The sequence below is a fragment of the Curtobacterium sp. NPDC098951 genome (assembly GCF_044759965.1).
Lineage (GTDB): Bacteria > Actinomycetota > Actinomycetes > Actinomycetales > Microbacteriaceae > Curtobacterium.
On sequence record NZ_JBIWAG010000001.1, the window covers coordinates 708,082 to 765,752 of the forward strand.

Below are 57,671 nucleotides of genomic sequence, written 5' to 3' on the forward strand. Positions count from 1 at the left end.
CGTGCCGCGGCGACGTCCTCGTCGGTGGCCAGCCCGGGGAGCGCGGCGAGCTGCACCCGGGGCGCGGCGTTGTCGGCCGCCAGGAGCGCCGCGAGTTCGTCCCGCGAGCGTTCGGCCGCCAGGGCGTCCCGCAGCGCCGACACCACCCACGTGGGGTGCGACCACCGGGTGGCGAGCAGTGCGTCCCCGCCGCGGCCCGCCGTGATGAGCGCGTCCCACTCGTCGTCGGTGCGTGCCGCGACCTTGCGCAGCACGGCGTTGACGAAGCCGGTGGCGCGACGGGCACCGACCTCGCGGGCGAGCTCGACCGTGGCGTCCACGGCGGCGTGCGTCGGGGTGCGCATCGCGAGCAGCTGGTGGGCACCGAGCCGGAGCACGTCGAGCACGTCGGACTCGACGTTGTCGATGCGGCGGCCGGAGGCGAGGGCGATGATCGCGTCGTAGCGGCCGAGCATCCGGATCGACCCGTACGTCAGCTCGGTGGCGAACCCGGCGTCCCGCGCGGAGAGCCCGGCGCGGCGGATCCGGGTCGGCAGCAGGAGGTTGGCGTAGGCGTCGTCGACCTGCACCGCCCGCAGGACGTCGAAGGCGACACGACGGGCGCTCGTCCGACGCGGCCCGTGGTGCCGGCGCTGGCCGGTGCTCGCGGCGCTCATGCGAGGACCTTCCCGTCGAGGGAGCCGAGGCCCCGGGCCCACGCCGCGGCGTCCATGGCCTGCTTGCCGGCGGGCTGCACCTCGGTGAGCACGAGCGGCTCGTCGGCGGTCCCGACGAGCAGCCGACCGCCCTGGACGCCGAGCACACCGGGGGCGAGCGACGGGGCGGGGTCTGCCGCGCCTCCGGGCAGGCGGGTGCTGCGGAGGAGCTTGACGCGGGTCTCGCCGAGGTGGGCGTACGCGCCGGGCTCGGGCGTGACGCCGCGCAGGCGTGCGTGCACGACCGCGGCGGAGGCGGCGAAGTCGATGCGGCCGTCCTCGATGGTCAGCTTCGGGGCGAGGGTGGGATCGCCGGTCTGCTCCACGGCGACCGCGGTGCCCGCGGCGAGGCCGTCGACGACACGGGCGACGGTCTCGGCACCGGTCTCGGCCATCGCGGCGAGGACCTCGCCGGAGGTCGCCTCGGAGTCGATGTCGAACGGGTCGCTGGCGTAGACCGGACCGGCGTCGAGCGCCTCGACGAGCTGGAACACCGTCGCGGCGGTGCGGGTGTCGCCGGCCATCACCGCACGCTGGACGGGAGCGGCGCCGCGGTACCGCGGCAGGTCCGAGAAGTGCAGGTTCACCCAGCCGAGCCGCGGAGCGTCGAGCGCCGGACGTCGGAGCAGGGCGCCGTAGGCCACGATCACACCGAGGTCGACGTCGAGGGCGGCGATCCGCGCCGTGACCTCGTCGTCGACGCGGACGGCCTCGATGACGGGGAGGCCGAGGTCCTCGGCTGCCTGGGCGACGGGCGTGGGCGTGAGGACGCGCTTCCGGCCCTGCGGGGTCGCCGGACGGGTGAGCACGGCGGCGATCTCGTGCTCGGACGCCGCGAGGCGGCGGAGGGTGGGGACGGCCGCAGCGGGGCTGCCGGCGACGACGAGACGCATGGGTTCGATCCTCCCATGCCCGCGGCTGCCGGACGCGCCGGGCGGCGGGCCGGTAGGTTCGGCGGCACGGCTCACCAGGAGGTCCCATGTCCGACGTCACCACGTCCACCAACCGCTACGCGGGCTCGTCGATCCAGGCGATCGCGCTCGTCGTCGGGATCGTCTTCCTGCTCGTCGGGATCGCCGGGTTCGTCCCCGGGCTGACGACGGGCGACCTCGGTGGCGCCGGACACGGCTCGATGGCGATGCTGCTCGGGCTGTTCCAGGTGTCGGTGCTGCACAACGTCGTGCACCTGCTGTTCGGGGTCGTCGGCCTGCTGGCGGCCCGGTACGCGACCGGATCGCGCATGTACCTCGTGATCGGCGGGGTCGTCTACTTCGTGCTCTGGTTCTACGGGCTGTTCACCGCCGGCCACGACTTCGGGGCGAACTTCGTGCCGCTGAACTGGGCGGACAACTGGCTGCACCTGGTGCTCGCGATCGGGATGGTGGCGCTCGGCGTGGTCTTCCCGCGCGAGCGCCCCCGGCCCGTCAGCGCGGCCTGACCGAGCCGTCGGCCCCGACCCGTCAGCGCGGCCCGACCGCGCCGTCGTCGACCCCGGCCGCGTCGCGCGCCGCGACGAAGGCCGCGACGCACCGGTCGACCTGTTCCTCGGTGTGCGCTGCCGAGAGCTGCACCCGGATCCGCGCCCGGCCCTTCGGCACCACGGGGTAGCTGAACGCGGTCACGTAGATCCCCTGTGCCTGCATCTGGTCGGCGACCCGCGCGGTCAAGGCAGCGTCGTGGAACATCACCGGGACGATCGGGTGCTCCCCCGGCAGCAGCTCGAACCCGGCGTCGGTCATGCGCGACCGGAACCGCGCCGCGTTCGCCCGCAGCCGTTCGCGGGCGTCGTCCGACCGTTCGATGAGGTCGAGGGCCGCGACCGTCCCCGCGGCGATCACCGGGGCGAGCGAGTTCGAGAACAGGTAGGGGCGCGAGCGCTGACGCAGCAGGTCGACGATCTCCCGCCGACTCGCGACGTACCCGCCGGACGCGCCTCCGAGGGCCTTGCCGAACGTGCCCGTGTACACGTCGACCCGGTCGGCGACGCCGCAGAGTTCGGGTGTGCCGCGGCCGTGCTCGCCGACGAACCCGACGGCGTGCGAGTCGTCGACGATGACGAGCGCGTCGTACCGGTCGGCGAGGTCGCAGATCGCGGCGAGCGGGGCGATCGAGCCGTCCATGGAGAACACCCCGTCGGTGACGATCGCGCGGAACCGGGCGTCCCCGGCGGCGACGAGCTGCGCCTCGAGGTCCTGCACGTCGCGGTTCCGGTAGCGGAACCGCTGCGCCTTCGACAGCCGGACGCCGTCGATGATCGACGCGTGGTTCAGCTCGTCCGAGATGATCGCGTCCTCCGCGCCGAGGAGCACCTCGAAGAGGCCGCCGTTCGCGTCGAAGCACGACGAGTACAGGATCGTCGCCTCGGTCCCGAGGAACGCCGAGACGCGGCGCTCCAGGTCGAGGTGGAGGTCCTGCGTGCCGCAGATGAACCGGACGCTCGCCATGCCGTAGCCCCACTGGTCGAGGGCGTCCTTCGCCGCGTCGACGAGGTCGGTGGAGTCGGCGAGCCCGAGGTAGTTGTTCGCGCAGAAGTTCAGCAGCGGCGCACCGTCCGCCTCGATCGCCGCACGCTGCGGTCCGGCGATGCCCCGCTCGCGCTTCGTGAGCCCGGCGGCCTCGATGTCCGCCAGCTCGGCCGCCAGGTGGTCCTTGATCGCGCCGTACATCAGATCTCCGTCCAGTCGATGACGACCTTGCCGCCGTCCGCGCTCGCCGCCGCGGCGAACGCTGCCTCCCAGTCACGCGCCGCGAAGCGCCCCGAGACGATCGAGGCGATGCGGTCGCGCAGCACCGCGCTCGTCTGCAGCATCGAGCTCATGGTCTGCCACGTCTCGAACATCTCGCGGCCGTAGATGCCCTTCACCGTGAGCATGTGGGTCACGACCTTGCCCCAGTCGACCGCGATCTCGCCGGTCGGCAGGCCGAGCATCGCGACCCGTCCGCCGTGGTTCATGTTGTCGACCATCGCGGGCAGCGCACGCGGCGCCCCGGACATCTCGAAGCCGACGTCGAAGCCCTCGCGCATGCCGAGCCGCTCCTGCGCGACGCGGATCGGGTCGCCGTCGGTGCCGACGTCGACGCCGAGGTCGGCACCCATCGCCGATGCCATCGCCAACCGGTTCGCGCTGACGTCGGTGCCGACCACGAACCGCGCACCGGCGTGCCGCGCGACGGCGATCGCCATGAGGCCGATCGGGCCGCAACCGGTGACCAGCACGTCCTCGCCGACGACCGGGAACGCGAGTGCCGTGTGCACCGCGTTGCCGAGCGGGTCGAACAGGGCGCCGACCTCGGGGTCGACGTCGGCGTGGTGGACCCACACGTTCGCGCCGGGCAGCGTCAGGTACTCCGCGAAGGCGCCGTCGCGCTGCACGCCGAGGCCCTTCGTGCGGATGCACATCTGACGGCGTCCGGCCCGGCAGTTCCGGCAGGTGCCGCACACGATGTGCCCCTCGCCGGAGACCCGGTCCCCCACCGCGACGTCGCGCACGGCGGCGCCGACCTCGACCACCTCGCCGAAGAACTCGTGGCCGGGGACGAGCGGGGCCGTGACCGCCGAGGCCGCCCAGTCGTCCCATCGCCGGATGTGCAGGTCGGTCCCGCAGATCCCGGTCCGGAGCACCCGGATGAGGACCTCGTCCTCGGTGGGGACCGGCACCGGCCGCTCGGTCATGATCAGTCCCGGAGCAGCGTCCGGCTTGTAGAGCGCCCGCATCGGCGTCACCTCGTCACTTCGTCGTGCGTGTGATGTGTTCGGCGGTGGTTCGTGGCCACCGTCGTCCAGCCTGGCACAGGTCGAGCGGGCAGGGTGGCCGACTCGGAACGACGACACCGCTGTCGTACGACGTCGACGATGTCGCTCCTTGCAGACGCCGGCAGTCGCGACACGGAACGAGCGACGACACCGCTGTCGTACGACGTCGACGATGTCGTTCGACGTCGGACCGCCACCCCACGACGACCCCTCGTCAGACCTCGCTGAAGGGTTCGGCGTCGTCGAGCCGCACCCGCAACGCCGGCGCTGCCCGCCGTCGGTTCCCCCCGGGCAGCACCCGCCGGGTGGACGCGCGCCGGATCACCTCGGCCTTGAGGGTCGCCGCGACCTCGGCACCGTGCGCGTACGGGAAGCGCACGATCGCACGCACGGCACCCGGAGCTGCATCGTCCTCGACGGGTACCGGACCGAGCACGGGGCCGACCGTGAGGCCGTCGAGCGCCTCGACCGCGGCCGTGACCGCCTCGTCCGTGCCGGTCAGCGTCGCGACCCGGACGGCGGGCGGGAAGTGCAGCTCCCGGCGGTCGGCGAGCTCGTCGTGCGCCGGCTGGTCGAGCCGCCACAGCGCCATCGCCGTCGCGAGCTTCCCTCCGATGCCGACGAGGTAGGCATCGGCGCCCGGGGCTCCCTTGGCGGCGGCGTTCGTCCAGAAGCGCAGCACGTCCTCCTGCACGCGGAGCCCTTCGCGCGCGAGCATGCGCTCCCCGTCGAGCAGGAGCACGCACGCGTACCCGCCCGGGACGCTCGGCTCGGCACCGCGCGTGGCGACCACGACCGAGGGGCGCGCCGGGACCTCGTCGAGCGGACGGGACCCGTCGGCGACCACGATGCGGGTGCCGGGGAACGCCCGGCCGAGCTCGTCCGCGGTGCGCTGCGCCCCCTGGCCGACCGGCTTCACGGTGCCGTTGCCGCACGTCGGGCACCGGAACCCGACGGCCAGCGCACCGCAGAACCGGCACTGCGGCGTCGCTCCGCGGTGCGGGCTGCCGAGCGGTCCGCCGCAGATCCGGCAGTGCGCCCGCTCCCCGCACTCGGCGCAGACCAGCCCCGTCCCGAAGCCGGGACTGGCGACCTGCACGAGGACGGCGCCGTGCTGGCTCGCCTCGCGGGCGGCACGCCAGGCAGAACTCGGGATGCGGGCCTCGGCCGCGAAGCCCTCGGCCCCGGTCTGCTGCACGGTCGGGATGACCTTGGGTGTCCGGACGCGGTGCGGAGCGACCTCCTGCAGCCAGTGCAGCTCGACGAGGCGCTGGACGTCGGTGCTCCGCGCGTGCGAGACGAACAGGAGCGCCGCACCGGACTGCGCGGCCCGGACCAGGGCGACGTCGCGGGTGTGCACGTAGGGCGCGCGGGGCTCGGTGAAGGAGGCGTCGCCGTCGTCCCACATCGCGATGAGCCCGAGCTCGGTCGCGGGCGCGTACACCGCCGTACGGTTGCCGATCGCGACGACCGCGTGCGTGCGGGCCTGCAGCAGCGCCTTCGCGCGCTGCCCGTTCGTCTGCTTGGCGTCGAACCGGACGACCCGCTCCGGCGGCAGCACCGCGAGGAGCGCGCGCTCGAGGTCGATGACGTCGCGGAAGTCCGGTACGGCGATCACCGCCGACTGCTCGGTGGCGAGCGTGTGCGCCGCCGCCTGGGCGAGCGTCGCGGCCCAGCCGGGGACCCAGACGAGCGCGTCCTGGTCACCGAGCGCGACGGGGTGGGGGACGGCGGAGACCGCAGCCCGACCGTGGTCGGCGACCAGCGCCTCCAGGACGCCCTCGGCGTAGTCCGTGACCGGCGGCGGCGTCACCGCCGGCGGCGACCAGGTGGTGTCGCGGGCCAGCCAGGCCTTCTCGGCGCGGACCTGACGGGTCGGGACGGCGAGCCGGAGCACGTCGGACGCGACCCCGGCGGCACGGTCGGCCACAGCCCGCGCGAGCGACCAGATCTCCGGCGCGAGGACGGGCACCGGGGAGACGACCGTCTCGATGGCACTGAGCTCGCCCGGGTACTCCCCCTCGGTGACGATCTCGACGACGTACCCGTCGGACATCCGCGCCCCGGTGCGCAGCGGCACCTTGACGCGCACCCCCGGCACGCAGTCGTCCTCGAACTCGGCCGGCACCCGGTAGTCGAACAGTCGGTCCAACTGCGGGAGCGGCGAGTCGAGGACGACGCGCGCGACGGTGGTCACGCGGAGCCTCAGACGTTGGCGGCGACGAGTCCTGCGGCGACGCGGAGTTCCTCGACGCGGTCGAGCTGCTCCCAGGTGAACCCGGGGAGCTCGCGTCCGAAGTGACCGTACGTCGCGGTCTGCGCGTAGATCGGGCGGAGCAGGTCGAGGTCACGGATGATCGCGGCCGGACGGAGGTCGAAGACCCGCAGGATCGCGGCCTCGATCGTGGCGTCGTCGACGTGACCGGTGCCGAACGACTCGACGTAGAGCCCGACGGGCTTCGCGCGGCCGATCGCGTACGCGACCTGCACCTCGAGGCGGTCGGCGAGGCCCGCGGCGACCGCGTTCTTCGCGACCCAGCGCAGGGCGTAGGCGGCCGAGCGGTCGACCTTCGACGGGTCCTTGCCGCTGAACGCGCCGCCGCCGTGCCGGGAGGCGCCGCCGTAGGTGTCGACGATGACCTTGCGGCCGGTGAGACCGGCGTCGCCCTGGGGGCCACCGATCTCGAAGCGGCCGGTCGGGTTCACGATCACGTCGACGTGCGACGAGTCGAGGTCGACCTGGTCGAGCACCGGACGGATCACGTGCTCGGTGATCGCAGCGGTGAGTTCGTCGAGCGTCACGGACGGCGCGTGCTGGGTGGACAGCACCACGGTCTCGACGGTCTTCGGCACCACGCCGTCGTACCCGACGGTGACCTGGGTCTTGCCGTCCGGGCGCAGGAACGTCAGCTCGCCGGACTTGCGGACGGCTGCGAGCCGCTCGGCCAGCCGGTGCGCGAGCCAGATCGCGACGGGCATGTACTCGGGCGTCTCGTTCGTCGCGAAGCCGAACATGATGCCCTGGTCACCGGCACCCTGGCGGTCGAGCGGGTCGACACCGGCGCCGGAGCGCGTGTCGAGCGACTCGTCCACGCCCTGGGCGATGTCCGGCGACTGCGCGCCGATCGACACCTCGACACCGCAGGTGCGACCGTCGAAGGACACCTCGGACGAGTTGTACCCGATGCCCGTGATGACGTCACGGACGAGCTTCGGGATCTCGACGTAGCCGGAGGTCGTGACCTCGCCGGCGACGTGCACGAGCCCGGTCGTGACCATGGTCTCCACCGCGACGCGAGCGTGCGGGTCGACGGTCAACAGCGCGTCGAGGATCGTGTCCGAGATCTGGTCGCAGATCTTGTCGGGGTGCCCCTCCGTCACCGACTCGGACGTGAAGAGGCGCAGGCTGCTGCTCGTCACCGCGATCAGTCGGTGGGCTGCTGCTGCTTGGTGACGGTGAGCTTGTCCTCGTTGATCTCGTGCAGCGCGACGGACAGCGGCTTGTCGTCGATCGTCGAGTCGACCAGCGGGCCGACGTTGTCGAACAGCGACCCCTCGTGGAGGTCGGCGTAGTAGTCGTTGATCTGCCGCGCACGCTTCGAGGCGAAGATGACGAGCGCGTACTTCGACTCCACCTTGGCGAGCAGGTCGTCGATGGGCGGGTCGATGATGCCCTGGGGGTTGGCCATGGTGTCTCCAGTCGACGGGTCGGGGGGTCGCCCGGCTAGGGCGCAGTGAACAAGTCTACGACCTCGCGCGCCGCGGTGCCGACATCGGAGTTCACGATGCGCACGTCGAACTCGTCCTGGGCGGCGAGTTCGACCTTGGCGGTGTCGAGTCGGCGGGCCTGTTCCTCGGCGGATTCGGTGCCGCGGCCGATCAGTCGGCGGACGAGTTCCTCCCACGACGGGGGCAGCAGGAAGACGAGGACCGCCTCGGGCATGGCGTCCCGGACCTGGCGCGCGCCCTGCAGGTCGATCTCGAGCATCACCTTGTCGCCGGCGTCGAGCGCGCGGTCGATCGGCGGCCGGGGCGTGCCGTACCGGTACGAGTTGTGGACGGTGGCCCACTCGAGGAGTTCGCGGTCGCGGATCATCCGGTCGAACTCGGCGTCGTCGACGAAGTAGTAGTGCACGCCGTCGACCTCGCCCGGACGAGGCTTGCGGGTCGTCGCCGAGACGCTGAGGTTGACGTCCGGGTACTGCTCGCGGATGTACGCGCTGACCGTGCCCTTGCCGACCGCGGTGGGGCCGGCGAGGACGACGAGCTTCGAGGTGCCGCGCTTCCGACCACGGGCGGCGAGCCAGTCGGCGAGCTCGGAGCGCTGCCGGGTGCCGAGCCCGCCGAGGCGCTTCGAGGGGGCGATCCGCAGTTCGCCCATGATCGACTCCGCCCGGGCGGGGCCGATGCCGGCGAGGCTCGTCAGCAGGTCGCGGACCCGGAGCGACTTCTCAGCCGGGGCGTCGCCGTCCGACCAGGCGGTGCGGGCCACCTCGAGCGCGGAGCGCTCCCCCGAGGCGACCGCGGCCTTGACGGCGGCGCGGGCACGACGTGCGGCCACGGCAGCGGCAGCCGCGGCGACCCGGTCGACCTCCGGCGGGTTCCGGTGTGCGGGCAGGTCGTCGCGGTCCGTCGTCATGCGGCGGCCCCCAGCGCGGCACGGATCCGGTCCGCACGGTCGGCCACGAGAGCGGCGACGCCGTCGGGACCGTCGGTGAGCAGGCCGCGCGACTCGCTGACGAGGACCTGCTCGGCGCGGGCGCCGTACAGCGCGCGGAGGTCCTCGATGCGGGCGCCCTGGGCACCGAAGCCCGGTGCGAGGATCGGCGAGGTGCCGATCGTGTCCGCGTCGATGCCGAAGTCGTCGAGGTCGAGGGTCGCGCCGAGCACGAGCCCGACGTCGCCGAGGGGCTGGTCGCCGCCTCTCCGGTTGTCGTCTGCCACGTCCAAGACGATACCGGCAGCGACGCTCCGCCCCGAACGCGGACCCTCGGCGAGCACCGCGGTCTGCAGCACGCGCGCCTCGGGGTTGCTCGTGGCGGCGAGCACGAAGACGCCCGCACCGTTCCGACGTGCGACGTCCACCGTGCCGGCCAGGGAGCCGTAGCCGAGGTACGGCGAGACCGTCATCGCGTCGGCGGCGAAGGGTCCGTCGCGGTCCAGCCACGCGAGTGCGTAGTCGTCCCCCGTCGATCCGATGTCGCCGCGCTTGACGTCCGCGACGACCAGGAGGCCCGCATCGCGTGCCCGACGGATCGTCGCGTCGAGCGCACGGTAGCCCGCCACCCCCGCGGCCTCGAAGAACGCGATCTGCGGCTTCACGATCGCGGCGCGGCCGGCGGCCGCGTCGACCAGGATCGCCCCGAACCGGGTCAGGCCCTGCTCGTCGCGGCCGAGCCCCCACGCCGCCAGGGTGGCGGCGTGGGGATCGATGCCGACGCAGAGCGCGGAACGCGACCCGATGGCGGACGCGAGCCGGACGCCGAAGGAGGCCGCGCCTCCCGGATCGGTCGTGGCGCTCACCAGGTGGCGCGCTCGAGGGCGTAGTCCTGCAGGCTCCGCACGCTGTGCGGCGACCCGATCGTCTCGATCGCCGCGACCGCGGCCCCGAGCTGCGCGATCGTCGTGAACAGCGGCTTGTCCGCCGCGACCGTCGCCGCACGGATCTCGTACCCGTCCGCACGACCGGCGGCACCCGACGGCGTGTTGATGACGATGTCGACCTCGTTGCGGGCCAGCAGGTCGACGACGCTCTCGCCACCCTCGCTGAACTTGCCCACCAGCGTGACCTCGATGCCGTTGCGGCGCAGGATCTCCGCCGTGCCCTCGGTCGCGGTGATCGTGAAACCGAGCTGCTGCAGCCGGTGCACCGGGAGCACGATGGCGCGCTTGTCGGTGTCGGCGACGCTCACGAACACGGTGCCGCTCGTCGGGAGTCCGCCGTACGCGGCCTCCTGCGACTTGAGGAACGCGCGCGGGAAGTCGCGGTCGATGCCCATGACCTCGCCGGTGGAGCGCATCTCGGGGCTCAGCACCGAGTCGACGACCTGGCCGTCGTGGGTGCGGAACCGGCGGAAGGGCAGCACGGCCTCCTTCACGGCGATCGGCGACTGGATCGGCACGAACGCGCCGTCACGGGCGGGCAGGAGCCCCTCGGAGACGAGCGTGTCGATCGTCGTGCCGGTCATGATCCGCGAAGCCGCCTTGGCCAGCGGGATGCCGAGCGCCTTCGAGACGAAGGGCACCGTGCGGCTGGCGCGCGGGTTCGCCTCGAGCACGTAGAGGACCCCGGCACCGATGGCGAACTGCACGTTGAGCAGGCCCTGGACGCCGATGCCGCGCGCGATCTTCTCGGTCGCGTCGACGACGCCCTGGATCTCGGCACGGCCGAGGCCCACCGGCGGCAGGGTGCAGGCGGAGTCGCCGGAGTGGATGCCGGCCTCTTCGAGGTGCTCCATGATCCCGCCGATGTAGAGCCGCTCGCCGTCGAAGAGCGCGTCGACGTCGATCTCCACCGCGTCGTCGAGGAAGCGGTCGACCAGCAGCGGGAGCTCCGGGCCGATGATCGCCTGGTCGGCCATCCGGTCGAAGTAGTCCGCGAGCGACGGGGAGTCGTACAGGATCTCCATGCCGCGGCCGCCGAGCACGAAGGACGGGCGGACGAGGACGGGGTAGCCGATCTCCTCGGCCACCGCGGTCGCGCTGGCGAGGTCGTGGGCGGTGCCGTTCCGCGGCGCGAGGAGGCCCGCGGCGTCGAGGATCGCGGAGAACTGGCCGCGCTCCTCGGCGGAGTCGATCGCGCTCGGGCTGGTGCCGAGGATCGGGATCCCCGCCGCCTCGAGCGGCTTCGCCAGGCCCAGGGCCGTCTGACCGCCGAGCTGCACGACCACGCCGACCAGCTCGCCGGACGCGGCCTCGGCCTCGATGACCTCGAGGACGTCCTCGGTGGTGAGCGGCTCGAAGTACAGGCGGTCCGAGGTGTCGTAGTCGGTCGAGACCGTCTCGGGGTTGCAGTTGATCATGATCGTCTCGAACCCGGCGGCGCTCAGCGCGAAGGACGCGTGCACGCAGGAGTAGTCGAACTCGACGCCCTGCCCGATGCGGTTCGGACCGGAACCGAGGATGACGACCTTCTTGCGGTCGCTCGGAGCGACCTCGGTCTCGGCGTCGTACGACGAGTAGTGGTACGGCGTGAGGGCGGGGAACTCACCGGCGCAGGTGTCGACGGTCTTGAAGACCGGGCGGATGCCCAACGCCTGGCGGGCGTCGCGCGCGTCCTGCTCGGTGACGGTCTGGTCGCCGGTGCTCCGGAGCGAGGCGATCTGGGCGTCGCTGAAGCCGTGCTCCTTCGCCCAGCGCAGGGTGTCCGCGTCGAGGGTCTCGGCGGCCCGGACCTCGTCGGCGACCTCGTTGATGAGCACGATCTGGTCGATGAACCACGGGTCGATCTTCGTGGCCTCGAACACCTCGGCAGCGGTCGCACCGGCGACGAGCGCCTGCTGCACGGTGACGATGCGACCGTCGGTCGGGATCGCCGACTTCGCGAGCAGGGCGTCCTTGTCGAGCTCCGCCGCCGGGGTGTCCCAGTGGAAGGACGATCCGCGCTTCTCGAGCGAGCGGAGCGACTTCTGCAGGGCGGTGGCGTAGTTGCGGCCGATCGCCATCGCCTCGCCGACGCTCTTCATCGTCGTGGTCAGGGTGGCGTCCGCCGCGGGGAACTTCTCGAACGCGAACCGCGGGGTCTTCACGACCACGTAGTCGAGCGTCGGCTCGAAGCTCGCCGGCGTGACGCGGGTGATGTCGTTCTCGATCTCGTCGAGGCGGTACCCGATGGCGAGCTTCGCGGCGATCTTCGCGATCGGGAAGCCGGTGGCCTTCGACGCGAGCGCCGACGAACGGGAGACGCGGGGGTTCATCTCGATGACGATGACGCGGCCGTTCGACGGGTCGACGGCGAACTGGATGTTGCAGCCACCGGTGTCGACACCGACACGACGGATGATGTCGATGCCGATGTTCCGCATGTTCTGGTACTCGCGGTCGGTCAGCGTCAGCGCGGGCGCGACGGTGATCGAGTCGCCGGTGTGGACACCCACCGGGTCGACGTTCTCGATCGAGCAGATCACGACGGTGTTGTCGTAGTTGTCCCGCATCAGCTCGAGCTCGTACTCCTTCCACCCGAGGATCGACTCCTCGAGCAGGACCTCGGTCGTGGGGCTCGACTGCAGGCCGTCACCGACGAAGCGGACGAGCTCCTCCTCGTTGTAGGCGAAGCCCGAGCCGAGACCACCCATCGTGAAGGACGGGCGGACGACGAGCGGGTAGCCGAGGTCGGCCGCGTACTCCTTCGCCTCCTCCAGCGTGTGCGCGATGTGGCTGCGGGCGACGTCGGCGCCGGACTCGAGGACGAGTTCCTTGAAGAGCTGGCGGTCCTCGCCGCGCTGGATGGCGTCGACCTTCGCGCCGATGAGCTCCACGCCGTGCTTCTCGAGGATCCCTGCCTTGTCGAGGGAGATCGCCGCGTTCAGCGCCGTCTGCCCACCGAGGGTCGGCAGGACCGCGTCGGGCTTCTCGATGCGGATGATCTCCTCGAGCGAGGCGTCGGTGATCGGCTCGATGTACGTCGCGTCGGCGAAGTCCGGGTCGGTCATGATCGTCGCCGGGTTCGGGTTGACGAGGACGACGCGGACGCCCTCGGCACGGAGGACGCGGCACGCCTGGGTGCCGGAGTAGTCGAACTCGGCGGCCTGGCCGATGACGATCGGGCCGGAGCCGATGACGAGGACGGAGTTGATGTCTTGGCGCTTCGGCATCAGTTGCTGCTTTCGTTCGTCGCACCCGACGCGTGCGTCGGGTCTGCTGCGGGGGTCGTGGCGTCGGCGGTCGCCGCGTCGAGCGGCGTCCCGTCACGACGCGCGCGCACCAGGTCCGCGAACCGGTCGAAGAGGTACATCGAGTCGTGCGGGCCGGCCGCCGCCTCGGGGTGGTACTGCACGCTGAACGCGGGCACGTCGAGCGCGCGGAGGCCCTCGACGACCTGGTCGTTCAGGGAGTAGTGGGAGACCTCGACCCGGCCGAACCCGGCCGGCGACTCGATGACCTCGCCGAGGGGCGCGTCGACCGCGAAGCCGTGGTTCTGGCTCGTGATCTCGACCTTGCCGGTCGTCGTGTCGAGCACCGGCTGGTTGATGCCGCGGTGGCCGAAGGGGAGCTTGTACGTGCCGAACCCGAGGGCGCGACCGAGCAGCTGGTTGCCGAAGCAGATGCCGAAGAACGGTCGTCCGGTCTTCAGGCTCTCCTGCAGCAGCGCCACCTGGGCGTCGCTCGCGGCGGGGTCGCCCGGGCCGTTCGAGTAGAAGAGCGCGTCCGGGGCGAGCGCCTCGAGCGCGGCGGCGTCGATGTCCTGCGGCACGACGTGCACCTCGAAGCCCCGCTGGGCGAGGTAGCGGGTGGTCGATGCCTTGACGCCGAGGTCGAGCACGGCCAGCCGGCCGATCTGCTCGCCGACCGCGGGGACCACGTAGGTCTCGGGCGTCGAGACGATCGACGAGAAGCTCGCGCCCTCCATCGCTGCCTGCGACCGGACCGCGTCCAGCTGCTCGTCGGCGGTCAACGCCGCGTCGGCACCGCTGAACACGCCGCCCTTCATGGCGCCGGCGTCGCGGATCCGGCGGGTGAGCGCCCGGGTGTCGATGCCGGAGATCCCGACGATGCCGTCGCGCACCAGGTGCTCGTCGAGCGTCGCGTTCGCGCGGTGGTTCGACACGATGCGGCTGGGGTCGCGCACGACGTAGCCGGCGACCCAGATGCGACGGGACTCGGGGTCCTCGTCGTTCACCCCGGTGTTGCCGATGTGCGGTGCGGTCTGCACCACGATCTGACCGGCGTAGGAGGGGTCGGTGAGCGTCTCCTGGTACCCGGTCATGCCGGTCGCGAAGACCACCTCGCCGAGCGTGCGCCCGCGGGCGCCGTAGGCCCAGCCGTCGTACCGGGTGCCGTCCTCGAGGACCAGTACGGCCCGTTCGCGTGTCATCAGTTCGTCCCTTCGCCCGCGGTGTGCGGGTGTTCGTGCTTCGTCGACAGTCCCTGCAGGGCGGCCAGTACTGCGCCGTCGCCCTCCGGGAACCGGAAGTAGGTGTCGAGGTCCGTCGCACCTGCGGCGCCGGTCGCCGTCCATCGCAGACGGACCAGTCCCCCGGGCTCGACCACGCGGTCGATGGCCCACGTGGCGCGGTCGGCGCCGCGGACGGCGTCGGCCGCGATCCACCGGTCGGTGGTGCCGGCGTGGTGCAGCACCACTCCGGTCTCGTGGACGGTCACGCCGCCACGGCCCCGGAACCCCAGGCCGCCGGCCGTGATCCGCTCGAGCGGTTCGTCGGCGCGGGTCGTCGCGACGGTGAAGCCGTCCCACGACCCGGCCGCCGGTCCGATGTCGGCCGGCACGGGGACGGGAGGCACGGATCCCGCCTGCGCGCGCGCCCGCGTCCGCCAGGTGCGCGCCATCGCGACGAACAGCAGTGCCACGAGGGCGAGGATCACCGCGCCCTCGAGCCAGCGCAGGGCGTCGCCGCTCACCGGGACGTCCCGATCCGCGCGGACCGGGCGTGCGCGGCCACGGTCTCGGCGTCGACGAGCTGCCCGTCCGTGACGGTGGGGTACCCCTGGTGGAAGGTCGCCACGACCCGCCCGGGGAGCCGCATGCCGAGGTACGGCGAGTTCTGCGACTGCCCGGCGAGGTCGCCGAGGGCGAAGTCCCGGCTGACCGACGGGTCGTAGAGGGTGATCTCGGCGGGTGCCCCCTCGGCGATCCGCTGCCCCTGGCCCTCGACCTGGCCGATCCGGGCGGGCGCCTCGGACAGGACCCGGGCGACGTCGGCCCAGTCGAGCCGACCGTCGTCGACCACGGCGGCCTGCACGACGCTCAGCGCGGACTCGAGGCCGACCATGCCGTTCGCCGCCGCCGGCCACTCGCAGCACTTCGCCTCGGCCGTGTGCGGTGCGTGGTCGGTCGCGACGATGTCGATCGTGCCGTCGGCCAGCGCGTCGCGGAGCGCGTCCACGTCCTCGCGGGAGCGGAGGGGCGGGTTGACCTTGTACCGGGCGTCGTACCCGGGGGCGCCGTCGCGGCCGGCGATGAGGTCCTCGGTCAGCACCAGGTGGTGCGGCGTGACCTCGGCGGTGACGTCGATGCCGCGCGACTTCGCCCAGCGGATGACCTCGACGCTGCCGGCGGTCGAGACGTGGCACACGTGCAGCCGCGCGCCGACGTGGTCGGCGAGCAGGACGTCGCGGGCGATGATCGCCTCTTCCGCGACGGCCGGCCACCCGGCGAGCCCGAGCTCCGACGACAGCCGGCCCTCGTTCATCTGGGCGCCGATCGTCAGCCGGGGTTCCTGCGCGTGCTGGGCGAGCACGCCGCCGAAGCCCTTGATGTACTCGAGCGCCCGGCGCATGAGGAGCGGATCGGACACGCACGAGCCGTCGTCCGAGAAGACCCGGACCCGCGCCCGGCTCGTCGCCATTGCGCCGATCTCGGACAGGTGGGTGCCCTGCAGCCCCTGCGAGACCGCGCCGATCGGGCGGACCGTGACGTAGCCGGCGTCGTCGCCCAGCGCCTGCACCTGCTCGACCACGCCGGCGGTGTCGGCCACCGGCGACGAGTTCGCCATCGCGTTGACGGCCGTGAACCCGCCCGCCGCGGCGGCACGCGAGCCGGTCAGGACCGTCTCGGACTCCTCGAAGCCGGGCTCGCGCAGGTGGGTGTGCAGGTCCACGAGGCCCGGCAGGGCGATGAGCCCGTCGGCGTCCGTGACCGTGGCGCCGGCGGCGTCGAGACCGGAGCCGACCGCGGTGATGCGCGTCCCCTGCAGACGGATGTCGGCACGCGTGCCGTCGACCAGCTGCGCGCCGCGGATGAGGTGGGCGGTCATGCGATGGTCTCCTTCGGTGCTGCGGTCGGTTCGGACCCGGTGAGGGCGAGGTAGAGCACGGCCATCCGGACCGACACGCCGTTCTCGACCTGCTCGACCACCGTCGAGCGGGGGTCGTCGGCGGCGACACCGGCGATCTCGAGCCCGCGGTTCATCGGGCCGGGGTGCATGATCAGCGTGCGCTCGGCCAGCCGCGCGAACCGGCTCGCGGTGAGGCCCCAGTGCCGGGTGTACTCGCGCGGGTTCGGGAAGAACGCGTCGTTCATCCGCTCCTGTTGGATCCGGAGGGTCATCACGACGTCCGGGTCCTCGGCGAGGGCGACGTCGAGGTCGTGGTGGACGGCGGCACCGAACGGTGTCGTCGTCGCGGGCAGCAGCGTGGGCGGCGCCGCGAACGTGACGGTGGCACCGAGTGTGCGCAGCAGCCAGGCGTTGCTCCGGGCGACCCGGCTGTGCAGGACGTCACCGACGATGAGCACGCGGACGCCGTCGAGGCCCTGGCCACGGCTGCCGGCACCGTGCAGGCGCCGACGCATCGTGAACGCGTCGAGCAGCGCCTGGGTGGGGTGCTCGTGCGTGCCGTCACCGGCGTTGACGACCGGCACGTCGATCCAGTCGGCGTCGGCGAGGACCCGCGGCGCGCCGGAGGCGCCGTGGCGCATGACGATGCCGTCGATGCCCATCGCGCCGAGGGTCTGCACGGTGTCCTTGAGCGACTCGCCCTTCGAGACGCTCGACCCCTTCGCGGCGAAGTTGAGGACGTCGGCGGAGAGGCGCTTCGCGGCGGCTTCGAAGGAGATCCGGGTGCGCGTCGAGTCCTCGAAGAAGAGGTTCACGACGGTCTTGCCGCGCAGCGCGGGGAGCTTGCGGACCTCGCGGGAGTTGACCTCGGCCATCTCCTCGGCGACGTCGAGGATGTGGATCGCCTCGGCGCGGGAGAGGTCGGCGGTGGAGAGGAGGTGCTTCACGCCGCACCCCCGTCGCCCTGCTCGATGACGACCTCGTCGCTGCCGTCGGTCTCGGTCAGCCGGAGCGTCACCCGTTCGTCGGACGCCGTCGGCAGGTTCTTGCCGACGTGGTCCGCGCGGATCGGCAGCTCGCGGTGGCCGCGGTCGACGAGCACCGCGAGCCGGACGGCCCGCGGACGCCCGATGCCCTGCAGCGCGTCGAGCGCCGCCCGGACGGTCCGACCGGAGTACAGCACGTCGTCGACGAGCACGACGACCCTGCCGTCGATGCCGGTCGTCGGGATCGTCGTGCGGTGCGGTGCGCGACCGATGCCGTGCCCGAGGTCGTCCCGGTGCATCGTGACGTCGAGGGTCCCGACGCGCTGACCGCCCGCCGGACCCCACTCGGGATCGATGTCGGCCAGGACGCGGTCGAGCCGCTCGGCCAGGACGGCACCCCGTGTCGGGATGCCCAGGAGCACGAGTTCCGAGGCGCCGTGGTTGGCCTCGAGGATCTCGTGCGCGATGCGTGTCAGAGCACGCGTGATGTCGGGCTGCTGCAGGACCGTTCTGGTGCCCACGCCGACCTCCTTCCCCGCCTCACCGGACGGCATTAAAGGATGCTGACGTGGTCAACCCTACCGGGACTCCTGGTCCTCTGCGACCGTCCGACCGGACGGTGCACGACCGCCGGCGACGGCGCCGAGCACGCCGTTGACGAACCCCGCGGACTCCTCCGTCGAGAGCGACTGAGCGAGCTCGACGGCCTCGGCGATCGCGACCGCGTCCGGGACCTCCGGGTTGAACCGGAGCTCCCAGACGCCCATGCGCAGGATGCAGCGGTCGAGCACCGGCATGCGGGCGATCGACCAGCCCTGGGCGTGCTCGACGATCACCGCGTCGATCTCGTGACGCGCGTCGTCGATGCCCGTGACGATCTGACGGGCGTAGTCCCAGCTGGAGGCGCGCTCCGGCTGGTCGAGGTGACGGACGGTCTCGGTGGCGAGGACGTCCGCGATCGGGAGCTCACGCACCTCGGCCACGTACAGCATGTCGAGGGCGCGCTTGCGGGCCTTCGAACGAGCACTCATACGGCCGGCGCCTAGGAGTTGACGCGGCCGAGGAAGCTGCCGTCGCGCGTGTCGATCTTCACCGTGGTGCCGCTCTCGAGGTAGAGCGGGACCTGGATGCGGTGACCGGTCGCGATGATGGTCGCGTCCTTCGTGCCACCGGACGAGCGGTCGCCCTGCAGACCGGGCTCGGTCTCGACCTCGGTCACGATCGACGTCGGGAGCTCGACGTAGAGCGGGTTGCCCTCGTTCATCGCGATGGTGACCATCGCGGACTCGAGCAGGTAGTTCTTCGCGTCGCCGACGACCGTCGCCGAGACCGGGATCTGGTCGTAGGTGTCGGTGTCCATGAACACGTACGAGTCGCCGTCCTCGTAGAGGAACTGGTAGTCACGGCGGTCGACCGTCGCGGTGTCGATCTTCGCACCCGCGTTGAAGGTGCGGTCGACGACCTTGCCCGACACGACGTTCTTCAGCTTGGTGCGGACGAACGCGCCGCCCTTGCCCGGCTTGACGTGCTGGAACTCGACGACCGACCAGAGCTGCCCGTCGATGATGAGAACGGCGCCGTTCTTGATGTCAGTGGTACTGGCCATGAGTCTTCGATGTCCCGTTCGATCGTGTTGTGAAGGTCTGCGGACCGCGCTGGGTCCCGGACGAGTGTAGCGGACCGGTCGGCGGGCCCCCGCGCGGGTGCGCTGGAGCCCGCCGTGGGTCACTCCCGCCGTCGCGCCCGGATCGCGTCGACGGCCGCCCAGACGAGCAGCACCACCGCCGCTCCCCCGAGCAGCCCGCCGGCGACCCCCGTCGAGATGACCGCGGTCGGGCGGGCCGGCAGGGTGAGGTAGACGAGCGACAGCACGCCGGCGCCGGCGCCGAGCAGCACGAGCAGCACACGACGGACGACACCGTTCAGCGTGCGTCGGTCACGGCGGTCCGAGAACAGCCGGATGTTGACCGAGAGCTTCCCGGTCTCGATCGCCTCGCCGATGCGGTCGACCCGCCGCGGGAGCCGACGGACGGCCGAGACGGCGCCGAACAGCTCGCGGACGGCCAGGTCGCGGATCTTGCCGGGACGCAGCTGGTCGCGGATCTGCTCGGAGGCGAGACCCCGTGACTCCTCGAGCAGGTCGAACGAGGGCGCGAGGGTGCGGAGCGTCCCCTCGAAGATCGCCAGGGCGCGCGCCGCGGCGACGAAGTCCGGTGGCGCCTTGAGCCGGTACCGCCCGAAGACCGCGACTGCGTCGTCGACCGTCTCGACGCCGATCCGCGCCCCGGGGCCGAGCTCGTCCGCGACGAAGCGCGCGATGTCCCGGCGGAAGTCCGGTTCGTCCTGGGCGTCGCGGACCGGGGCCATCCGCAGGACCGCGTCGGCGATCCGCGAGGTGTCGTCCTGGATGTAGGCGGCGAGGAGCTCCTGCACGACGTCGCGCAGACCGGGATCGAGCCGTCCCACCGACCCGAAGTCGATCAGGGCGGGGCGGCCGTCGGGCAGCAGCAGGACGTTCCCCGGGTGCAGGTCACCGTGGTAGATGCCGTCGAACACGACCTGCCGCAGGAACGCCCGGAGGATCGCCCGCATCGGCTCGTCGAGGTCGCGGTCGCTGCGCTCGGCACGGATGGCGCTGAGGGTGTCCCCCTCGAGGTACTCCATCACGAGCACGCGGCGACCGGAGAGCTCCGGGTACGGGTCCGGGAACCGCACCTCGTCGGGGCGTGCGCTCCGGCGCTGGGCGGCTCGCAGCGCCTCGAGGTTCCGGAGCTCCGAGCTGAAGTCGACCTGGCGCACGAGGTCGTCGGCGTACTGCTGGGCGACGTCCTGCACGCCGACCTGGCGCGCCTCGGTCGACCAGCGGGCCATGAAGCGCACGACGCGGAGCGCGATGTCGACGTCCCGGCGCACGGCGCGGTCGATGCCGGGCCGCTGCACCTTCACGGCCACGCTCGTGCCGTCCGCGAGACGTGCCCGGTGCACCTGCGCGATGGACGCGGCGGCGACCGGGACCGGGTCGAACGCCGCGAAGACCTGGTCGACGGGTGCGCCCAGCTCGCGCTCGAGCAACGCCGTGACCTCGTCCGCGGGAGCCGGGGTCACGTTCCGCTGCAGGTGCGCGAGGCCCTCGGTCCACTCCTCGGGCAACAGGTCGTCACGCGTCGACAGGAGCTGTCCCATCTTCACGAAGCCGCCACCGGCCTCCTCGAGCGCGCGGCGGAGGTGCTCGGCCTGGCTGCGGCGCAGGTCGGACGTCGCCGGGTCGTGCGAGAAGTCGAGCCGACGGAAGGGCACGAGTCCGTGTCGGCGGGCGATCGAGAGCAGTTCGGTGAACCGGCGGGCACGGGACCGGACGGTCCCGGCATCGGTTGCGTCCGGTGTGGACAGGTCGCTCAGGCGTGGCGGGGTGGGCACGGGTCCCAGTCTGCTCCCCCGTCCTGCGTGGCCGGTCCTCCACAGCCCGGAGGCGCGGCTCGCCCTCCACAGGTCGGCCGATGCCCGCCGTCCCCTCGCCTCCACTGCATCAGGCTGCGGTCATGGAGACAGCACTCGTCACGGCGCTCATCGCCGCGGGCGCGGCGATCGCGGCCGCCGCCGTCAGCTGGTTCGGCGCGTTCCAGAACCGCCGGACTGCCGATCGCGACCATGCCTGGCGGCGGCTGACCTGGGCGATCCGGCGCGCTGAGACGCAGTCGGAGTACGACATTTCGAGAACTGTGCTCGAGCGTCTGATGAAAGTACCGTGGGCGCCGAAACCCGACCGGAACCTCGCTCGACGGGCACTCCGGCGGCACGGGTTCGAGCACGTTCGCGACCGAGAACCGGAGGCCGACTGATGCCGCTCTTCCGTCCACTGCCCGACGCACCCCAGTTCAAGCTCGACGGCACCGACGAGGACGACGCGATCCTCGACGCGTGGGTCGACGGCGCCACCCTGGCGGAGTGGTACGAGGTCGAACGGACCGGCGTCGTCACCGTGTCGATGCGGGTGAAGTGGTGGTGGCGACGGACCCGACGCGTCCTCCGCTGAGCTAGACCCCGACCTCCTGGTAGGCGGTGAAGAGCAGGTGGTCCTCGGGTCCCTCGAGCGTGAGTGGCTTGCCGACCCCGTCGAGGATGATGAACCGGAGCATGCCGGCGCGGGCCTTCTTGTCACGACGCATCGTGGCGAGCAGCCCCTCCCAGCGGCCGATGCCGTACGTCGTCGGCAGTTCGAGGGACTCGAGGATCGAGCGGTGCCGGTCGACCGTGGCGTCGTCGAGGTGCCCGGTGAGGCGCGCCAGCTCGGCGGCGAACACCATGCCGACCGCGACGGCCGCGCCGTGCCGCCACTGGTACCGCTCGGCGTGCTCGATCGCGTGCCCGAGGGTGTGGCCGTAGTTCAGGATCTCGCGGCGGCCCTGCTCGGTGAAGTCGTCCGAGACGACCTGTGCCTTCAGCGCGATCGCGAGTTCCACGACGCGGCGGAACTCGGGCGTGGTCGGGTCGGTGACGCGGGCGACGTCGGCCTCGATGACGTCGAGGATCTCCGGCACGGCGATGAACCCGGCCTTCACGATCTCGGCGAAGCCAGTGAGGATCTCGTTGCGGGGCAGGGTGGCGACGAGGTCGATGTCGGCGACGACCGCGCGGGGTGCGAAGAAGGCGCCGACGAGGTTCTTGCCCTCGTTCGTGTTGATGCCGGTCTTGCCGCCGACGCTGGCGTCGACCATGCCGAGCACGCTCGTGGGGATCGCGATGTACGGGACCCCGCGCAGCCAGGTCGCCGCGACGAACCCGGCGAGGTCGGTCACGGCGCCGCCGCCCAGGCCGATCACGGCGTCGGTGCGGGTGAAGTCCGACTGCCCCATGATCTGCCAGCAGAACGCGGCGACCTCGACACGCTTGGCACCCTCGGCGTCGGGGACCTCGGCGATGAGCGCCTCGAGGCCGGCGTCGACGAGCAGGTCCCGGAGCGCGTTCGCCCGGGCGCCCAGCGTCGGCGCGTGCACGATGAGGACCTTGGCGACGCGGGGACCGAGGAGCGCCGGCACCGAACCGAGCAGGCCGTTGCCGACGGCGACGACGTAACCGTCCTCGCCGCCGACGCGGATCTCGGTGGTTCCGTCGGGCAGGACGGACTGGGTCGTCTCGGTCACGCTGTTCCTTCGCTCGTGGGGGTGCCGGTGGTGGACGGCCGGTGTCCGTCCCGCAGCCAGGCGACGACGTCGTCGACGACGTGCGACATGGGCCGGCGTGAGGTGTCGAACACCGCGTGCGCGAGTTCGGCGTAGGTCGCCGCTCGCGCGTCCATGATGGTCTGCCAGGCGTCGATGCCGCCGTCGGCCAGCAGCGGGCGGTCACTGCCGGCGATCCGGTCGGCGACCGCCTCGGGCGAGACGGTCAGGAGGACGATGCGCGCGCCGACCATGGCCTCGCGCGTGTCGACGTGCGTCACCGCGCCGCCACCGACGGCGATCACGCCACCGCGCGCGACGGCCGCACGCACGGCCTCGGCCTCGAGCGCGCGGAACGCCGGCTCGCCGCGGTCCGCGAAGATCCCGGGGATCGGGCCGTGCTCGCGGACGATCGCCCGGTCGGTGTCGGTGAAGGGCACACCGAGGGCCTTCGCCACGCGCTTGCCGACGCTCGACTTGCCGGCGCCCATCGGTCCGATGATGACGACCGGTGCCGCGTGACCGGCCGACGGCGAACCCGTCGCCGGCTCGGGTGTGTGCGTCACCAGGCCGGCGTGTGCTCGGCGGCCTCGGTGCTGCGGGTGCGCAGCGTCTCCGGGATGGACGCCAGGTACGCCTCGAGGTTCCGCTTCGTCTCGACGACGTTGTCGCCGCCGAACTTCTCGAGGACGGCGTCGGCGAGGACGAGCGCCACCATGGCCTCGGCGACGACGCCGGCAGCGGGGACCGCGCACACGTCGGACCGCTGGTGGTGCGCCGAGGCGTCCTCACCCGTGGCGACGTCGATGGTGTGCAGCGCGTGCGGGACCGTCGCGATCGGCTTCATGCCGGCGCGGACACGCAGGACGGTGCCCGTGGACATGCCGCCCTCGGTGCCGCCGGCGCGGTCGGACGTCCGGTAGATCTCGCCGTCCTCGCGGAAGAGCTCGTCGTGCGCCTCGGACCCGCGGCGGGCAGCGGTCGCGAAACCGTCACCGACCTCGACGCCCTTGATGGCCTGGATGCCCATGATCGCCGCGGCGAGGCGGGCGTCGAGGCGACGGTCCCACTGCACGTGCGAACCGAGCCCCGGCGGGACGCCGTAGAACAGGACCTCGACGACACCGCCGAGGGTGTCGCCGTCCTTCTTCGCGGCCTCGACCTCGGTGACCATGCGGGCCGAGGTCTCGGCGTCGAAGCAGCGCAACTGGTCGTCGTCGAGGCGGTCGACGTCGTCGGGCATCGGCAGCGCGGTGCCGTCCGGGACACGGACCGTCCCGACCTGCAGCGTGTGCGCGACCGAGCGGATGCCGAGCTCGGCGAGGAAGGCCTTGGCCACGGCACCGAGGGCGACGCGCGCGGCCGTCTCGCGCGCACTCGCGCGCTCGAGGATCGGGCGGGCCTCGTCGAAGCCGTACTTCTGCATGCCGACGAGGTCGGCGTGGCCGGGACGCGGTCGGGTCAGCGGGGCGCTGCGACCGCGGGAGGCGTCGGTCTGCTCGACGGGCTCGGGGTTCATGACCTCGACCCACTTCGGCCACTCGGTGTTGCCGATGCGGATCGCGATCGGGCTGCCGAGCGAGTACCCGTGACGGACACCACCGGAGACGTGCAGTTCGTCCTGCTCGAACTTCATGCGGGAGCCGCGGCCGTAGCCGAGCTTGCGACGCGCGAGATCGGTACGGATGGACTCGAACGACACCGGGACACCCGCGGGCAGGCCCTCGAGCATCGCGATCAGTTCGGGTCCGTGGGACTCACCAGCAGTCAACCAACGAAGCATGGTGTCCATCTTCCCACAGCCCGGGTGCCGTGCGACGCCCCCGGGCTACTGGTAGTCGGGGTGCGCCCGGAGCCACGCCTGGAACTGGTCCACGGCGACGAGGTGCTGGGCGTACGTGTCCGAGAACACCGTCTCGCCGGTCTCGAGGTTCACCGTCACGAAGTACAGCCACTTGCCCTGCGCCATGTTCGTGACGGCCTTGATCGCGATGTCGCCCGGGTTCGAGATCGGCGCCGGCGGCAGGCCGTCGTGCACGTAGGTGTTGTACCTGTTCGACGCGTCCTTCCGTTCGGCGTCGGTGGTCGTCACCCGGTGGGTGTTCCCCGTGCCGTAGGCGACCGTCGCGTCCGACTGCAGCGGCATGTCGATGTCGAGCCGGTTCTGGAAGACCCGCGCGACCTTGGGGTAGTCGGCCGCGAGGCCTGCTTCCTTCTGCACGAGCGAGGCGAAGATGATGACGTGCTCCTGGTCGGCCTCGGCCACGCCGGCCGCCGACAGGTGCTCCTTCATGGTGTCGACCATCGACTTGAAGTACTGCGTGGCGGTCCACCCGGGGTTGATCGGGTAGGTCGCCGGGAACAGCCACCCCTCGAGCGTGGTCACGTTCGACGGCAGGTCGTAGGCGCTGAGGTCCTTCGCGGCGGCGGAGACCTCGGCGGCGGAGAGTCCCGCCTTCGAGACCATGCCGGCCTCGATGTCCTTGAGCGCCGTGCCCTCGGGGATCACGATCGAGGCCTGGACCCGGTTGTCCTTGTCCTGCAGGGCCGCGAGTGCCGCCTTCGAGCTCATCTTCTTCTTGAGCGAGTACGAACCCGGCTGGAACTGGACGTCCGGGGACGCGAGCAGCAGCTTGTAGAAGACCTTCGAGTCCTTCACGACCCCGCTGCGCTGCAGGGTCGCGGCGACGTTCTCGCCGATGTCGCCCTGCTTGATGGTGATCGTCACCTTGCTGGTGCCGTCGCCGGAGTAGTCGTCGGGCTCCTGGGAGCCGCTGATCGCCGCGACCACCTGCTGGATCTTCGGGGCCGCGAACGCGTAGGCCGACACCCCGACGGCGAGGACCACCGCGACGATGACGATGCCCGCGATCAGCGGGCCGCGACGCCGCTTCGGACGCGGTTCACGCGGGCCGCGTGGCGGCCTGGAGGCGCCCCCGCGTCCACCGCGACCGCCGCGACCGCCGTCTCCCGCGCCTCCGGGGCCGTGGCCGGTCTGGTCGGGTCCACCGGCGCCCGCAGCGGCGGCCGCAGCGCCAGCCGAGTCCCCGCGCGCCGCGGCGCGCTGGCCGTCGTCGACACGGAGCTCCCCGGTGAGGAGGGCGTGCACGTCCGGGTGCAGTTCGTCGGGTGAGGACGCCACCGGGGCGTCCGCCGCGGCGGCGCGACGGTCGACGTCGGCTCGGCCGAGGTCGGGACGGTCGGTGCTCGGCCCGGCCGCGTCGGTGCTGGCCGGGCTCGCGTCCGCTGGCTCCGCGTCGGCGCTTGCACGCGCGGCTTCGGCCGCGCGTGCTTCGCGTCGGGACATCGGTCGACCGGTCGCGTCCGGGTCGGGGGTCTCCGCACGGTCGGAAGTCGTCTTCCGCCGCTCGGCGTCGTTGCCGGGCGCGATGATCGCGTTCCAGTCCAGGTCGTCTGCCAACGGTCCTCGGGTCTCTCGGTCGGGAACTCCGCCTGGGCTCGGTGTGCTGGGCGACGGTGTGGCAGCCGCGTTCAGGCGAGCACTGCGATGGTCCGCAGGTTCAGGGGAGCGTGGCCCCGGGTGGGGCACTGGCCGCACGCTCGTGGTCGAGCGCGTGTTGCAGAATGATAACAGCGGCCGCTTGGTCGATCACGGCGCGGGACTTCTTCGTGTTCTTGCCGGCCTGGTGGAGGCCGCGCTGGGCCGTCACGGTCGAGAGCCGCTCGTCGACCAGGCGCACCGGACGGTGTTCCGCCAGGCGCTCCGCGAACTCCCGGGCGTCCGCCGTGGACGGGGTGTCCCCGCCCGACATCGAGAGCGGCAGCCCGACGACGATCTCGAGGACGTCGTACTCCTGGGCGATCTCGAGGATCCGCCGGACGTCCGTGGCGGCGTGACGGGCGACCGTCTCGACGGGCGTCGCGAGGAGCCCGTCACGGTCGCACACGGCGACCCCGATCCGGGCGCGGCCGACGTCGACGCCGAGCCGGCGCCCGGAGCGGATCGCCACGGTCAGGCCGCGAGCCGGTCGGTGACCGCGCGGAGTGCCGCAGGGAGCGCCGACGCGTCGGTGCCACCGCCCTGCGCGAGGTCCGGCTTGCCGCCGCCACCGCCACCGAGGACGCCGGCGGCCTCCTTCGCGAGCGGTCCCGCCTGCACACCCGCGGCGCGGGCCGCGTCGTTCGTGGCGACGATCACGACGGGCTTGTCGTTGATCACCGCGCCGAGGACGACCACGGCCGCGCCGTCGCCGAGCTGGCCGCGGACGCCGGTCGCGAGCGCGCGCAGGTCGTCACCGGACTGCAGGCCCTGGACGGACTCCGCCACCACGGTCGTCGCGCCCACCGTGGTCGCCTGGCGGGCGATCGCCGGGACACGCTGCTGCAGGTTCGCCGACTCGAACTCGGCGACGCGCTTCTGCGCCTGACGCAGGTCCTCCATCAGGGACTGCACGCGGGAGGGCAGGTCCTCTCGGGGAGCCTTGAGGGCGCTCGACAGCTGGGACACGATGGTGCGCTCGACCGCGAGGTCACGGAAGCCCTCGAGCCCGACGAGCGCCTCGACGCGACGGTTGGTCGAACCGACGCTCGACTCCCCCACGAGGTTGACGAGGCCGACCTGCGCGCTGGATGCGACGTGCGTGCCACCGCAAAGCTCACGCGACCACGGGCCGCCGATGTCGACCATGCGCACCTCGGAGCCGTACTTCTCACCGAAGAGCGCCTGCGCACCGAGGGACTTCGCCTCGTCGAGCGGCAGCACCCTGGTCGAGACCTCGAGGTCGGAGCGGATCGCGGTGTTGACGACCTCCTCGATCTCGGAGCGGGTCTCGAGCGACACCGGCTGCGACCACGAGAAGTCCAGGCGCATGTAGCCCGACTTGTTGTACGAACCGGCCTGCAGTGCCTCCGGGCCGAGGATGTCCCGCAGCGCCGCGTTCACGAGGTGGGTCGCGGAGTGCGCCTGGGTCGCGCCCCGGCGGTACTCGGCGTCGACGACGGTCGTCGCCGGTGCACCGACCCCGACCTCGCCCGAGCGGACCTGGACGGTGTGGCTCCAGAGACCGGCGACGGGACGCTGCACGTCGAGCACCTCGAGGTCGAAGCCGTTGCCGACGATCGAGCCCTGGTCGGCGTCCTGACCACCGGACTCGGCGTAGAGGGAGGTCTCGCCGAGGATGACCTCGGCGATGTCGCCCGCGACCGCGCGGTCGACGCTCACGCCGCTGACGATGATGCCGAGGACGTTCGTCTCGGCCTCGAGTGCGTCGTAGCCGAGGAACACCGTCTCGCCCTTGGCGCGGAACGCGCTGTAGACGCTGAGGTCGGCGAGGGCGGTCTTCTTGCTCTTCGCGTCCGCCTTGGCCCGCGCACGCTGCTCGGACATCAGGGTCTCGAACGCGGTGCGGTCGACCCGGACGCCGGCTTCCTCGGCCATCTCCATGGTGAGGTCGATCGGGAAGCCGAAGGTGTCGTGCAGCAGGAACGCCGTGTCGCCGCCGATCGAGGGCGCACCGTCCTGCTTCGCGCGCTCGACCGCGACGTCGAGGATCGTCGTGCCCTGCGCGAGCGTGCGGAGGAAGGTCTCCTCCTCCGCGTAGGCGATGCGCGCGATCCGGTCGTAGTCGCTCGCGACCTCGGGGTAGGCGTCGCGCATGGCGTCGCGGGACTCGGGGAACAGCTGCGGGAACGTCGCGCCCTCGACACCGAGGAGCCGCATCGCACGCACGGTGCGGCGGAGCAGGCGACGGAGGATGTACCCGCGTCCCTCGTTCGACGGGGAGACGCCGTCGGCGATGAGCATGAGCGCCGACCGGACGTGGTCCGCGATCACGCGCATCCGGACGTCGTCCTCGTGCACGGCGCCGTACCGGCGCCCGGAGATCTCCGCCGCCTTGTCGAGGACCGGCCGCACCTGGTCGATCTCGTACATGTTGTCGACGCCCTGCTTGATGAAGGCGACGCGCTCGAGCCCCATGCCGGTGTCGATGTTCTTGTTCGGCAGCTCGCCGGTGATCTCGAAGTCGTACTTCGAGCGGACGTCGGCGATCTGGTACTGCATGAACACGAGGTTCCAGATCTCGACGTAGCGGTCGTCGTCGGTCGCCGGACCGCCGTCGATGCCGTACTCGGGACCGCGGTCGAAGAAGATCTCCGAGCAGGGGCCCGCCGGACCGGGCTGACCGGTCGACCAGTAGTTGGTGTCCTTGCCGAGCCGCTGGATCCGCTCGTCGGGGAGCGAGGAGTGCGCCTTCCAGAACGCGATCGCCTCGTCGTCGTCCTCGTACACGGTGACCCACAGGTCGTCGGGCGAGAAGCCGAGGCCGCCGTCGGACTCCGGCGTCGTCAGGAACTGCCAGGCGAACTCGATCGCCTGTTCCTTGAAGTAGTCGCCGAACGAGAAGTTGCCGTTCATCTGGAAGAACGTGCCGTGCCGCGGAGTCTTGCCGACCTCTTCGATGTCGTTCGTGCGGATGCACTTCTGCACGCTCGTGGCGCGGGGGTACGGCGCCGGGATGAGTCCGGTCAGGTACGGGATGAACGGCACCATGCCGGCGACCGTGAACAGGAGCGAGGGGTCGTCCGAGACGAGCGAGGCGGACGGGACGACGGTGTGTCCGCGGTCGCCGAAGAACTGGAGCCAACGGCGGCGGATCTCTGCGGTCTGCATGGTGCTTCCTGATTCAGGTTCGGCGGGAGAGTGTGCGTCGAGGAGGACGTCAGACGTCGGTGCGGAGCTCGGCCTCGCGGGAGCGGTAGCCGTCCGCGACGGCGCCGGTGAAGGCCTTCGTGCGAGCGTTCACGTCGGCGAAGAACCGCGCACCACCGGGGGTGTTCGCGACCTTGTGCGCGACGGCGAACCCGATGACGACGCCGACGGCGACGAAGAACAGCTGCTTCACGGTGCCTCTCCCTCTGCGCACGCGAGCGGTGCGTGCCCAGACGATCCTACCGGCGGTGCCGACCGGGGACGCCGAACGGCGGGCCGTCCTGCTGAGAGGACGACCCGCCGTTCGGGTGTGATCAGTGGATCAGCGAGCTGCGTAGTACTCGACGACGAGCTGCACTTCACAGGTCACGGGGACCTCGGCGCGCTTCGGACGACGAGCCAGGCGGGCCTGGAGCTTGTCGATCTCGACCTCGAGGTAGCCCGGGACCTTCGGCAGGACTTCCTGGTGCCCACCGGCGGCGGCGACCTGGAACGGCTCGAGGGACTCGGAGCGCTGCTTGACGTGGATGAGCTGCCCCTCCTTCACGCGGAAGGACGGACGGTCGACGAGCTTGCCGTCGACGAGGATGTGGCGGTGCACGATCAGCTGACGGGCCTGCGCGGTGGTGCGGGCGAAGCCGGCACGCAGCACGAGGGCGTCGAGGCGCTGCTCGAGGAGCTCGACCAGGTTCTCACCGGTCAGGCCCTTCGTCTTGCGGGCCTCTTCGAAGACGATGCGGAGCTGCTTCTCGCGGATGCCGTACTGGGCGCGCAGACGCTGCTTCTCACGGAGACGGACGGCGTAGTCGCTGTCCGCACGACGGCGGGTGCGGCCGTGCTCACCGGGGCCGTAGGGGCGCTTCTCGAGGTAACGGGCCGCCTTCGGCGTCAGCGGGATGCCGAGCGCGCGCGAGAGGCGGGTCTTGCTGCGGGTACGTGACTTGGTAGACACAGGGTCCTTTTCTCTGTCTGAACTGAATGACTCGAGGGGAACCGCTCGACCGTGGGAAACGAGACACACGGAAGGAACGAGCCCCGACGACGGGATCCAGAGGGATGAGCCTGTGGGATCGGACGGCTACAGTCCGAACCTCTGCCCCCGTACCACCGGAGTGGCACTCTGTCCTCGACGCAGCCGTGCTCGAGGACCAGGACGTAGGCCCGGCAATGCTAGCAGGATCTCGGCGCGGTCACTACTCGCCGCGGGTGATCTTCCGGAGTCGCTCGAGTCGTGGGCCGACCTCGCGCTCAAACCCGTTCGCCGTCGGGGTGTAGTACTCGGTGCCCTCGAGCGCGTCGGGCAGGTACTGCTGCTCGGCGACACCGTGCTCGGCGTCGTGCGAGTAGACGTAGCCCTTGCCGTGACCGAGCCGCTTCGCCCCCGGGTAGTGGGCGTCGCGGAGGTGCATCGGCACGACCCCGAGCCGACCGGCCTTGACGTCGGCGATCGCGGCGTTCACGCCGTTGTAGGCGGCGTTCGACTTCGGCGCGGTCGCCAGGTAGACGACGGCCTCGGCCAGCGGGATCCGGCCCTCGGGCATGCCGATCAGCTGGACGGCCTGTGCGGCGGCGACCGCGATCGGCAGCGCCTGGGGGTCGGCCATGCCGATGTCCTCGGATGCCGAGATGATGATCCGCCTGGCGATGAACCGAGGGTCCTCCCCCGCCTCGATCATCCGCGCCAGGTAGTGGAGTGCGGCGTCGACGTCGCTCCCCCGGACGCTCTTGATGAAGGCGCTGATCACGTCGTAGTGCTCGTCGCCCTGGCGGTCGTAGCGGAGCAGTGCCCGGTCGACCGCTGCCGCGACGGTGTCGGCGTCGACGACCGGGACGGTGTCGACGCCGTCGAGCGTGCCGTCCGCATCGTCGTCGGCCTGCGCCGCCACGGCGGAGGACGCCGCGGCCTCGAGCGCGGTCAGGGCGCGACGGGCGTCGCCGGAGGAGAGCCGGACGATGGCGCTGCGAGCCTCGTCACCGAGGACGACCGATCCGCCGAGGCCCCGCGGGTCCTCGACGGCACGGTCGACGAGCATGCCGAGGTCCTCGTCGGTGAGGGGCTTGAGCGTCAGCAGCAGCGACCGGGACAGCAGCGGCGAGATGACCGAGAACGACGGATTCTCGGTCGTCGCCGCGATGAGGATGACCCAGCCGTTCTCGACGCCTGGCAGCAGGGCATCCTGCTGCGCCTTGCTGAACCGGTGGATCTCGTCGAGGAACAGGACGGTGGTGGAGCCGTAGAGGTCGCGGTGGGTGAGCGCCTTCTCCATGACCTCGCGCACGTCCTTCACGCCTGCGGTCACGGCGGAGAGCTCGACGAACTCGCGACCAGACTGCCGGGCGATGGCCTGCGCCAGGGTGGTCTTGCCGGTACCGGGCGGCCCCCACAGGATCACCGAGACGCCGCCGGGGTTCTCGCGCGTGCCGGTCGCGAGCTGCACGAGGGGGCTGCCGCGGCCGAGCAGGTGCTGCTGGCCGGCGACCTCGTCGAGGCTGGTCGGCCGCATCCGGACCGCGAGCGGGACGGACCCCTGCGCCAACCCGGCGCGACCGCCGGTGGTGGGCGCACGCATGCCCGAACGGTCCGCTGCCATGTGACCAATCGTAGGCCGACCCACCGACAGGGGCGTGCCTCCAGGCCTCCGACAGAGCCGTTTCCAGTACGCTCGTCGCACACTCGACGAGAGGTACGACCAGCACCGTGGCACCGAAGAACCAGGCGCGTGACAACCGGGAGGCGCGTGAGCGCCTCCGCCTCTACACGGCACGGCAGGGCCTGCACGAACGGCAGCGGCGCCGTCGGCTGCGGGACAACGTCGTCGGTGCCGGCGTGCTCGTGCTCGTCGCCGCGCTCGCGACCGGCTCGCAGCTCGCGTTCGCCGGGTCGCAGGGCGGCGGGGCGGACGCGAGCGCGAGTGCCTCCGCGACCGCGACGCCGACCCCGTCCGCGAGTGCCACCGCGGGGAACACCGGCGACGTCCCGAGCAAGTCCATCGCGAAGGACTCCACCTGGACCGGTTCGCTCACCCTCAACAAGGACGTGGAGCTCGGCATCGAGCTGGACGGCGAGAAGGCACCCCAGGCCGCGAGCGTCGAGATCACGCTCATCCAGGAGCAGTTCTACAACGGCACCACCTGCCACCGACTCGCCGACAGCACGGGGTTCGCGTTCCTGCAGTGCGGCTCTGCGAACGGCGACGGCACCGGCGACGCCGGCTTCCAGTACGGCCCGCTCGAGAACGTGCCGAGCGACGGGAAGTACGCCAAGGGCACCATCGCCATCGCCCGCGGCTCGTCGCCGTACTCGCAGACCACGCAGTTCTTCATCGTCTACGGCGACACCACGCTGGACGGCTCCACCGGCGGCTACACCGTCGTCGGGAAGGTCACCAGCGGCCTCGACGAGCTCGTGTCGAAGATCACGTCCAAGGGCATCTCGTCGGCCGGCAGCGACGGCACCGGGGAGCCGAAGGTGGCGACCAAGATCACCGGCGCGGCGATCGCGCGGGAGAAGTAGTCCACAGGCTCGCCGACCGGGCGGGTCGCAGATGCGCTCCGTGCAATAGGCTGACGACCTGACCGTGCCGACGGCGACGTCGGTGATGCACGACCACGATCGAGGCGAGACCTGTGGGACCTGACGAAGCAACGACCTGGGGGCGGGTCGACGAGAACGGGACGGTGTACGTCCGGTACGAGGACACCGAGAAAGCCGTCGGTGAGTACCCGGACGCGACACCCGACGAAGCCCTCGCCTACTTCGCGCGGAAGTACGCCGACCTCGAGGGGCAGGTGAAGATCGCCGAGCAGCGCGTCCAGCGTGGTGCCTCGGCGAACGACGTCGCCCGCACGGTGGAGCACCTGCAGGCCCTCGTGGCCGAGGCCCGGGTCGTCGGCGACCTCAAGTCGCTCGAGACCCGCGTCGCCGCCCTCACCGAGCAGCTCGGCTCCCTGACGAAGGAGCAGGCGGAACAGGCCCAGCAGGCCCTCGCGGACGCCCTGGCGCACCGCACCGCCCTGGTCGAGGAAGCCGAGGCCCTCGCCGCGGTCGACCCGGCACGGGCGCAGTGGAAGCAGATCACCGCGCAGCTCGACGACGTCTTCGCGCGGTGGCAGCAGCACCAGCACGACGGCCCGCGCATCCCCAAGAACGAGGCGAACGAGCTCTGGAAGCGCTTCCGCGCCGCCCGCTCGACCGTCGACCAGCACCGTCGCGCGTTCTACTCCGAGCTCGATGCGCAGCACCGCGACGCTCGCAACCGCAAGCAGGAGCTCGTGCAGCAGGCCGAGGCGCTCGCTCCCCGCGGGTCCGACGCGATCCCGGCGTACCGCGAACTGCTCGACGACTGGAAGGGCGCGGGGCGGGCCGGCAAGCGGCACGACGATGCGCTCTGGGCTCGCTTCAAGGCCGCGGGTGACGTGCTGTTCGAGCAGCGCCACGCCGAAGCCGCTGCCGAGAACGTCGAGTACTCGGCGAACCTCGAAGCGAAGCAGGCCCTCCTCACCGAGGCCGAGCCGCTCCTGAAGGTCACCGACCGGGCTGCCGCACGCAAGACCCTGACGGGCATCCAGCGCCGCTGGGACGAGATCGGCAAGGTCCCCCGCGCAGACGTCCGGCGCATCGAGGACCGCCTGCGCGCCGTCGAGGACCACGTCCGCAGCCTCGAAGACGAGCACTGGAAGGCCTCCGACCCGGAGCGCAAGGCCCGTCAGACCGGTCTCGCGAGCCAGCTCGAGGACGCCATCGGCAAGCTCGAGTCCGAGCTCGCCGAGGCGCAGGCCTCCGGTGACGCCCGCAAGATCAAGGACGCCCAGGAAGCCCTCGACGCCCGCAAGATCTGGCTCGACGCCCTCGGCGGCTGATCCGTCCCGTCCGACGGATCCCGTACGACGAAGCCCCCGTGACCGATCGGTCACGGGGGCTTCGTCGTTCCAGACGGGTCAGACGACCGCGGGCAGGCCCAGCAGCGTCCGGATGTCACGGTCGTCCTGCCGCATCTGCTCGGCGAGCTCGTCCATCGAGTCGAACTTCACCATCCCCCGCACGTACGAGACGAACAGCACCGAGATCGTGTCGCCGTAGAGGTCGATGTCGACGTCGAGCAGGTGCGCCTCGATCTGCTTCGCCGGGACCCCCTCGAACGTCGGGTTGTTGCCGACGGACACGGCAGCCGGGTACACGGTGCCGTCGTGCAGCACCCGTGCCGCGTAGACGCCGTCGGCGGGGATGAAGCCCTCGGACGCCGGGTCGAGGTTCGCCGTCGGGTAGCCCATCGCCCGGCCGCGCTCGTTCCCGTGCACGACGACGCTCCGCACGGCGTGCTCACGGCCGAGCAGCCGCGCGGCCTCGGCCACGCGGCCGTCGCCGAGGAGCTCGCGGATCCACGTCGAGGAGACCCGACGCTCACCGTCCGGACGGACGTCGTCCACCAGGTCGACGTCGTCGATGAGCTCGACGGTGAAGCCGTACCGCTGGCCCAGTGTGCGCAGGAGCGCGACGTCGCCGGCGCCCTTTGCACCGAAGCGGAAGTCGCTGCCGACGAACACGAGCTTCGCGTGCAGGGTGTCGACGAGGATCTCGGACACGAAGACCTCTGGTGCCTTCGACTGCAGGTCCTGGTCGAACCGGAGCAGCAGGGTGGCGTCGACCCCGACCTCGTCGAGCAGTTCCCGGCGCTGGGCGGGGCTCGTCAGCGCGGGCGGCACCTTGTCCGGGTCGATGACGTTGAGCGGGTGCCGGTCGAACGTGACGACCGTGGAGACGAGGGCGTGCTCGCGCGCGGCACGCTCGAGGTGCGCGATGACCGCGCGGTGCCCGACGTGGACGCCGTCGAACTTGCCGATGGTGACGGCGCTCGGGCCGAAGCCCTGCGCCACGTCGGCGGTGTCGTCGTAGTACTGCACGTCGGTCCCTACTCGCCGGCCGGAACGGCGGACGGGGTCGTCTCGGTCGCGGTGGCGGTGCGGTGGTGCTTGCGGAGCCACCAGAGTCCGGCAGCCGGCAGCACGAGCGGCGCGAAGGCGTAGCCCAGGCCGTAGTACGACCAGATGGTGTCGTCCGGGAACAGCTGCCGGTCGACGAGCGACAGCGTCCCGATCACGAGCACACCGGTCATCTCGAAGACGATGGTCACGCAGGCGACGCGGTACCAGAACCGACCCGGCACGATGAGCGCGATCATCGCGACGATGTACACGACCGCGGCGACGGCGCTGAGCGTGTACGCGAACGGTGCGAACGAGAACTTCTCGATGATCTGCACGACGCTGCGACCCGTCGCCGCCAGCGCGAGGATGCCGTAGACGGCGATGAGGACGCGGCCGATGCCGGTCGCGAGGGAGGATCTGGTCGCCATTGCACCGATTCTACCGACGGCGGACGACCACCATGACGCACCACGACGAACACGCAGCAGCCGGGGTGCAGCTGCGGGCGGGTCAGTTCAGGGCGAACCAGATCTGGTACATCCGGTAGACCATCACCGCGACCGTGAACGCACCGGCGCCGAGGACGACGGTGCTCCACTTCGTCCGGTCGACGAGGGCCCAGACGATGGCCGCCGGCGGGACGAGGAGCACCGACACCGCGTACACGCCGAACTCCAGTGCGTTGCCGACCGGCGGGCTGCCCGTGAGCGGCAGGACGAGCGAGATCACGCCCTGCGCGACGAGCAGCAGCTCGATGAGTGCGAGGGACCCGACCGTGTAGTCGTTCGGCTTCCAGCCGACGAAGCCGACGACCACGGCGAAGAGCCCGGCGAGCACGGCGACGACGAGCTGGACCCACATGAACCACTCGATCACGCGCCCACCCCCGGCGCCGTCGGGAAGTTCGTGATGACGCGGAGGAGACCGCGACGCACCGAGACGAGGCCGACGAGCCGGTCCCCCTCGGTCGCGACGGCGGCGACCGGGCCGTCGGTGTCCGGGTGGTCGGCGGCGACGCGCTTGCCGTCGGCGAGGTCCTTGGCGTCGGCCGGGTCGAGCGGCACGGACGGGAAGAGCGCGCGGGCGACGTCGACCGGTCGGGCGAGTGCGGCGCGGACGTCGACGGACTCGTCCTCGAGGTCGATCGCGTCGTCGACGCTGAAGGGGCCGACCTCGGTCCGGCGGAGCGCGGTCAGGTGCGCACCGGTCCCGAGCGCGGCGCCGACGTCCCGGGCCAGGGCGCGGACGTACGTCCCGGACGAGCAGGTGACGACCACGTCGAGGTCGACCACGGCGGTGTCGGTGCCGTCGACGGTCACCACACGGTCGCCCCGGCCGGTGACGTCGAAGCGCGACACCGTGACCGTGCGGGACTGCAGGACGACCGCTTCGCCCTTGCGTGCGAGGTCGTAGGCGCGGCGACCGTCGACCTTGATGGCGCTGACGGTCGAGGGCACCTGCGAGATCACGCCGCGCTGGGCGGCCACGGCCCGCTCGACCGCTTCCTCGGAGACGTCGGCGGACGCCGTGCCGACCGCGGCGGTGGGCGCACCGTCAGCGTCGTCGGAGTCGGTGGACACGCCGAGGCGGATCGTCGCCGTGTACGTCTTGCCGAGGCCGACGAGGTGCGTCAGGAGCCGGGTCGACGGACCGATCCCGAGGAGCAGCAGACCGGTCGCCATCGGGTCGAGCGTGCCGGCGTGGCCGACCTTCTTCAGGCCGAGCCGACGTCGGGCGATCGAGACCACCCGGTGACTGGAGATCCCCTGCGGCTTGTCGACGAGGAGGATGCCGTCGGGCGCGGATTCGAGCACCAGAGGAGATTACCAGCGCTCCGGCCGGTCAGCAGGCGTCGTTCCACTCACGACGCGGGTGGTCCGGGTCCGTGACGTCCAGCACCGCGGAGGCCGCGATCTTGACGTCCGCACGACGCTCGAGGCGCCCGGACTCCTGCTCCACCCACAGCGACCAGCGCCAGAGCGTTCGCGTGTGGTGCGCGAGGACCCCGTGCCCGTGCACGACGAGCACGCCGGGGCCCTCGCCGGTGGAGCGGAACGGCGCGACCAGGTCCGCTCGCAGGGTGTCCACGTCGCCGGAGGGCGCCGCCGCCGCCATCGCGGACACACCGTGCTGCTCGAAGCCGCCGACGAGGCCGGCCGCGACGCGCTCGAGGTCGGTGCCGGCCTGACCGTCGATGCCGACGACGGTCCGGTTCGTGCCGACCTGCGCGATCACCTCGGCCGCGATCGCGGCCATGGTGTCGATCTCCTGGGGTGCCCAACGTGCCATGCACCCACCGTAGGCTGTCGTGGTGAACGTGAGTCGTGCCTCCCGTCCGGATGTGGACAACCGGACCCGTCCACAGGACGCCAGCCGAGGAACGGACATCGCGACACCGCTCATCGCGTGGTTCCGTGCCGAGGCACGGGACCTGCCCTGGCGACGACCGGGTTTCCCCGCGTGGGGCACGCTGGTCAGCGAGATCATGCTGCAGCAGACCCAGGTCGCGCGCGTGATCCCCCGACTGGAGGCGTGGCTCACGAGGTGGCCGACGCCTGCGGACCTCGCGGCCTCGCCCCCGGCGGACGCGGTGCGGGCCTGGGACCGGCTCGGCTACCCGAGACGGGCACTCGCCCTGCACGCCGCGGCGACGGCGATCGCCGAGCAGCACGGCAACGTCGTGCCACGGGACGTCGACGCGCTGCTCGAGCTGCCCGGCATCGGCGACTACACGGCGCGGGCTGTCGCGGTCTTCGCCTACGGCGACCGGCACCCGGTCGTCGACGTCAATGTCCGTCGTGTGCTCGCCCGCGCGCTGCTCGGGCAGGGCGAGCCCGGCCCGGCGAAGGCGAAGCGCGACCTGCCGCTCATGGAGTCGGTGCTGCCGGAGGACGTCGACGACGCGGCGGCGACGAACGCCGCGGTGATGGAGCTCGGCGCGCTCGTCTGTGTCGCCCGCTCCCCCGCCTGCGATGCCTGTCCGATCGCGGACCGTTGCGCCTGGCGGGCCGCCGGGTACCCCGAGCACGACGGGCCACGGGCCCCGCGGCAGGCGAAGTTCGCCGGCAGCGACCGCCAGGTGCGCGGGCTCATCATGGCGGAGCTGCGCGCCAGCGACGTCCCGGTCACCCGCGACGAGATCGAACCGGTGTGGCCGGACGCCGAACAGCGGGACCGGGCGCTCGCGTCGCTCCTGCGCGACGGACTGGCCGTCGGGGACGACGCGAGCGGCTACCGGCTCCCGGAGGGCTGACCGGACGGGTCAGGCACGCGCCTCGTCGGCGTCGGCGTCGTCCTCGTCCGCGTCCTCGTCCTCGTCCTCGTCGTGCTTGTACGGGTCGGCGTCGCCGGCGTAGGTCGCACCGGCCGCCGCCGCGCGGACCTGCTCGTCACGCACCTGGGCCTGCACGAGCAGGTCCTCCATGTGCGCCGAGGTCTCCGGCAGCGCGTCGGCGATGAACTCGAGCGACGGGGTGAGCCGTGCGGTGATGTTCTTGCCGACCTCGGACCGGAGCATGCCCGTCGCGGCCTTGAGCGCCGCCGCGGAGTCGGCGCGCTCCTCGTCGGTGCCGTACACGGTGTAGAAGATCGACGCGTGCTGCAGGTCACCGGTCACACGGACGTCGGTGATCGTCACGAACCCGAGCCGCGGGTCCCGCAGCCCCTTGTCGAGTCGGCGTGCGACGACTTCCTTGATGCGGTCCGCCATCTTGCGTGCGCGCTGCGGATCGGCCATGGGTGCCTCCTGTGGAGATGTCTTGCTCTGGAACGGGGCTGGGCCCCGGCCTCCCGTGAAGGAAGCCGGGGCCCAGGGTAGTCACGCGATCAGTCGCGCGGCTTCTCGACGAGCTCGGTGGTCTCGATCTCGTCGCCGATCTGGATGTCGTTGAACTTGCCCAGACCGATACCGGCTTCGAAGTCCGTGCGGACCTCGGTGACGTCGTCCTTGAAGCGACGCAGCGACTCGATGGCCAGACCATCGGCGAGCACCACGCCTTCTCGGATGACGCGCGCCTTGGCGTTGCGCGTGATCGTGCCGGAGCGGACGATGACACCCGCGATGTTGCCGAACTTCGAGGAACGGAACACCTCGCGGATCTCGGCGACACCCGACTGGACCTCTTCGTACTCGGGCTTGAGCATGCCCTTGAGGGACTGCTCGATGTCCTCGAGTGCGTTGTAGATGACCGAGTAGAAGCGCACGTCGATGCCTTCGCGCGCCGCACGCTCGCGGGCCTTGACGTCCGGGCGGACGTTGAAGCCGACGACGATCGCGTTGTCGATCGTGGCCAGGTCGATGTCCGACTCCGTGATCGCACCGACGCCGCGGTGCAGGATCCGGAGCTGGACGCTGTCGTCGACCTCGATGTCCAGGAGCGACTGCTCGAGTGCCTCGACGGCACCGGAGACGTCACCCTTGATGATGAGGTTGAGCGAGTCGACCTTGCCCTCTTCGAGTGCACGGGTGAAGTCCTCGAGCGAGATGCGCTTGCGGGCCTTCGCCAGCTGGGCGTTGCGCTCGGCGGCTTCACGCTTCTCGGCGATCTGACGCGCCGTGCGGTCCTCTTCGGTGACGAGGAACGTGTCGCCGGCGCGGGGCACCGAGGACAGACCCTGCACCTGGACCGGGCGGCTCGGCGTCGCGGCCTTGACCGCCACGCCGTTCTCGTCGGTCATCGCACGGACGCGACCGTAGGCCGTGCCCGCGACGATGGCATCGCCGACGTGCAGCGTGCCGGACTGGATGAGCACGGTCGCAACCGAACCACGGCCCTTGTCGAGGCGTGCTTCGATCGCCACACCGCGGGCGTCCTTGTCGGGGTTCGCACGCAGGTCGAGACCGGCGTCGGCCGTGAGCAGCACCGCGTCCAGGAGGTCCTGGATACCGATGTTCTGACGAGCCGACACGTCGACGAACATGACGTCGCCGCCGTACTCCTCGGCCACCAGGTTGTACTCGGTGAGCTGCTGGCGGACCTTGGCCGGGTTCGCGCCTTCCTTGTCGATCTTGTTCACCGCGACCACGATCGGCACACCGGCCGACTGCGCGTGGTTCAGTGCCTCGATCGTCTGGGGCATGATGCCGTCGTCCGCCGCGACCACGAGGATCGCGATGTCCGTCACCTGGGCACCACGGGCACGCATGGCCGTGAAGGCCTCGTGACCCGGGGTGTCGATGAAGGTGATCGGGCGCTCGATGCCCTCGTGCTCGGTGACGATCTGGTACGCACCGATGTGCTGGGTGATGCCACCGGCCTCGCCCTCGACGACCTTCGAGTTGCGGATGGCGTCGAGCAGGCGGGTCTTGCCGTGGTCGACGTGACCCATGACGGTGACCACCGGGGGCCGCTGCTGCAGCACCGAGTCGTCCTCGTCGTCCAGCTCGGCCTCGAGGTCGATGTCGAAGCCCTCGAGGAGCTCCTTGTCCTCGTCCTCGGGCGAGACGATCTGGATCTTGTAGCCCAGCTCCTCGCCGAGGACCTCGAACGTGGCCTCGTCCAGCGACTCGGTCGCGGTCGCCATCTCACCGAGGTGGAACAGCACCGTCACCAGGTTGCCGGGGCTCGCGTCGATCTTGTCCGCGAAGTCCGAGATGCTCGCACCGCGACGCAGACGGACGACCGTGTTGCCGTCGCCACGAGGGACCTGCACACCGCCGAGCGACGGCGCCTGCCGCATCTCGTACTCGGCGCGCTTCGTCCGCTTCGACTTGCGGGCACGGCTCTTGCCGCCACCGCGACCGAACGCACCAGCGGTACCGCCACCGGGGCCACGACCGCGGCCACCGCCACCGGCGGGACGCGGGCCGCTGAAGGCCGGACGCGGGAAGCCGCCACCGGCACCACCGGCACCGCCCGGACGACCACCGGGGCCGCCACGACCGCCGCCACCCTGGCCCGGGCGCTGCCCGAAGCCGTTCGGACGGTTGCCCTGACCGGGACCACCGGGACGCGGCGCACCCGGACGGGGAACGCCCGGACGCGGCGGGGCGGGACGCGGGATGCCGTTGCCGCCACCGGCGCCGCCGGCGCCGCCGGCGGGGCGCTGGCCCATGCCCTGGTTGGACGAGTACGGGTTGTTGCCCGGACGCGGCGGGCGCGAGCCCATGCCCTGGCTCGACGCGTAGGGGTTGTTGCCGGGGCGTGCGCCCGGCTTCGGGCCACCCGGCTTCGGGCCGGCTGCGGCACCGGGCTTCGGTGCGCCGCCGGGCTTGACGGCGTCGCCCTTCGGCTCGGCTGCTGCGTCGGGACCGGCGTCGCCGGACTTCTCGGCAGCGGCCTTCTCGGCAGCGGCGGCCTTGCGAGCAGCCTCGGCCTCGGCCTGTCGCTGGGCGACGGACTTCGGGGCGGCCGGGGTCGGCACGTCGGCGGCGGTCGCCTGCACCTCGGGCTCGGGCTCGGGGGTGGGGGCCGGACGGACCGGACCGGGGCGGGGGCCGCCGGGCTTCGGTGCGCCCGACTTCGGCGCCGCGGTCTTGGCCGGCGCGCTCGGGGTCTGTGCCGCAGCGGGCTTCGACGCCGAGGCGCCGTCAGCCTGCAACGCAGCGCGGAGCTTGCGTGCGACGGGGGGTTCGACACTGGAGCTCGGGCCCTTGACGAACTCGCCGAGTTCCTTGAGCTTCTCCATTGCGGTCTTGCTGTCGACACCGAGTTCGGATGCGATCTCGTGTACGCGTGGTTTTGCCACTGTTCTCCTTCACGGGTCCCACCCCGTGCAAGGGGCAGGACTCAATGGATGACGGGTCTCATTTCGAGCCGCTCATCAGTTGTCCATAAGCCGTTCAGCCTGTTCTGTCATGTCCTGGTCGCGTGCCTGAGGTTCGGGGCGCCGGAGCGCTTCGAGGTAGTCACGGACCGCGGACGTGTCCGGTTCATGATCGAGCCGGAGCGCCCGGCGGAAAGCCCGGCGCTTGACGGCCTGATCATGTGCTTCGACGGTCGGTGTGAGCCACGCTCCCCGCCCCGGCATGACTGCCTTCGGGTCCGCCACGACACGACCGTCGCTCAGGGCGACGACACGGAGGAGGGAGGACCGGGGAGCACGACGGCGACTGCCGATGCATGTTCTGACGGGAACCACCTTACTCCTCCCCTCCGACGACCGCGATCCGGCGCGCCCGGATCGGACGTGCCACGAGCGAAACCGTCAGTCCTCGCCGTCCAGGATCGAGTCCGGCTGGATGTCGATCCGGGCACCGGTGAGCTTCGCGGCGAGGCGGGCGTTCTGCCCTTCCTTGCCGATCGCGAGCGACAGCTGGTAGTCCGGCACGAGTGCGCGGACGGCCTTCGTCGAGGCGTCGAGCACGAAGGCGCTCGTCACCTTGGCCGGCGACAGCGCGCTCGCCACGAACGAGGCCAGGTCGGACGAGTAGTCGACGATGTCGATCTTCTCGGCGCCGAGCTCGGTCGTCACGGCGCGGACGCGGGCACCGAGCTCGCCGATGCACGCACCCTTGGCGTTCACGCCGGGCTCGTTGGCCTTGACCGCGATCTTCGTGCGGTGTCCGGCCTCGCGGGCGAGGGAGGTGATCTCCACGACACCGGACGCGATCTCCGGCACCTCGAGGGCGAAGAGCTTGCGGACCAGGCCCGGGTGGGTGCGCGACACGGTGATCTGCGGGCCCTTGGCGCCACGACCGACGCTCGTCACGTACACGCGGATGCGCGAACCGTGCTTGTACTCCTCGCCGGGCACCTGCTCCTCGGGCGGGAGGATCGCCTCGACCGTGCCGAGGTCGACGTGCACCATCTTCGGGTTCGGGCCCTGCTGGACCACGCCCGCGACGATGTCGCCCTCCTTGCCGCGGAACTCGCCGAGGATCTTGTCGTCGCCGATGTCGCGCAGGCGCTGGTTGATGACCTGCTTCGCGGCGAAGGCGGCGATGCGGCCGAAGTCGCTCGGCTGGTCGACGGCCTCGCCGATGACCGCGCCCTCGTCGTCGCGCTCGGGCACGAAGACGGACACCTCGCCCGACTTGCGGTCGAGCTCGACGCGGGTCTGCGCGTCGACGGGTTCCTCGTTCTCCGCGCGGTGCTTCTGGTACGCGGTCAGGATGGCCTGTTCGATGATCTGGACGAGTTCGTCGAACGGGATCTCCCGCTCACGCTCCATGAGTCGCAGGACTGCGAGATCGATCTTCACCGAGGGCCTCCGTATTCAGATGAGTCGCTTCCGCGGATGGAACGGCGCGGAAGTCGGCGACCAGACTACCGCACTGCGGGTGGCGGACCCGGCCGGAGGACGGACGAGAGGTGGGCCCCGCCCGCCGGTGCCCGCGCACCGCGCCAGCCGGGTGACGGCCGAGACGGGAGGCGCGGTGCCAGCTGGCACCGCGCCTCCCGTCCGCTGGTCGGTCGCGTCTAGATCGCGCGGACCGCCTGGAGCAGCTCGGCCACGGGCACGTCGCGACGTTCGCCGCTCGCGCGGTTCCACAGCTCGACGACGCCGTCGGCGGCGCCGCGACCCGCGACGACGACGATCGGCATGCCGAGGAGCTCGGCGTCGCGGAGCTTCACGCCCGGCGAGACCTTCGGGCGGTCGTCGTAGAGGACCTCGAAGCGCTCGCCCTCGAGGTCGGCGACGATCGATGTCGCCAGGTCGTAGGCGACCTCGTCCTTGCCGGTCGCGACGACGTGCACGTCGAACGGTGCGACGTTCTTCGGCCAGGCGAGGCCCTTCTCGTCGTTGTGCGCCTCGGCCAGGATCGCGAGGATGCGCGTCACGCCGATGCCGTACGAGCCCATCGTGACCGTGGCGAGCTTGCCGTTCTCGTCCTGCACCTTGAGGCCCAGCGCCTCGGCGTACTTCCGCCCCAGCTGGAAGACATGGCCGATCTCCATGCCACGAGCGGTCTCGAGCGGGCCGGAGCCGTCCGGTGCGGGGTCGCCGGCGCGGACGTCGGAGACCTCGGCCACGCCGTCGGCGACGAAGTCACGACCGGCGACGAGGCCGGACACGTGCACGCCGCGCTCGTTGGCGCCCGTGACCCACGCGGTGCCGTCGACCACGCGGGGGTCGACGAAGTAGCGGATGCCGGTCGCGCTGTCGGCCCCGAGGACCTGCGGGCCGATGTAGCCCTTGACCAGGCCCCGGTGCTTGCGGAAGTCGTCGTCGCCCGCGGGCTCGACCTCGGCCGGGGCGAACGCCACCTCGGCGCGCTTCAGGTCGACGTCGCGGTCGCCGGGGAGGCCGACGACGACGACCTCGCGGGTGCCGTCGAGGTGCGTCAGCGCGAGGACGACGTTCTTCAGCGTGTCGGCGGCCGTCCAGGGGGCGCCGTCGCGCGGGGCGACCGCGTTCGCGTGTGCCACGAGCGTGTCGATCGTGGGGGTGTCCGACGCGGGCAGGAGCACCGCTTCCGGCTGGCCCTCGATCGGCAGCGCGTCCGGGACGGGTGTGACGTAGGCCTCGACGTTGGCCGCGTAACCGCCGGCGCTGCGGACGAAGGTGTCCTCGCCCACGTCGATCGGGTGCAGGAACTCCTCGGACTTCGAGCCGCCCATCGCGCCGGCGTCCGCCTTGACGATGACGTACTCGAGGCCGAGGCGCGCGAAGATCCTCTCGTAGGCGTCACGCATGACCTGGTAGCTGCGCTCGAGGCCCTCGTCGGCGAGGTCGAACGAGTAGGCGTCCTTCATGGTGAACTCGCGGCCGCGCAGGAGGCCGGCGCGGGGGCGTGCCTCGTCGCGGTACTTGTCCTGGATCTGGAACAGCGTGACCGGCAGGTCCTTGTAGGAGCCGTACAGGTCCTTCACCAGGAGCGCGAACATCTCCTCGTGCGTGGGCGCGAGCAGGTAGTCGGCGCCCTTGCGGTCCTGCAGGCGGAACATGCCGTCGCCGTACTCGGTCCAGCGGTTCGTCGCCTCGTACGGTTCGCGGGGCAGCAGCGCGGGGAGCAGGACCTCCTGCGCGCCGGCGGCCACCATCTCCTCGCGGATGATCGCCTCGATGCGGGCGCGGACCTTCAGCCCGAGCGGCAGCCACGCGAAGATCCCCGGGGACTGGCGACGGACGTAGCCGGCGCGGACGAGGAGCTTGGCGCTCGTCACCTCGGCGTCGGAGGGGTCGTCGCGGAGCGTACGGAGGAACAGATGCGAAAGCCGTGTGACCACGGGGCAAGCCTAGCGGCGGTGCGGGGCGGGCGGCGCTCGGGGTCGCGGGCGGCTTCCGCGCCGGGCTGCCAGTCCGACGCGACCGCGCACCGTGCGAGGTTCGCCGGCCGGTGCGGCGCCAGCCGTTCCGTGCGCGCCTATAGACCCGCACCCAGCAGGCAACCCCGCACGGTATAACGAACGGAGCACGGTGCGGACCGGGGCTGCGCGGCGGCGAACGCAGCACGGTGCGGGCCGGGGTTGCGCGCGGTGGCCGCACCGCGCCTCCAGTCCGACGCGACCGCGCACCGTGCGAGGTTCGCCATCCGGTGCAGCGCCAGCCGCTCCGTGCCCGCCTACAGACCCGCACCCAGCAGGCAACCCCGCACGGGATGGCGAACCGAGCACGGTGCGGACCGGGGCAGCGCGCGGTAGCCGCACCGCGCCTCCAGTCCGACGCGACCGTGCACGGTGCGAGGTTCGCCGACCGGTGCGGCGCCAGCCGCTCCGCGCGCTCCTACAGACCCGCACCCAGCGAGCAACCCCGCACGGGACGGCGAACCCAGCACGGTGCGCACGCCCCAACCCGCACCCGGCACACCCCGCCCCAGGCCGGCACACCCCGCCCAACCGGGCTCACCCCGCCCGACCTACCCCACGACGGGCCGGAGGCCCGGCGCCACCTGGCACCGGGCCTCCCGTCAGCGGAGCAACGCGCCCGCGACTACGAGGTGACGACGAGCGGCTTGCCGGTCCCGGCGGCCGGCCCCATCTCGTCCGCGAGCCGGTTCGCCTCGGTGATGAGCGTCTGGACGATCTCGGCTTCGGGGACGGTCTTGATGACCTCGCCCTTGACGAAGATCTGCCCCTTGCCGTTGCCGGACGCGACGCCGAGGTCGGCCTCACGAGCCTCGCCCGGGCCGTTCACGACGCAGCCCATGACGGCGACGCGCAGCGGGACGGTCATGCCCTCGAGCCCCTTCGTCACGTCGTTCGCCAGCTGGTAGACGTCGACCTGGGCACGGCCGCAGCTCGGGCAGGAGACGATCTCGAGCTTGCGCTCGCGCAGGTTGAGGGACTGCAGGATCTGCAGGCCGACCTTGACCTCTTGCGCGGGCGGAGCGGAGAGGGACACGCGGATGGTGTCGCCGATGCCCTCGGCGAGCAGGATGCCGAACGCCGTGGCGCTCTTGATGGTGCCCTGGAACTCGGGGCCGGCCTCGGTCACGCCGAGGTGCAGCGGCCAGTCCCCCGCGGCGGCGAGCTGGCGGTAGGCCTTCACCATGACGATCGGGTCGTTGTGCTTGACCGAGATCTTGAAGTCGTGGAAGTCGTGCTCCTCGAACAGCGAGGCTTCCCACACGGCGGACTCGACGAGCGCCTCGGGCGTGGCCTTGCCGTACTTCTGCAGCAGGCTCGGCTCGAGCGACCCGGCGTTGACGCCGATGCGGAGCGAGACGCCAGCGTCCTTCGCCGCCTTGGCGATGGCACCGACCTGGTCGTCGAACTTCCGGATGTTGCCCGGGTTCACTCGGACCGCGGCGCACCCGGCGTCGATGGCCTGGAAGACGTACTTCGGCTGGAAGTGGATGTCGGCGATCACCGGGATCTGCGACTTCTTCGCGATGATCGGCAGGGCGTCGGCATCGTCCTGGCTCGGCACGGCGACCCGCACGATGTCACAGCCCGAGGCCGTGAGTTCGGCGATCTGCTGCAGCGTCGCGTTGATGTTCGTCGTCGGCGTCGTGGTCATCGACTGGACGGAGACCGGCGCGTCGCCGCCCACGAGGACCTTGCCGACCCGGATCTGCCGGGACTTGCGGCGGGGGCTCAGGGTTTCGGGGACTTTCGGCAGACCGAGGTTCACTGCAGGCACGAAGTGCACTCTACGCGCTCCCGGTGACGGCCCGCCCCGCGTGCGCAGGATGCTCAGACGACCGTGATGAGCGGCGCGTACAGGCGCATCGCCGCGAGTGCCCGCTCGTGGTCCTCGTCGCTGGCTCCGGCGCACGCCTCGGCGACGACCGTCACGGTGGCGCCCGCGTCGGCCGCCGCCAGCGCGGTGGAGAGGACGCAGCAGTCGGTGGACACGCCGACCAGGACGAGGTGCGGACGGTCGCCGGTCACGGCCTGGAGGCGCGTCCCCCACTTGCCGAAGGACGTCTCGGTGACGACGGGGTCGCGTCGGTCCGCGGCGGCCGTCGCGAACGGCTCGGTCAGGTCCCAGAGCGGGTCGGTGTCCGGCACCAGCGCGAACGGCCACTCGCGGTAGTACGGCACCCACGCACCCTGCGGGTGCTCAGGAGCGACGAAGCGCGTGAACACCGTGCGGCCGGTGAACCGCGGCAGGAGCCGTTCGATCCCGGCGGCGGCGTGGTCGAAGCGCAGGGTCGCCCAGGGGCTGTCGCCGGTGAAGACCTCCTGCATGTCCACGACGACGAGCCACGCGTCGTCCGGCAACCCCGCGACGGCGTCGTCCACCGCGCTCACGCCTGCTCCTGCCGCCGGACGGAACCCCGGGCGAACGCCAGCGTCCCGACGAACCCGACGACGAGCGCGACGAGCACCCCGAGGTTCGCGTACGCCCACGCACCCGTGCGGCCGCCGAGGCCGAACGGCTCGAGCAGGTAGCCCTGCCAGTTGAGCCAGGACGGCACCCCGTAGGTGTTCGTCACGAGTCCCCAGCCGAGGGCGGTCCCGACGACCACGAGCCCGACGGCGAGCCAGCGCACGTCGCCGTAGCGGCCGCGGCGGTCCTCGAGCTCCCGCTCGGCGTAGGGCGCCCGGCGGATGACGACGTCGGCGACGAAGACCCCGCACCACGCGGCGATCGGCACACCGAGGGTCACGAGGAACGCCTGGAACGGCTGGATGAACGAGTCGGCGAAGAACACCACGTAGACGGCACCGGCGACCATGAACACGCCGTCCACCCCGGCCGCGACGGGCCGCGGGATCCGGATGCCGGCGCTCAGCAGGGCGAGCCCGGAGCTGTAGATGTCGAGGACCGCGCCGCCGACGAGCCCGAGGACCGCGACGAGCGCGAACGGGATGAGGAACCACACCGGCAGCACCGTCGTCAGCGCCCCGATCGGGTCGGCGGCGATCGCCGTGTTGAGGTCCTTCGAGGAACCGGCGAGCAGTACACCGAGGACGACGAGCACGATCGGCGCGAGGGCCCCGCCGAACGTGGTCCACCAGACGACCCCGCGCGTCGAGGCCGACCGCGGCAGGTACCGCGAGTAGTCCGCCGCGGCGTTCACCCAGCCGAGGCCGAACCCGGTCATCACGAGCACGAGCGCGCCGACGACGTTCTGGGCACTCCCGGCCGGCAGCGCGGCGATGGCGCCGAGGTCGATCGACGGCAGTGCCAGCACGACGTAGACGACGGTGAGCACCGCGGTGATGACCGTGATCCACGTCTGCAGGCGCATGATCACGTCGAACCCGGCGATGCCCGCACCGACGACGAGCGCCGCGACGACCACGAGCGCGACGAGCTTCGTCAGGACGCCGCCGTCCCACCCGAGTTCCCGGAACACCGTCGAGGTCGCGAGGACCGCCGCCGACGCGAGCGCGGTCTCCCACCCGACGGTGAGGATCCAGCTGAGGAACGCGGGGAGGCGGTTCCCACGCACGCCGAACGCGGCGCGACCGAGCACCATCGTCGGCGCCGAGCCCCGCTTGCCGGCGATCGCCACGATCCCGCACAGCAGGAACGAGAACGCGACCCCGATGACCGAGACGATCGTGGCCTGCCAGAACGAGATGCCGAACCCGAGGACGAACGAGCCGTAGGACAGGCCGAGCACCGAGATGTTCGCGGCGAACCACGGCCAGAAGAGGTCTCTCGGACGTCCCTTCCGGTCGGACTCGGCGATGACGTCGGTGCCCTGCCGCTCGACCGTGCGGACTTCCGGAGCTGTGCTCATGTGCGAAAGCGTAGTGCGCGGTCGAGACCCCGTCGCTACCCGAACAGGTTCACGGGCCGGACGATGTCGGCGTAGATGAGCAGTGCGCTCATGCCGGCGAGCAGCACCACGACGACCATCGTCAGCGGCATCGTCTTCGCCAGGTCGATCGGCCCCGGGTCCGCCTTGCCGACGAGCTTGAACGAACGGCGCTTCACGGCCTCCCACAGGGCGCCGGCGATGTGGCCGCCGTCGAGCGGCAGCAGCGGCACCATGTTCAGCACGAACAGGCCGATGTTGAGCGACGCCAGCAGTCCGAGGATCGTGTACGCCTTGTCGACCACCGGGACACCCGACATCGACGAGACCTCGCCGATCGCGCGGCCGACGCCGACGACCGACACGGGGCTGTCCTGCGAGCGGGCCTGCGAGCCAAACGCCGCGTTCCACACCGCGACGAGACGCTGCGGCAGGTCGATGATGAGGTGCGCCGACGCCGAGATCTGCGCCCCGGTGGCCGGCAGCACGGCCGCGGGCGACTGCCGGACGAGCGACTGGCCGATGCTCACTCCGACGACGCCGACCTGCTGCGTCTTCGTGCTGCCGTCGGCGTTCTTCGCGACCGTGCCGTCCGCGGTGTAGACGTCCCGCGTGGCGGTCGTCGGCGTGATGTGCAGCGTCTTCTCGGCGCCGTCGCGGGACACCACGACGGTGACGTCCTCGCCGGCGGACTCCTGGAAGACCTTCGAGACCTCCGTGATCGTCGGGTCCTGCTTCCCGTCGACCGAGAGCACGACGTCGCCGGAGCGGATGCCGGCCTGCTTCGCCGGCGAGACGGCGTCACCCGAGGTGCACGTCGTCGCCTGGCTCGTCGGCAGCACGCAGTCGACGCTCGACGTGAACGTGGTCGTCGGGGCGCCGAAGCCGCACAGCAGCACCCCGAACAGCACGATGCCGATCACGAGGTTCATCGCGGGGCCGGCGACCATCACGATGATCCGCTTCCACGGGGTCAGTCGGTAGAACGCACGGGAGTCGTCGCCGCCGGAGTCCGCGATCTGCTCCGCGCTCGCCTGCCGGGCGTCCTGCACGAAGGCGCCGTACATGCCCGTGTTCGTGATCGCACTCGGCCGACCGGACGCGCGGGGCTTCAGCATGCCGACCATCGAGATGTAGCCGCCGAGCAGGATGGGTCGGATGCCGTACTCGGTCTCGCCGCGCCGGAACGACCAGATCGCCTTGCCGAAGCCCAGCGAGTACTGCGTCACCTTGACGTTGAACAGCTTCGCGAAGGCCAGGTGGCCCAGCTCGTGGAGTCCGATCGAGACCAGCAGGCCGATGATGAAGACGACCACGCCGAGGACGAAGAGCAGGACGGTTTCGACGGTCACCGGGAAAGGGTACGGGACGGTTGCCATGACCGAGCCGAGCGCACCCTGAGAGGTGCACCGCGCCTCCTGGGCCGTCCCGTCCGTCTGCTCCCGCAGCCGCAGGGACGTGACTGGAGGCGCGACCCGCGTCAGCGGGACAGCATGCGGTCGGCCGCGGTGCGCGCCCAGCGCTCCGCTGCCAGCACACCTTCGAGGGACGACTCCCCCGCCGTGTGCTCGTCGACCACGCGCTCGACCGTGTCGACGATGTCGAGGAACCCGATCGCCCCCGCGTGGAAGGCGGCGACGGCCTGCTCGTTCGCCGCGTTGAACACGGCGGGGAAGGTCCCGCCGAGCTGCCCGACGCGCTTCGCGAGCGCCACCGCACCGAACGCCTCGGTGTCGAGGGGCTCGAACGTCCAGGTGCTCGCGGTCGTCCAGTCGAGCGGCACGCCGACTCCGGGGACGCGGTCCGGCCACGCGAGCCCGAGGGCGATCGGCAGGCGCATGTCGGGCGGCGACGCCTGCGCGATCGTCGACCCGTCGACGAACTCGACCATCGAGTGCACGATCGACTGCGCGTGCACCGTCACGTCGATGCGGTCGTAGGGGACACCGAAGAGCAGGTGGGCCTCGATGACCTCGAGCCCCTTGTTCACGAGCGTCGCGGAGTTGGTCGTGACGACCAGGCCCATGTCCCACGTCGGGTGGGCCAGCGCCTCGGCCGGGGCGACGTCTGTGAGCTCGGCGCGCGACCGACCGCGGAACGGGCCCCCGCTCGCGGTGAGGACGAGTCGACGGACCTCGTCCGCGGTGCCGGACCGGAGCGCCTGGGCGATGGCGGAGTGCTCGCTGTCGACCGGCACGATCTGCCCGGGGGCCGCGGCGGCCTGCACGAGCGGGCCGCCGACGATGAGGCTCTCCTTGTTCGCGAGGGCGAGCGTCGCGCCGGACTCGAGCGCGGCCAGGGTGGGGCCGAGTCCGACCGAGCCGGTGATGCCGTTGAGGACGACGTCCGCCTGGACGCTGCGGACCAGGCGTTCGGCGTCCTCGGCCCCGAAGGCCGTGTCGCGGACGCCGAAGCGCTCCGCCTGCTCGGCGACGAGGGTGCGGTTGCTCCCCGCCGTGAGGCCGACGACCTCGAAGCGGTCCGGGTTGCGCGCGACGACGTCGAGCGCCTGGGTGCCGATGGAACCGGTGCTGCCGAGGACGACGATGCGGCGCTTCGCCGGGCCGGCTCCGTCCGAGGCGTGCGGCGTCGGCACCACCGTCTCGCCCACGCTCAGCCCTTGGCGAGGATGTCGACGACGAAGACGAGCGTCGCGTTCTTCGGGATGCCCGAACCCTCCTGCGGGTTCGCGCCGTAGCCGTCCTCCGGCGTGACGACGATGAGGACCTGCGAGCCGACCTTCTGGCCGACGAGCCCCGTGACGAAGCCCTTGATGAGCGACCCCTCGGAGATGGTGAAGGTCGTCGGCGCGCCCTTCGACCACGAGGAGTCGAACTCCTTGCCGGTGTCGTAGACGACGCCCTTGTACTGCACGAGCGCGGTGTCACCGTCGGCGATCGTGGCGCCGCTGCCCTGCTTGAGGACCTCGACCGTGGTCTTGGACGGTGCCTTCACGCCCGACGGGATCGTGATCTCCGGCTCACCGTCGGACTTGTCCGTCACGGTCGGCAGCGCCGGGTCCTGCTTCTGGGCGGTGCCGTTCGCCTTCGTCGGGGTCTGCGCGACGATGTCGGCGACGACGACGATCTCGCCGCCGGTGTTGAAGCCGAGCGCCGACGACTGGCCGACCGCCGCGACGCGGTCGCCGACCTTGGAGCACGCGAGGAGGGCGCCGAACCCGGAGCCGCCCACCGACAGGACCTGCGGGTTGCCCTGGTCGAACCCGACCGTGCCGAGCTTCTTCGCGTCGGACGCCTGGTACACGCTGTACGAGACCTGCGCGTAGTCACCGTCGTCGAGCGCCGCGCCCTTGCCGCGCACGACCGTGCTGGCCTGCGGGGTCTTCGCCGTCAGTCCGCCCGTGAACTTCACCGTCGGAGCCGTGGTGCCACCGAAGGCACCGGTCACGGTGATCGCCTTCGACGCCGAGCCCGGGTCGGGGCACGACGTGATGGCGGCGGCCTTCGCGCTCGAGGACGCGCTCGGGGTGGTGGTCGAACCGCTCGACCCGGAGCCGGAGCACGCGGCGAGCCCCAGCACGACGGCGGGGACGAGGGCGATCGGGAGGAGACGCAGACGCTTCACGAGGCCCTAGTCTGCCCCACGGATCTCGGTGCTCGGGACGTGGTGCACAGGAAAGGCCACCGAGCGAGCGATGAAGCAGAGGGCGTTGGCCCTCGCGTGCGCAGCCTCGGCGTCGGCGACGCGGTCCGCCTCGAGGATCGTGACGACCGGGTGCAGCGTCGCCTCGGTGAGTTCGCCGGAGCCGTCGCGGTTGACGTTCAGGCTCGCCGTCGCACGGTCCTCGTAGGCGACGACCGTGAAGCCCTCGGTCACGGCGACGTGCAGGTAGCTCAGCATGTGGCACTGCGCGAGCGCGGCGAGGACGAGCTCCTCGGGGTTCCAGCGGTCGCGGTCACCGCGGAACGTCGGATCGGCGGACCCCTGCACGTCGTGCTTCCCCGCCGCCCGGACGTCGTGGTCGCGGCCGTAGTCGCGGTAGCCGCTCGTCCCGGTGCCCCGGTCGCCGGTCCACTGGACGGAGACCTCGTAGGAGTGGTCGGACACGGTGTGCTCCTCGGTGATCAGTACGATTGCGGCATGACGGTGCTCCCCGACGTCCACACTGACCGCCATCCTCTCACCGCCGAGGGGTCGGTCGAACTGGCGGTCCTCGACCGCAACGGGTTCGACGAGAGCCGCCACGTCGGGGCCGGCGTGGTCGTCGCCGCGGACGGCACCGTGCTCGACGCGGTCGGTGACGTGCACGCCAGCGTCTACCCGCGCTCGACGATGAAGCCGTTCCAGGCACTGGCCGTCCGCCGGGCCGGAGCCGTGTTCTCCGACGAGGAGCTCGTGCTCACGACCGCCAGCCACGCCGGCACGCCCGCGCACCAGGCCCTCGCACGCCACATGCTCGAGTCGTACGACCACGTCGAGGCCGACCTCGGCTGCCCGCCCGACATGCCGTTCGACCGCGCGACCGCCCGCACCATGACCGAGCCGCGGCGCCTGGCGATGAACTGCTCCGGCAAGCACGCCGGCATGCTCGCGGCCTGCCGGGTCAACGGTTGGGACGAGGCGACGTACCTCGAGATGGCGCACCCGCTCCAGCAACGGGTCCGCGACACCGTCGAGGAGTTCACCCACGAGACCGTCGACGTCGTGGGGACGGACGGGTGCGGCGCTCCGGTGTTCCCCCTGACGCTCGTCGGACTCGCCCGGGGCTTCGCCGGGGTCGTCGCACGGGCCGAGTCCGACACCGCGGCGCTCACCGACGCGGTGCTCGACCACCCGTGGGCGATCGACGGCATCGGGCGCGCCAACACGGTCACGATCGAGCGGCTCCGGGTGCTCGCGAAGCTCGGTGCCGAGGGTGTGATGGTGATGGGGCTCCCCGGTGGTGCAGCGGTCGCGGTCAAGACCCTCGACGGCGCACAGCGGTCCGGGACGCTCGCGGCACTCACCCTGCTCGAGCGGAACGGCATCGTGGACGCGGCCGGTGTCGCGGACGTCATGGCTGCTACGGGCGAGCAGGTGCTCGGTGGCGGCGTCCCGGTGGGGTCGCTCCGGGTCGGCTCCGGCCTGCGCTGAGGTCGCCGGGGTCACTGCGGCGCCCCGAGCCGCGGCCACGGCGCTGCTGGCTGCGGTGCCTGCGTTCCGGGCCGTGGCGCCGATGCTCCTGGCCGCGGTGCCTGCGTTCCGGGCTGCGGTGCCGGCGCTCCGGGCCGCGGCCCCTCGTCCCCGAGCCGCGGCAGCGTCGGCGAGACCGAGATCCCTCGACGTTCACCGTGGTCGCGGACCGTGCAGCCGTGTCGGGTGACCTCGACAGCGACGTCCCACCGGCGCGGCAGGACGCTCAGCCCGGGGACGAGCACGACGGTCGTCCGTGCTGGCCGGCCCGGCGGTGGTCCGTCCGGCGCGGCTCCGTGATCGACGACCACGACCGCCGTGTCGGTCGGCAGCGCAGGGCACGGGACGTCGCCCGGTGCCACCACAGACCGGAGGTCCGGACTGCTCGCCGACCGGGCCTCGGCCGTGGGCCCGGCGGCGGCGTGGACCTGGGCCGCGACGGCGCGGAAGACGGCCAGCGCGAGGACCCCGGTGCCGACGACGACGATGTGTGCCTGGGCGCGGTCGTCGAACGTGACGTCGCGACCGCCCGGTGTCGTCCCGAGCAGGATCGGCGGTCGGTCGGTCGGCGGCGCGTCGTCTCCGGGCAGAGCCGACGGCGCGCGATCCGGGTCCCTGGTGAGACCCGGCGCCCGGTCGTCCGGGTCAGGGGCGTGCCCCTGGACCTGGGCGTCCGGATCGGGGGCGTGCCCCTGGGCCCCATAGGGGGCGTGCCCCGGGTTCCGGTCGAACACCGTCCGTCCGACCGCGGTGCGCTCCGGTGGGTGGACCACGGCGACGGGTGACCCGGCGTTTCCCCGGTCATCGCGACGCACCCGGTCCGTCCGGACCACGAGGACGTCGAGCACCGCACAGCACCCGGCAGCGCCGAGCAGCACCGCCCGCGTCGTCCCCGCCACCGGAGCGAGGACCCCGGCCGCGACCAGCACGGTCGCCACCCCGACCAGTGCGGTGCGGGCGACGAGCGGGGTCATGACCCCAGGTCACCACACGGCGACGACCCGACCACGTCGGCGTGGCTCGACTGTGGACAGCAGTGAGCGCCACGTCCCTGTGGACGAGGACGCTCCCGACGTCACTGCACGAGGAAGAACTGCTCCCCGATGTCCACACGGGCGCCACGCTCGACCCGGTACCGGCGACCCGGCTCACAGCGTCGGATCGACCCGTCGATGTGCCGGACGACCGTGCCGTTGCCGGAGAACCGGTCGGACACCCACAGGTCGTCGCCGTCGCGGCCGAGCTCGAGGTGGGTCTTCGAGACCGACTTGCCGGGGTCGTGCACGGTCAGGAGGTCGTCGAACCGCTCCCCCGGCTGCGGGCGCGGGAGACGACCGACCAGGCCGGTACCGTGCACGCCGAAGCGCTCGCCCGTGCTGAAGTGCAGCACGAAGGGCGCGTGCGTCGGCGTCGCGGACACGATGCGGGTCTCGTCGACGTCGTCCTCGAGGTCGCCGTCGGCGCTCGTCGGGGCGTCGGTCGCGACGGTGTCCGGCAGCGCGGGTGCGTCGACCCCGGGCAGGGGCGGCAGGGGTGCTGCGGAAGGGACACCGATCGCGCCCGTGTCCGCCGCCGACGGTGCCGACGACGGGACGGTCGCGGATCCGGGAACGGGCGGGAGGAACGACGCGCCTCGGACCGGGGTCCCGGCATCGGGGGCGGCGTGCAGACCACGCGGGCGCTCGGCCGCATCGACATCGGAGGGTGCGGCGTCGTCCGTGGTGACGGCGTCCCCGCCGTTCACCCACGTCGGCAGCACACCGGTGCCACCGACGGGTTCCTGGACGTCCGTCGCGTCGGTCTCCGGGGCGCGGCCGTGCGCGCCACGGTCGGCCGAGCCGAGGCCGTCCGCGCCACGGTCAGTCGAGCCGAGGCTGTCCACGGCGGCGGCGTCCGGGGCGTCGCCGCTCGGGCCGTCGTCGTCCGGGGCAGCACCGTCCAGCGCACCAGCGCTCGGGGCGTCGCCGACCGGGGTGTCGACGTCCGGCGTGTTGTCCGGGCCGTCCGCGTCCGGGCCGGCGTCGTCGCCTGTCGCGGGCTGCGAATCGTCGGCGGCCCAGTCCGGTCGGGCCATCGGGAGCGGCACGATCGGACCGGTGAACGCCGCGGTCACCGCCGGTCGCACGGCGCCGCACTCGGCGCAGAAGATGTCGTCCGGCTCGAGGAGGTTCCCGCACACGTGGCACGTCGTCGCCTGCGACCCCGGGGTCACGAGGGGCGCGGGGCGGGGCGGACGCCGGTCGGCCAGCGGCTCGACCACCGCGGTGTCCCCGGGCTGCGGCGGCGAGACGACGGCACCGGGAACGGCACGGTCGTCGGTCGCTCGATCGGCACCGGACGTCGGATCCGCGGTGAAGCCGGTGGACCCCCCGGTGGCCGCTGTCGAGTCGTTGGTCGCACCCGACCGGCCGACCCACCACGAGGGGCCGGACGGCGCGGGCGCAGCGGGCTGTTCCGTCGGCGGCGACCAGCGCGGGGCCGCGGCCTCGGGCGCTTGTGCGGAGCGTTCGGCGAGACGGGTGACCTCGGGGTCCTCCCCCTCGGCCGGGACCGACGGGTACGCGTTGGGGTCGAGCGGCGGCTCGGGCGGCTGCGGAGTTGCCGGCATCTCGGGTGCGCGCGGCGCCCTGGACCCGGCGGGCTGCTCAGGGACGATCCCCCCGACAGCACCGGGGGCGTCGGACGCACCGGAGCGTTCCGGATCCACCGGGTTCGCCGGCGCGGTGTGGCCGCCCGGGGTCGACTGTCCGGACCAGTCGGGCAGACCGGTCCCGGCACCGTGCACGTGGCTCGGAGCCGTCCGCGGGGTGAGGTCGTCGGGGCGTTGGACCGGCACGGCCGGCGGCTGCTGGGCGCTCCCGCGCTCGGCACCGGTCAGCCACGCACGCGTCGCCGGGTCGAGGGTCGACTCGGGGAGCCACGCCTCGGCCGCCGGATCCTGACGTCGCCCGTGCAGGTCAGGCTGCTGCAGCGGCGGCGGCGGGGCCTGCTCGATCGGGGTCGTCGCCACCGGGCGCCGACTCGCCGCTGCGGTCACGGCACGTCCGCACTCACCGCAGAAGATGGCTCCGTCCGGGAGCGTCGATCCGCAGTGTTCGCATCTGATCACGTGTTCCGCCTGTCCTCACTCGGCCGTCCACGACGCTCGCCGGCCTGCACGCCATCGTAGCCGCGCCCCCCACCGGCTCCCTGTCCGCCGGTGGACCGTCGCCCTCGGGCCACCACCGCGGAGGCGACCGACGCGCCCCGCGACCGCGCGACGTCGACGACACGGAGCGACCGCAGGGACACCGCCGCGCGGAAGCGCTCCCTGCGGGTCCGCCCGGCACGCAGGCTCGCGATCGCATCGTCCGTCGC

General features: G+C 71.9%; 54 protein-coding genes and 1 pseudogene (2 of these 55 only partly in view). 7 read left to right on the forward strand and 48 right to left on the reverse strand.

Annotation, left to right across the window (positions count from 1 at the left end):
• Together ACIQUC_RS03325 and fmt are read right to left on the reverse strand one after the other, a co-directional pair.
• Positions 1–656, reverse strand: the start of a protein-coding gene (locus ACIQUC_RS03325; protein ID WP_402263183.1) for an RsmB/NOP family class I SAM-dependent RNA methyltransferase. 988 nt of this gene lie to the left of the window's left edge; only the first 656 of its 1,644 coding nucleotides appear in the window; its start codon is at positions 654–656; its stop codon lies beyond the left edge, outside the window.
• The gene (fmt, locus tag ACIQUC_RS03330) at positions 653–1,588 is read right to left on the reverse strand and encodes a methionyl-tRNA formyltransferase (RefSeq protein ID WP_402263186.1); all 936 of its coding nucleotides are present in this window, start codon (positions 1,586–1,588) and stop codon (positions 653–655) included. Before fmt ends, ACIQUC_RS03325 begins: the two co-directional genes overlap by 4 nt.
• 86 nt (positions 1,589–1,674) lie before the next feature.
• On the opposite strand from fmt, the gene ACIQUC_RS03335 reads away from it, so the two are divergent.
• A complete protein-coding gene (locus ACIQUC_RS03335; RefSeq protein WP_402263189.1) occupies positions 1,675–2,133 on the forward strand; it encodes a DUF4383 domain-containing protein in 459 nt (152 codons plus the stop codon).
• A 22-nt stretch (positions 2,134–2,155) separates the two neighbouring features.
• Here ACIQUC_RS03335 and ACIQUC_RS03340 read toward each other — a convergent pair whose 3' ends face one another.
• The 16 genes from ACIQUC_RS03340 to ACIQUC_RS03415 all read right to left on the reverse strand — a co-directional run bounded on the left by ACIQUC_RS03340 (position 2,156) and on the right by ACIQUC_RS03415 (position 20,803).
• Positions 2,156–3,361, reverse strand: coding sequence for a glycine C-acetyltransferase (locus tag ACIQUC_RS03340; RefSeq protein WP_402263192.1), 1,206 nt, complete (start codon positions 3,359–3,361; stop codon positions 2,156–2,158).
• Positions 3,361–4,410, reverse strand: a complete 1,050-nt coding sequence (gene tdh / locus ACIQUC_RS03345; protein WP_402263826.1) for an L-threonine 3-dehydrogenase — start codon at positions 4,408–4,410, stop codon at positions 3,361–3,363. The genes ACIQUC_RS03340 and tdh overlap by 1 nt, the downstream gene beginning before the upstream one ends.
• A gap of 253 nt (positions 4,411–4,663) precedes the next feature.
• A complete protein-coding gene (locus tag ACIQUC_RS03350) occupies positions 4,664–6,646 on the reverse strand; it encodes a primosomal protein N' (RefSeq protein WP_402263194.1) in 1,983 nt (660 codons plus the stop codon).
• 8 nt (positions 6,647–6,654) lie between these two features.
• Positions 6,655–7,869: a methionine adenosyltransferase gene (metK, locus tag ACIQUC_RS03355; protein WP_402263197.1), complete on the reverse strand. Its 1,215-nt coding sequence runs from the start codon at positions 7,867–7,869 to the stop codon at positions 6,655–6,657.
• Positions 7,870–7,874: 5 nt separating this feature from the next.
• Complete coding sequence (gene rpoZ / locus ACIQUC_RS03360) at positions 7,875–8,138, reverse strand: DNA-directed RNA polymerase subunit omega (RefSeq protein WP_022906709.1); 264 nt, start codon at positions 8,136–8,138, stop codon at positions 7,875–7,877.
• A 35-nt stretch (positions 8,139–8,173) separates the two neighbouring features.
• On the reverse strand, positions 8,174–9,088 hold the full coding sequence (gene gmk, locus ACIQUC_RS03365) for a guanylate kinase (RefSeq protein ID WP_402263201.1): 915 nt from the start codon (positions 9,086–9,088) through the stop codon (positions 8,174–8,176).
• Positions 9,085–9,972: an orotidine-5'-phosphate decarboxylase gene (pyrF, locus tag ACIQUC_RS03370; protein WP_402263204.1), complete on the reverse strand. Its 888-nt coding sequence runs from the start codon at positions 9,970–9,972 to the stop codon at positions 9,085–9,087. The genes gmk and pyrF overlap by 4 nt, the downstream gene beginning before the upstream one ends.
• Positions 9,969–13,262, reverse strand: a complete 3,294-nt coding sequence (gene carB, locus ACIQUC_RS03375; protein ID WP_402263206.1) for a carbamoyl-phosphate synthase large subunit — start codon at positions 13,260–13,262, stop codon at positions 9,969–9,971. Before carB ends, pyrF begins: the two co-directional genes overlap by 4 nt.
• Positions 13,262–14,482 (reverse strand): glutamine-hydrolyzing carbamoyl-phosphate synthase small subunit, encoded by a 1,221-nt coding sequence (carA, locus tag ACIQUC_RS03380; protein WP_022906716.1) that lies wholly within the window; start codon positions 14,480–14,482, stop codon positions 13,262–13,264. Before carA ends, carB begins: the two co-directional genes overlap by 1 nt.
• The gene (locus tag ACIQUC_RS03385; RefSeq protein WP_402263209.1) at positions 14,482–15,024 is read right to left on the reverse strand and encodes a hypothetical protein; all 543 of its coding nucleotides are present in this window, start codon (positions 15,022–15,024) and stop codon (positions 14,482–14,484) included. The genes carA and ACIQUC_RS03385 overlap by 1 nt, the downstream gene beginning before the upstream one ends.
• Positions 15,021–16,379 (reverse strand): dihydroorotase, encoded by a 1,359-nt coding sequence (locus ACIQUC_RS03390; protein ID WP_402263211.1) that lies wholly within the window; start codon positions 16,377–16,379, stop codon positions 15,021–15,023. The genes ACIQUC_RS03385 and ACIQUC_RS03390 overlap by 4 nt, the downstream gene beginning before the upstream one ends.
• Entirely contained in the window at positions 16,376–17,347 is a 972-nt protein-coding gene (locus ACIQUC_RS03395) for an aspartate carbamoyltransferase catalytic subunit (RefSeq protein WP_402263214.1), read from the reverse strand. Before ACIQUC_RS03395 ends, ACIQUC_RS03390 begins: the two co-directional genes overlap by 4 nt.
• Positions 17,344–17,940: a bifunctional pyr operon transcriptional regulator/uracil phosphoribosyltransferase PyrR gene (gene pyrR / locus ACIQUC_RS03400; protein WP_402263217.1), complete on the reverse strand. Its 597-nt coding sequence runs from the start codon at positions 17,938–17,940 to the stop codon at positions 17,344–17,346. Before pyrR ends, ACIQUC_RS03395 begins: the two co-directional genes overlap by 4 nt.
• 24 nt (positions 17,941–17,964) lie before the next feature.
• Positions 17,965–18,417: a transcription antitermination factor NusB gene (nusB, locus tag ACIQUC_RS03405; RefSeq protein WP_402263220.1), complete on the reverse strand. Its 453-nt coding sequence runs from the start codon at positions 18,415–18,417 to the stop codon at positions 17,965–17,967.
• A gap of 11 nt (positions 18,418–18,428) precedes the next feature.
• Positions 18,429–18,992: an elongation factor P gene (gene efp, locus ACIQUC_RS03410; protein WP_022906721.1), complete on the reverse strand. Its 564-nt coding sequence runs from the start codon at positions 18,990–18,992 to the stop codon at positions 18,429–18,431.
• 119 nt (positions 18,993–19,111) lie between these two features.
• Entirely contained in the window at positions 19,112–20,803 is a 1,692-nt protein-coding gene (locus ACIQUC_RS03415) for an ABC1 kinase family protein (RefSeq protein ID WP_402263223.1), read from the reverse strand.
• Positions 20,804–20,925: 122 nt separating this feature from the next.
• Between ACIQUC_RS03415 and ACIQUC_RS03420 the strand changes: the two genes are divergently transcribed.
• Both ACIQUC_RS03420 and ACIQUC_RS03425 read left to right on the forward strand, forming a co-directional pair.
• A complete protein-coding gene (locus ACIQUC_RS03420; protein WP_402263225.1) occupies positions 20,926–21,225 on the forward strand; it encodes a hypothetical protein in 300 nt (99 codons plus the stop codon).
• Positions 21,225–21,419 (forward strand): hypothetical protein, encoded by a 195-nt coding sequence (locus ACIQUC_RS03425; protein ID WP_022908381.1) that lies wholly within the window; start codon positions 21,225–21,227, stop codon positions 21,417–21,419. Before ACIQUC_RS03420 ends, ACIQUC_RS03425 begins: the two co-directional genes overlap by 1 nt.
• A gap of 1 nt (position 21,420) precedes the next feature.
• Here ACIQUC_RS03425 and aroB read toward each other — a convergent pair whose 3' ends face one another.
• From aroB to ACIQUC_RS03470, 9 genes are all read right to left on the reverse strand, one after another.
• On the reverse strand, positions 21,421–22,503 hold the full coding sequence (aroB, locus tag ACIQUC_RS03430) for a 3-dehydroquinate synthase (protein WP_402263829.1): 1,083 nt from the start codon (positions 22,501–22,503) through the stop codon (positions 21,421–21,423).
• A gap of 20 nt (positions 22,504–22,523) precedes the next feature.
• On the reverse strand, positions 22,524–23,111 hold the full coding sequence (locus ACIQUC_RS03435; RefSeq protein WP_402263228.1) for a shikimate kinase: 588 nt from the start codon (positions 23,109–23,111) through the stop codon (positions 22,524–22,526).
• Positions 23,108–24,328 carry a chorismate synthase gene (aroC, locus tag ACIQUC_RS03440; RefSeq protein ID WP_402263231.1) on the reverse strand — a complete coding sequence of 407 codons (1,221 nt, stop codon included), beginning with the start codon at positions 24,326–24,328 and terminating at the stop codon, positions 23,108–23,110. The genes ACIQUC_RS03435 and aroC overlap by 4 nt, the downstream gene beginning before the upstream one ends.
• A gap of 45 nt (positions 24,329–24,373) precedes the next feature.
• The gene (mltG, locus tag ACIQUC_RS03445) at positions 24,374–25,966 is read right to left on the reverse strand and encodes an endolytic transglycosylase MltG (protein WP_402263234.1); all 1,593 of its coding nucleotides are present in this window, start codon (positions 25,964–25,966) and stop codon (positions 24,374–24,376) included.
• A 100-nt stretch (positions 25,967–26,066) separates the two neighbouring features.
• Positions 26,067–26,510, reverse strand: coding sequence for a Holliday junction resolvase RuvX (gene ruvX, locus ACIQUC_RS03450; RefSeq protein ID WP_031263196.1), 444 nt, complete (start codon positions 26,508–26,510; stop codon positions 26,067–26,069).
• Positions 26,511–26,518: 8 nt separating this feature from the next.
• A complete protein-coding gene (gene alaS / locus ACIQUC_RS03455; RefSeq protein ID WP_402263237.1) occupies positions 26,519–29,176 on the reverse strand; it encodes an alanine--tRNA ligase in 2,658 nt (885 codons plus the stop codon).
• A 49-nt stretch (positions 29,177–29,225) separates the two neighbouring features.
• Entirely contained in the window at positions 29,226–29,408 is a 183-nt protein-coding gene (locus ACIQUC_RS03460; protein ID WP_022905491.1) for a hypothetical protein, read from the reverse strand.
• Between the two features lie 129 nt (positions 29,409–29,537).
• Positions 29,538–30,167, reverse strand: a complete 630-nt coding sequence (gene rpsD, locus ACIQUC_RS03465; RefSeq protein WP_022905490.1) for a 30S ribosomal protein S4 — start codon at positions 30,165–30,167, stop codon at positions 29,538–29,540.
• Between the two features lie 241 nt (positions 30,168–30,408).
• On the reverse strand, positions 30,409–31,785 hold the full coding sequence (locus ACIQUC_RS03470; RefSeq protein WP_031261054.1) for a replication-associated recombination protein A: 1,377 nt from the start codon (positions 31,783–31,785) through the stop codon (positions 30,409–30,411).
• Between the two features lie 128 nt (positions 31,786–31,913).
• Here ACIQUC_RS03470 and ACIQUC_RS03475 point away from each other — a divergent pair, with 128 nt between their 5' ends.
• Positions 31,914–32,729 carry a peptidylprolyl isomerase gene (locus ACIQUC_RS03475; protein ID WP_402263242.1) on the forward strand — a complete coding sequence of 272 codons (816 nt, stop codon included), beginning with the start codon at positions 31,914–31,916 and terminating at the stop codon, positions 32,727–32,729.
• Between the two features lie 113 nt (positions 32,730–32,842).
• Complete coding sequence (locus ACIQUC_RS03480) at positions 32,843–34,075, forward strand: DUF349 domain-containing protein (RefSeq protein ID WP_402263245.1); 1,233 nt, start codon at positions 32,843–32,845, stop codon at positions 34,073–34,075.
• A 78-nt stretch (positions 34,076–34,153) separates the two neighbouring features.
• Here ACIQUC_RS03480 and ACIQUC_RS03485 read toward each other — a convergent pair whose 3' ends face one another.
• From ACIQUC_RS03485 to ACIQUC_RS03505, 5 genes are all read right to left on the reverse strand, one after another.
• A complete protein-coding gene (locus ACIQUC_RS03485) occupies positions 34,154–35,116 on the reverse strand; it encodes a bifunctional riboflavin kinase/FAD synthetase (protein ID WP_402263248.1) in 963 nt (320 codons plus the stop codon).
• Between the two features lie 8 nt (positions 35,117–35,124).
• On the reverse strand, positions 35,125–35,568 hold the full coding sequence (locus tag ACIQUC_RS03490; RefSeq protein WP_022905485.1) for a hypothetical protein: 444 nt from the start codon (positions 35,566–35,568) through the stop codon (positions 35,125–35,127).
• Between the two features lie 82 nt (positions 35,569–35,650).
• Positions 35,651–36,016: a hypothetical protein gene (locus ACIQUC_RS03495; RefSeq protein WP_402263251.1), complete on the reverse strand. Its 366-nt coding sequence runs from the start codon at positions 36,014–36,016 to the stop codon at positions 35,651–35,653.
• Positions 36,013–36,954, reverse strand: coding sequence for a tRNA pseudouridine(55) synthase TruB (gene truB / locus ACIQUC_RS03500; RefSeq protein ID WP_402263254.1), 942 nt, complete (start codon positions 36,952–36,954; stop codon positions 36,013–36,015). The genes ACIQUC_RS03495 and truB overlap by 4 nt, the downstream gene beginning before the upstream one ends.
• A gap of 28 nt (positions 36,955–36,982) precedes the next feature.
• A complete protein-coding gene (locus ACIQUC_RS03505; RefSeq protein ID WP_022905482.1) occupies positions 36,983–37,429 on the reverse strand; it encodes a hypothetical protein in 447 nt (148 codons plus the stop codon).
• Positions 37,430–37,481: 52 nt separating this feature from the next.
• Here ACIQUC_RS03505 and ACIQUC_RS03510 point away from each other — a divergent pair, with 52 nt between their 5' ends.
• A complete protein-coding gene (locus tag ACIQUC_RS03510; RefSeq protein ID WP_402263257.1) occupies positions 37,482–38,393 on the forward strand; it encodes an A/G-specific adenine glycosylase in 912 nt (303 codons plus the stop codon).
• Between the two features lie 9 nt (positions 38,394–38,402).
• Here ACIQUC_RS03510 and rbfA read toward each other — a convergent pair whose 3' ends face one another.
• From rbfA to ACIQUC_RS03570, 12 genes are all read right to left on the reverse strand, one after another.
• Positions 38,403–38,876 (reverse strand): 30S ribosome-binding factor RbfA, encoded by a 474-nt coding sequence (gene rbfA / locus ACIQUC_RS03515; protein WP_402263260.1) that lies wholly within the window; start codon positions 38,874–38,876, stop codon positions 38,403–38,405.
• Between the two features lie 89 nt (positions 38,877–38,965).
• Complete coding sequence (gene infB / locus ACIQUC_RS03520) at positions 38,966–41,827, reverse strand: translation initiation factor IF-2 (protein ID WP_402263263.1); 2,862 nt, start codon at positions 41,825–41,827, stop codon at positions 38,966–38,968.
• 75 nt (positions 41,828–41,902) lie between these two features.
• Positions 41,903–42,220 (reverse strand): YlxR family protein, encoded by a 318-nt coding sequence (locus ACIQUC_RS03525; RefSeq protein WP_083857828.1) that lies wholly within the window; start codon positions 42,218–42,220, stop codon positions 41,903–41,905.
• Positions 42,221–42,286: 66 nt separating this feature from the next.
• Complete coding sequence (gene nusA, locus ACIQUC_RS03530) at positions 42,287–43,282, reverse strand: transcription termination factor NusA (RefSeq protein ID WP_022905479.1); 996 nt, start codon at positions 43,280–43,282, stop codon at positions 42,287–42,289.
• A gap of 218 nt (positions 43,283–43,500) precedes the next feature.
• The gene (locus ACIQUC_RS03535; protein ID WP_402263267.1) at positions 43,501–45,252 is read right to left on the reverse strand and encodes a proline--tRNA ligase; all 1,752 of its coding nucleotides are present in this window, start codon (positions 45,250–45,252) and stop codon (positions 43,501–43,503) included.
• A gap of 703 nt (positions 45,253–45,955) precedes the next feature.
• Positions 45,956–47,086: a flavodoxin-dependent (E)-4-hydroxy-3-methylbut-2-enyl-diphosphate synthase gene (gene ispG / locus ACIQUC_RS03540; RefSeq protein ID WP_031261050.1), complete on the reverse strand. Its 1,131-nt coding sequence runs from the start codon at positions 47,084–47,086 to the stop codon at positions 45,956–45,958.
• 74 nt (positions 47,087–47,160) lie between these two features.
• Positions 47,161–47,721 carry a cysteine hydrolase family protein gene (locus ACIQUC_RS03545; protein WP_022905476.1) on the reverse strand — a complete coding sequence of 187 codons (561 nt, stop codon included), beginning with the start codon at positions 47,719–47,721 and terminating at the stop codon, positions 47,161–47,163.
• Complete coding sequence (locus tag ACIQUC_RS03550; RefSeq protein WP_402263271.1) at positions 47,718–49,163, reverse strand: purine-cytosine permease family protein; 1,446 nt, start codon at positions 49,161–49,163, stop codon at positions 47,718–47,720. The genes ACIQUC_RS03545 and ACIQUC_RS03550 overlap by 4 nt, the downstream gene beginning before the upstream one ends.
• A gap of 35 nt (positions 49,164–49,198) precedes the next feature.
• Positions 49,199–50,533, reverse strand: coding sequence for a M50 family metallopeptidase (locus tag ACIQUC_RS03555; protein ID WP_402263274.1), 1,335 nt, complete (start codon positions 50,531–50,533; stop codon positions 49,199–49,201).
• Positions 50,534–50,661: 128 nt separating this feature from the next.
• The gene (gene dxr / locus ACIQUC_RS03560; RefSeq protein WP_402263277.1) at positions 50,662–51,792 is read right to left on the reverse strand and encodes a 1-deoxy-D-xylulose-5-phosphate reductoisomerase; all 1,131 of its coding nucleotides are present in this window, start codon (positions 51,790–51,792) and stop codon (positions 50,662–50,664) included.
• Between the two features lie 2 nt (positions 51,793–51,794).
• A complete protein-coding gene (locus ACIQUC_RS03565) occupies positions 51,795–52,766 on the reverse strand; it encodes an FKBP-type peptidyl-prolyl cis-trans isomerase (RefSeq protein WP_402263280.1) in 972 nt (323 codons plus the stop codon).
• Positions 52,767–52,772: 6 nt separating this feature from the next.
• Positions 52,773–53,249 carry an OsmC family protein gene (locus tag ACIQUC_RS03570; RefSeq protein ID WP_402263282.1) on the reverse strand — a complete coding sequence of 159 codons (477 nt, stop codon included), beginning with the start codon at positions 53,247–53,249 and terminating at the stop codon, positions 52,773–52,775.
• Between the two features lie 33 nt (positions 53,250–53,282).
• On the opposite strand from ACIQUC_RS03570, the gene ACIQUC_RS03575 reads away from it, so the two are divergent.
• Entirely contained in the window at positions 53,283–54,275 is a 993-nt protein-coding gene (locus tag ACIQUC_RS03575; protein WP_402263285.1) for an asparaginase, read from the forward strand.
• Positions 54,276–54,286: 11 nt separating this feature from the next.
• Here ACIQUC_RS03575 and ACIQUC_RS03580 read toward each other — a convergent pair whose 3' ends face one another.
• The 4 genes and pseudogenes from ACIQUC_RS03580 to ACIQUC_RS03595 form a co-directional block, all read right to left on the reverse strand.
• Positions 54,287–55,288 carry a hypothetical protein gene (locus tag ACIQUC_RS03580; RefSeq protein ID WP_402263288.1) on the reverse strand — a complete coding sequence of 334 codons (1,002 nt, stop codon included), beginning with the start codon at positions 55,286–55,288 and terminating at the stop codon, positions 54,287–54,289.
• 101 nt (positions 55,289–55,389) lie between these two features.
• The gene (locus ACIQUC_RS03585) at positions 55,390–57,351 is read right to left on the reverse strand and encodes an FHA domain-containing protein (RefSeq protein WP_402263833.1); all 1,962 of its coding nucleotides are present in this window, start codon (positions 57,349–57,351) and stop codon (positions 55,390–55,392) included.
• Between the two features lie 3 nt (positions 57,352–57,354).
• A pseudogene (locus ACIQUC_RS03590) lies at positions 57,355–57,423 on the reverse strand (zinc-ribbon domain-containing protein); the annotation flags it as partial.
• A protein-coding gene (locus ACIQUC_RS03595; protein WP_402263291.1) for a transglutaminaseTgpA domain-containing protein crosses the window boundary here: on the reverse strand, positions 57,420–57,671 show its final stretch. Its footprint extends 2,247 nt past the window's final position; only the last 252 of its 2,499 coding nucleotides appear in the window; its start codon lies off the right edge, out of view; the stop codon is at positions 57,420–57,422. The pseudogene ACIQUC_RS03590 and the gene ACIQUC_RS03595, both read right to left, overlap by 4 nt.

Coding starts and splice junctions, on each gene's coding strand:
- fmt (WP_402263186.1), bottom strand. CDS start 1,588: ATGCGTCTCGTCGTCGCCGGCAGCCCCGCTGCGGCCGTCCCCACCCTC.
- ACIQUC_RS03335 (WP_402263189.1), top strand. CDS start 1,675: ATGTCCGACGTCACCACGTCCACCAACCGCTACGCGGGCTCGTCGATC.
- ACIQUC_RS03340 (WP_402263192.1), bottom strand. CDS start 3,361: ATGTACGGCGCGATCAAGGACCACCTGGCGGCCGAGCTGGCGGACATC.
- tdh (WP_402263826.1), bottom strand. CDS start 4,410: ATGCGGGCGCTCTACAAGCCGGACGCTGCTCCGGGACTGATCATGACC.
- rpoZ (WP_022906709.1), bottom strand. CDS start 8,138: ATGGCCAACCCCCAGGGCATCATCGACCCGCCCATCGACGACCTGCTC.
- gmk (WP_402263201.1), bottom strand. CDS start 9,088: ATGACGACGGACCGCGACGACCTGCCCGCACACCGGAACCCGCCGGAG.
- carB (WP_402263206.1), bottom strand. CDS start 13,262: ATGCCGAAGCGCCAAGACATCAACTCCGTCCTCGTCATCGGCTCCGGC.
- carA (WP_022906716.1), bottom strand. CDS start 14,482: ATGACACGCGAACGGGCCGTACTGGTCCTCGAGGACGGCACCCGGTAC.
- ACIQUC_RS03390 (WP_402263211.1), bottom strand. CDS start 16,379: ATGACCGCCCACCTCATCCGCGGCGCGCAGCTGGTCGACGGCACGCGT.
- pyrR (WP_402263217.1), bottom strand. CDS start 17,940: ATGCCGTCCGGTGAGGCGGGGAAGGAGGTCGGCGTGGGCACCAGAACG.
- nusB (WP_402263220.1), bottom strand. CDS start 18,417: ATGAGTGCTCGTTCGAAGGCCCGCAAGCGCGCCCTCGACATGCTGTAC.
- efp (WP_022906721.1), bottom strand. CDS start 18,992: ATGGCCAGTACCACTGACATCAAGAACGGCGCCGTTCTCATCATCGAC.
- ACIQUC_RS03420 (WP_402263225.1), top strand. CDS start 20,926: ATGGAGACAGCACTCGTCACGGCGCTCATCGCCGCGGGCGCGGCGATC.
- ACIQUC_RS03425 (WP_022908381.1), top strand. CDS start 21,225: ATGCCGCTCTTCCGTCCACTGCCCGACGCACCCCAGTTCAAGCTCGAC.
- aroC (WP_402263231.1), bottom strand. CDS start 24,328: ATGCTTCGTTGGTTGACTGCTGGTGAGTCCCACGGACCCGAACTGATC.
- alaS (WP_402263237.1), bottom strand. CDS start 29,176: ATGCAGACCGCAGAGATCCGCCGCCGTTGGCTCCAGTTCTTCGGCGAC.
- ACIQUC_RS03470 (WP_031261054.1), bottom strand. CDS start 31,785: ATGCGTGCGCCCACCACCGGCGGTCGCGCCGGGTTGGCGCAGGGGTCC.
- ACIQUC_RS03490 (WP_022905485.1), bottom strand. CDS start 35,568: ATGGCGACCAGATCCTCCCTCGCGACCGGCATCGGCCGCGTCCTCATC.
- ACIQUC_RS03505 (WP_022905482.1), bottom strand. CDS start 37,429: ATGGCACGTTGGGCACCCCAGGAGATCGACACCATGGCCGCGATCGCG.
- rbfA (WP_402263260.1), bottom strand. CDS start 38,876: ATGGCCGATCCGCAGCGCGCACGCAAGATGGCGGACCGCATCAAGGAA.
- ACIQUC_RS03550 (WP_402263271.1), bottom strand. CDS start 49,163: ATGAGCACAGCTCCGGAAGTCCGCACGGTCGAGCGGCAGGGCACCGAC.
- ACIQUC_RS03575 (WP_402263285.1), top strand. CDS start 53,283: ATGACGGTGCTCCCCGACGTCCACACTGACCGCCATCCTCTCACCGCC.
- ACIQUC_RS03580 (WP_402263288.1), bottom strand. CDS start 55,288: ATGACCCCGCTCGTCGCCCGCACCGCACTGGTCGGGGTGGCGACCGTG.